59 protein-coding genes, 4 tRNA genes and 1 pseudogene (2 of these 64 cut by a window edge) are annotated in these 54,084 nt (G+C 67.3%); 36 read left to right on the top strand and 28 right to left on the bottom strand.

The annotated features are described in order from the left end of the window. From DX912_RS06625 to asnS, 9 genes are all read right to left on the bottom strand, one after another. Positions 1–107, bottom strand: the 5' portion of a protein-coding gene (locus DX912_RS06625; protein ID WP_115841695.1) for a 3-hydroxyanthranilate 3,4-dioxygenase. The gene continues 424 nt to the left of window position 1, outside the view; 107 of the gene's 531 nt are visible here — the first part of the coding sequence; its start codon is at positions 105–107; the stop codon falls past the left edge of the window. 2 nt (positions 108–109) lie between these two features. Beyond that, positions 110–544 carry a RidA family protein gene (locus DX912_RS06620; RefSeq protein ID WP_115841694.1) on the bottom strand — a complete coding sequence of 145 codons (435 nt, stop codon included), beginning with the start codon at positions 542–544 and terminating at the stop codon, positions 110–112. Next, on the bottom strand, positions 541–1,212 hold the full coding sequence (can, locus tag DX912_RS06615) for a carbonate dehydratase (RefSeq protein WP_115841693.1): 672 nt from the start codon (positions 1,210–1,212) through the stop codon (positions 541–543). The genes DX912_RS06620 and can overlap by 4 nt, the downstream gene beginning before the upstream one ends. A 4-nt stretch (positions 1,213–1,216) precedes the next feature. Then, positions 1,217–2,641, bottom strand: a complete 1,425-nt coding sequence (locus DX912_RS06610; protein WP_115841692.1) for an aldehyde dehydrogenase — start codon at positions 2,639–2,641, stop codon at positions 1,217–1,219. 82 nt (positions 2,642–2,723) lie between these two features. After that, complete coding sequence (locus DX912_RS06605) at positions 2,724–3,509, bottom strand: SDR family oxidoreductase (RefSeq protein WP_115841691.1); 786 nt, start codon at positions 3,507–3,509, stop codon at positions 2,724–2,726. A 1-nt stretch (position 3,510) separates the two neighbouring features. Beyond that, entirely contained in the window at positions 3,511–4,146 is a 636-nt protein-coding gene (locus DX912_RS06600; protein WP_115841690.1) for an FMN-binding negative transcriptional regulator, read from the bottom strand. 9 nt (positions 4,147–4,155) lie between these two features. After that, a complete protein-coding gene (locus DX912_RS06595; protein WP_115841689.1) occupies positions 4,156–4,464 on the bottom strand; it encodes a hypothetical protein in 309 nt (102 codons plus the stop codon). Further along, positions 4,461–4,766: a hypothetical protein gene (locus DX912_RS06590; RefSeq protein WP_115841688.1), complete on the bottom strand. Its 306-nt coding sequence runs from the start codon at positions 4,764–4,766 to the stop codon at positions 4,461–4,463. Before DX912_RS06590 ends, DX912_RS06595 begins: the two co-directional genes overlap by 4 nt. 7 nt (positions 4,767–4,773) lie before the next feature. Then, positions 4,774–6,174: an asparagine--tRNA ligase gene (asnS, locus tag DX912_RS06585; RefSeq protein WP_115841687.1), complete on the bottom strand. Its 1,401-nt coding sequence runs from the start codon at positions 6,172–6,174 to the stop codon at positions 4,774–4,776. A gap of 123 nt (positions 6,175–6,297) precedes the next feature. Between asnS and DX912_RS06580 the strand changes: the two genes are divergently transcribed. Further along, positions 6,298–6,636, top strand: coding sequence for a HesB/IscA family protein (locus DX912_RS06580; RefSeq protein ID WP_115841686.1), 339 nt, complete (start codon positions 6,298–6,300; stop codon positions 6,634–6,636). 135 nt (positions 6,637–6,771) lie between these two features. Then, the gene (locus DX912_RS06575; RefSeq protein ID WP_115841685.1) at positions 6,772–8,328 is read left to right on the top strand and encodes a fumarate hydratase; all 1,557 of its coding nucleotides are present in this window, start codon (positions 6,772–6,774) and stop codon (positions 8,326–8,328) included. Positions 8,329–8,542: 214 nt separating this feature from the next. Here the strand turns inward: DX912_RS06575 and DX912_RS06570 are convergent, their stop codons facing one another. The 4 genes from DX912_RS06570 to DX912_RS06555 form a co-directional block, all read right to left on the bottom strand. Further along, positions 8,543–9,499 carry a patatin-like phospholipase family protein gene (locus tag DX912_RS06570; protein WP_115841684.1) on the bottom strand — a complete coding sequence of 319 codons (957 nt, stop codon included), beginning with the start codon at positions 9,497–9,499 and terminating at the stop codon, positions 8,543–8,545. A gap of 107 nt (positions 9,500–9,606) precedes the next feature. Then, positions 9,607–10,722 (bottom strand): sterol desaturase family protein, encoded by a 1,116-nt coding sequence (locus DX912_RS06565; RefSeq protein WP_115841683.1) that lies wholly within the window; start codon positions 10,720–10,722, stop codon positions 9,607–9,609. A 43-nt stretch (positions 10,723–10,765) separates the two neighbouring features. Continuing rightward, on the bottom strand, positions 10,766–11,944 hold the full coding sequence (locus DX912_RS06560; RefSeq protein ID WP_115841682.1) for a phospholipase A: 1,179 nt from the start codon (positions 11,942–11,944) through the stop codon (positions 10,766–10,768). Between the two features lie 91 nt (positions 11,945–12,035). Beyond that, on the bottom strand, positions 12,036–12,521 hold the full coding sequence (locus DX912_RS06555) for a DUF456 domain-containing protein (protein WP_115841681.1): 486 nt from the start codon (positions 12,519–12,521) through the stop codon (positions 12,036–12,038). A gap of 214 nt (positions 12,522–12,735) precedes the next feature. Between DX912_RS06555 and DX912_RS06550 the strand changes: the two genes are divergently transcribed. Continuing rightward, positions 12,736–12,945 (top strand): cold-shock protein, encoded by a 210-nt coding sequence (locus DX912_RS06550; RefSeq protein WP_115841680.1) that lies wholly within the window; start codon positions 12,736–12,738, stop codon positions 12,943–12,945. 225 nt (positions 12,946–13,170) lie between these two features. Here the strand turns inward: DX912_RS06550 and DX912_RS06545 are convergent, their stop codons facing one another. Continuing rightward, positions 13,171–13,656 carry a glycine zipper 2TM domain-containing protein gene (locus DX912_RS06545; RefSeq protein ID WP_115841679.1) on the bottom strand — a complete coding sequence of 162 codons (486 nt, stop codon included), beginning with the start codon at positions 13,654–13,656 and terminating at the stop codon, positions 13,171–13,173. A gap of 161 nt (positions 13,657–13,817) precedes the next feature. Further along, entirely contained in the window at positions 13,818–14,252 is a 435-nt protein-coding gene (locus DX912_RS06540) for a cytochrome c (RefSeq protein WP_115841678.1), read from the bottom strand. Between the two features lie 80 nt (positions 14,253–14,332). Here DX912_RS06540 and DX912_RS06535 point away from each other — a divergent pair, with 80 nt between their 5' ends. Further along, entirely contained in the window at positions 14,333–15,181 is an 849-nt protein-coding gene (locus tag DX912_RS06535; protein WP_115841677.1) for a tRNA threonylcarbamoyladenosine dehydratase, read from the top strand. Here the strand turns inward: DX912_RS06535 and DX912_RS06530 are convergent. Both DX912_RS06530 and DX912_RS06525 read right to left on the bottom strand, forming a co-directional pair. After that, the gene (locus DX912_RS06530; RefSeq protein ID WP_115841676.1) at positions 15,178–15,945 is read right to left on the bottom strand and encodes a TatD family hydrolase; all 768 of its coding nucleotides are present in this window, start codon (positions 15,943–15,945) and stop codon (positions 15,178–15,180) included. The genes DX912_RS06535 and DX912_RS06530 overlap by 4 nt on opposite strands. A gap of 4 nt (positions 15,946–15,949) precedes the next feature. Then, a complete protein-coding gene (locus tag DX912_RS06525; protein ID WP_115841675.1) occupies positions 15,950–16,162 on the bottom strand; it encodes a DUF6116 family protein in 213 nt (70 codons plus the stop codon). 164 nt (positions 16,163–16,326) lie between these two features. Here DX912_RS06525 and DX912_RS06520 point away from each other — a divergent pair, with 164 nt between their 5' ends. The 6 genes from DX912_RS06520 (at position 16,327) to asnB (ending at position 23,962) form a co-directional block, all read left to right on the top strand. After that, positions 16,327–17,133, top strand: a complete 807-nt coding sequence (locus tag DX912_RS06520) for a glycine zipper 2TM domain-containing protein (protein WP_115841674.1) — start codon at positions 16,327–16,329, stop codon at positions 17,131–17,133. Positions 17,134–17,305: 172 nt separating this feature from the next. Next, a complete protein-coding gene (locus tag DX912_RS06515) occupies positions 17,306–18,469 on the top strand; it encodes an acyl-CoA dehydrogenase family protein (protein ID WP_115841673.1) in 1,164 nt (387 codons plus the stop codon). Between the two features lie 13 nt (positions 18,470–18,482). Then, complete coding sequence (locus DX912_RS06510) at positions 18,483–19,040, top strand: GNAT family N-acetyltransferase (RefSeq protein ID WP_115841672.1); 558 nt, start codon at positions 18,483–18,485, stop codon at positions 19,038–19,040. Further along, a complete protein-coding gene (locus DX912_RS06505) occupies positions 19,037–19,678 on the top strand; it encodes a glutathione S-transferase family protein (RefSeq protein WP_115841671.1) in 642 nt (213 codons plus the stop codon). The genes DX912_RS06510 and DX912_RS06505 overlap by 4 nt, the downstream gene beginning before the upstream one ends. 69 nt (positions 19,679–19,747) lie before the next feature. Then, a complete protein-coding gene (locus DX912_RS06500) occupies positions 19,748–22,015 on the top strand; it encodes a thiamine pyrophosphate-dependent enzyme (protein WP_115841670.1) in 2,268 nt (755 codons plus the stop codon). Between the two features lie 3 nt (positions 22,016–22,018). Further along, complete coding sequence (gene asnB, locus DX912_RS06495) at positions 22,019–23,962, top strand: asparagine synthase (glutamine-hydrolyzing) (protein ID WP_115841669.1); 1,944 nt, start codon at positions 22,019–22,021, stop codon at positions 23,960–23,962. A gap of 13 nt (positions 23,963–23,975) precedes the next feature. Here the strand turns inward: asnB and ygfZ are convergent, their stop codons facing one another. Next, positions 23,976–24,845 carry a CAF17-like 4Fe-4S cluster assembly/insertion protein YgfZ gene (gene ygfZ / locus DX912_RS06490; RefSeq protein ID WP_115841668.1) on the bottom strand — a complete coding sequence of 290 codons (870 nt, stop codon included), beginning with the start codon at positions 24,843–24,845 and terminating at the stop codon, positions 23,976–23,978. 29 nt (positions 24,846–24,874) lie between these two features. On the opposite strand from ygfZ, the gene DX912_RS06485 reads away from it, so the two are divergent. From DX912_RS06485 to DX912_RS06370, 24 genes and pseudogenes are all read left to right on the top strand, one after another. Further along, complete coding sequence (locus tag DX912_RS06485; RefSeq protein ID WP_115841667.1) at positions 24,875–25,030, top strand: DUF1674 domain-containing protein; 156 nt, start codon at positions 24,875–24,877, stop codon at positions 25,028–25,030. 90 nt (positions 25,031–25,120) lie between these two features. After that, entirely contained in the window at positions 25,121–25,528 is a 408-nt protein-coding gene (sdhC, locus tag DX912_RS06480) for a succinate dehydrogenase, cytochrome b556 subunit (RefSeq protein ID WP_115841666.1), read from the top strand. Continuing rightward, entirely contained in the window at positions 25,525–25,923 is a 399-nt protein-coding gene (sdhD, locus tag DX912_RS06475) for a succinate dehydrogenase, hydrophobic membrane anchor protein (protein ID WP_115841665.1), read from the top strand. Before sdhC ends, sdhD begins: the two co-directional genes overlap by 4 nt. 4 nt (positions 25,924–25,927) lie before the next feature. After that, a complete protein-coding gene (sdhA, locus tag DX912_RS06470) occupies positions 25,928–27,718 on the top strand; it encodes a succinate dehydrogenase flavoprotein subunit (RefSeq protein WP_115841664.1) in 1,791 nt (596 codons plus the stop codon). A gap of 15 nt (positions 27,719–27,733) precedes the next feature. Beyond that, a complete protein-coding gene (locus tag DX912_RS06465) occupies positions 27,734–28,516 on the top strand; it encodes a succinate dehydrogenase iron-sulfur subunit (protein ID WP_115841663.1) in 783 nt (260 codons plus the stop codon). Between the two features lie 78 nt (positions 28,517–28,594). Continuing rightward, positions 28,595–29,017, top strand: a complete 423-nt coding sequence (locus DX912_RS06460) for an MAPEG family protein (protein WP_115841662.1) — start codon at positions 28,595–28,597, stop codon at positions 29,015–29,017. A 53-nt stretch (positions 29,018–29,070) separates the two neighbouring features. After that, positions 29,071–29,268, top strand: coding sequence for an FAD assembly factor SdhE (locus tag DX912_RS06455; RefSeq protein WP_233433516.1), 198 nt, complete (start codon positions 29,071–29,073; stop codon positions 29,266–29,268). After that, a complete protein-coding gene (locus DX912_RS18820) occupies positions 29,219–29,668 on the top strand; it encodes a protein YgfX (protein ID WP_115841661.1) in 450 nt (149 codons plus the stop codon). Before DX912_RS06455 ends, DX912_RS18820 begins: the two co-directional genes overlap by 50 nt. Before the next feature lie 6 nt (positions 29,669–29,674). Next, positions 29,675–30,919 carry a lipoprotein-releasing ABC transporter permease subunit gene (locus DX912_RS06445; protein ID WP_115841660.1) on the top strand — a complete coding sequence of 415 codons (1,245 nt, stop codon included), beginning with the start codon at positions 29,675–29,677 and terminating at the stop codon, positions 30,917–30,919. Between the two features lie 4 nt (positions 30,920–30,923). Then, positions 30,924–31,631 carry a lipoprotein-releasing ABC transporter ATP-binding protein LolD gene (gene lolD / locus DX912_RS06440; protein WP_115841659.1) on the top strand — a complete coding sequence of 236 codons (708 nt, stop codon included), beginning with the start codon at positions 30,924–30,926 and terminating at the stop codon, positions 31,629–31,631. A 3-nt stretch (positions 31,632–31,634) separates the two neighbouring features. After that, a pseudogene (locus DX912_RS06435) lies at positions 31,635–34,134 on the top strand (DNA internalization-related competence protein ComEC/Rec2); the annotation flags it as partial. Continuing rightward, entirely contained in the window at positions 34,028–34,663 is a 636-nt protein-coding gene (locus DX912_RS06430; RefSeq protein ID WP_115841658.1) for a MotA/TolQ/ExbB proton channel family protein, read from the top strand. The pseudogene DX912_RS06435 and the gene DX912_RS06430, both read left to right, overlap by 107 nt. Before the next feature lie 13 nt (positions 34,664–34,676). Beyond that, complete coding sequence (locus DX912_RS06425; RefSeq protein ID WP_115841657.1) at positions 34,677–35,120, top strand: ExbD/TolR family protein; 444 nt, start codon at positions 34,677–34,679, stop codon at positions 35,118–35,120. After that, a complete protein-coding gene (gene msbA, locus DX912_RS06420; RefSeq protein ID WP_115841656.1) occupies positions 35,117–36,865 on the top strand; it encodes a lipid A export permease/ATP-binding protein MsbA in 1,749 nt (582 codons plus the stop codon). The genes DX912_RS06425 and msbA overlap by 4 nt, the downstream gene beginning before the upstream one ends. Before the next feature lie 85 nt (positions 36,866–36,950). Continuing rightward, positions 36,951–37,994 carry a tetraacyldisaccharide 4'-kinase gene (lpxK, locus tag DX912_RS06415; RefSeq protein WP_115841655.1) on the top strand — a complete coding sequence of 348 codons (1,044 nt, stop codon included), beginning with the start codon at positions 36,951–36,953 and terminating at the stop codon, positions 37,992–37,994. Further along, the gene (kdsB, locus tag DX912_RS06410; RefSeq protein ID WP_115841654.1) at positions 37,991–38,770 is read left to right on the top strand and encodes a 3-deoxy-manno-octulosonate cytidylyltransferase; all 780 of its coding nucleotides are present in this window, start codon (positions 37,991–37,993) and stop codon (positions 38,768–38,770) included. The genes lpxK and kdsB overlap by 4 nt, the downstream gene beginning before the upstream one ends. Further along, positions 38,763–39,257: a low molecular weight protein-tyrosine-phosphatase gene (locus DX912_RS06405; RefSeq protein ID WP_115841653.1), complete on the top strand. Its 495-nt coding sequence runs from the start codon at positions 38,763–38,765 to the stop codon at positions 39,255–39,257. Before kdsB ends, DX912_RS06405 begins: the two co-directional genes overlap by 8 nt. Before the next feature lie 183 nt (positions 39,258–39,440). Then, positions 39,441–41,345: an excinuclease ABC subunit UvrC gene (gene uvrC / locus DX912_RS06400; RefSeq protein WP_115841652.1), complete on the top strand. Its 1,905-nt coding sequence runs from the start codon at positions 39,441–39,443 to the stop codon at positions 41,343–41,345. Further along, complete coding sequence (gene pgsA, locus DX912_RS06395; RefSeq protein WP_115841651.1) at positions 41,342–41,908, top strand: CDP-diacylglycerol--glycerol-3-phosphate 3-phosphatidyltransferase; 567 nt, start codon at positions 41,342–41,344, stop codon at positions 41,906–41,908. Before uvrC ends, pgsA begins: the two co-directional genes overlap by 4 nt. A gap of 153 nt (positions 41,909–42,061) precedes the next feature. Then, positions 42,062–42,137, top strand: a tRNA-Gly gene (locus DX912_RS06390). A 115-nt stretch (positions 42,138–42,252) separates the two neighbouring features. Next, a tRNA-Cys gene (locus tag DX912_RS06385) sits at positions 42,253–42,326 on the top strand. 104 nt (positions 42,327–42,430) lie between these two features. After that, positions 42,431–42,517: transfer RNA gene (locus DX912_RS06380), tRNA-Leu, on the top strand. Positions 42,518–42,700: 183 nt separating this feature from the next. Continuing rightward, positions 42,701–43,300, top strand: a complete 600-nt coding sequence (locus tag DX912_RS06375; RefSeq protein ID WP_147298574.1) for a hypothetical protein — start codon at positions 42,701–42,703, stop codon at positions 43,298–43,300. A gap of 86 nt (positions 43,301–43,386) precedes the next feature. Beyond that, the gene (locus tag DX912_RS06370; protein WP_115841649.1) at positions 43,387–44,664 is read left to right on the top strand and encodes a nucleotide sugar dehydrogenase; all 1,278 of its coding nucleotides are present in this window, start codon (positions 43,387–43,389) and stop codon (positions 44,662–44,664) included. Positions 44,665–44,671: 7 nt separating this feature from the next. On the opposite strand, the gene arsC is transcribed toward DX912_RS06370, so the two are convergent. After that, on the bottom strand, positions 44,672–45,025 hold the full coding sequence (gene arsC, locus DX912_RS06365; protein WP_115841648.1) for an arsenate reductase (glutaredoxin): 354 nt from the start codon (positions 45,023–45,025) through the stop codon (positions 44,672–44,674). Between the two features lie 66 nt (positions 45,026–45,091). Further along, positions 45,092–45,166 (bottom strand) — tRNA-Val (locus DX912_RS06360). Between the two features lie 147 nt (positions 45,167–45,313). Between DX912_RS06360 and DX912_RS06355 the strand changes: the two genes are divergently transcribed. Then, complete coding sequence (locus DX912_RS06355) at positions 45,314–45,943, top strand: response regulator transcription factor (RefSeq protein ID WP_115841647.1); 630 nt, start codon at positions 45,314–45,316, stop codon at positions 45,941–45,943. Positions 45,944–45,958: 15 nt separating this feature from the next. Here the strand turns inward: DX912_RS06355 and DX912_RS06350 are convergent, their stop codons facing one another. The 3 genes from DX912_RS06350 to DX912_RS06340 all read right to left on the bottom strand — a co-directional run bounded on the left by DX912_RS06350 (position 45,959) and on the right by DX912_RS06340 (position 48,000). After that, complete coding sequence (locus DX912_RS06350) at positions 45,959–46,954, bottom strand: tetratricopeptide repeat protein (RefSeq protein ID WP_233433505.1); 996 nt, start codon at positions 46,952–46,954, stop codon at positions 45,959–45,961. A 141-nt stretch (positions 46,955–47,095) separates the two neighbouring features. Beyond that, positions 47,096–47,722, bottom strand: coding sequence for a TetR/AcrR family transcriptional regulator (locus tag DX912_RS06345; protein WP_115841645.1), 627 nt, complete (start codon positions 47,720–47,722; stop codon positions 47,096–47,098). A 20-nt stretch (positions 47,723–47,742) separates the two neighbouring features. Continuing rightward, complete coding sequence (locus DX912_RS06340; RefSeq protein WP_115841644.1) at positions 47,743–48,000, bottom strand: acyl-CoA-binding protein; 258 nt, start codon at positions 47,998–48,000, stop codon at positions 47,743–47,745. 155 nt (positions 48,001–48,155) lie between these two features. On the opposite strand from DX912_RS06340, the gene DX912_RS06335 reads away from it, so the two are divergent. Continuing rightward, positions 48,156–50,150, top strand: a complete 1,995-nt coding sequence (locus DX912_RS06335) for an SDR family oxidoreductase (RefSeq protein ID WP_115841643.1) — start codon at positions 48,156–48,158, stop codon at positions 50,148–50,150. An 84-nt stretch (positions 50,151–50,234) separates the two neighbouring features. Here DX912_RS06335 and DX912_RS06330 read toward each other — a convergent pair whose 3' ends face one another. From DX912_RS06330 to DX912_RS06310, 5 genes are all read right to left on the bottom strand, one after another. Beyond that, on the bottom strand, positions 50,235–51,212 hold the full coding sequence (locus DX912_RS06330; RefSeq protein WP_115841642.1) for a restriction endonuclease: 978 nt from the start codon (positions 51,210–51,212) through the stop codon (positions 50,235–50,237). Between the two features lie 202 nt (positions 51,213–51,414). Next, positions 51,415–51,993, bottom strand: coding sequence for a phasin family protein (locus DX912_RS06325; RefSeq protein WP_115841641.1), 579 nt, complete (start codon positions 51,991–51,993; stop codon positions 51,415–51,417). An 83-nt stretch (positions 51,994–52,076) separates the two neighbouring features. Beyond that, entirely contained in the window at positions 52,077–52,844 is a 768-nt protein-coding gene (locus DX912_RS06320; protein WP_115841640.1) for a type 1 glutamine amidotransferase, read from the bottom strand. Positions 52,845–52,893: 49 nt separating this feature from the next. Then, a complete protein-coding gene (locus DX912_RS06315) occupies positions 52,894–53,760 on the bottom strand; it encodes an EamA family transporter (protein ID WP_115841639.1) in 867 nt (288 codons plus the stop codon). Positions 53,761–54,083: 323 nt separating this feature from the next. Next, position 54,084, bottom strand: partial view of a DEAD/DEAH box helicase gene (locus tag DX912_RS06310; protein ID WP_115841638.1) — a 1-nt sliver only. Its footprint extends 2,108 nt past the window's final position; a 1-nt sliver of its 2,109-nt coding sequence is all that appears in the window; its start codon lies beyond the right edge, outside the window — the gene reads right to left on this strand; its stop codon straddles the right edge of the window (only 1 of its three bases is visible, at position 54,084).

Here is a 54,084-nt window from a genome sequence, read left to right as displayed (position 1 = left end):
ATCACGATGAAATCGCCGACGTAAATCACCTTGTTGCCCACCGGCGGCTTGAGCAGGTGGCGGTGTTCCTCGATCCAGGCGTGCAGGTTGATGGGGCCGGGAAGCATGCTTACTCCGATTTGCCGCGCGGCGCGGCCACGCACTTGAGTTCGATCGCGATCTGCGTCGGCAGCGCGGTGATGCCCAGCGTGGTGCGGCACGGCGCGGTGTCGATGTCGGGGAAGTACTCGGCCCACACCGCGTTGTAGGCCTTGAAATCGTGCGCCATGTCGGTGAGGTAGACGGTCACGTCGACGAGGTCTTCCCAACGTGCGCCGCTGGCTTCCAGCACGGTGCGCACGTTGGCGAACACCGCGCGGGTCTGCGCGTCGATGTCGTAGCTGATCAGGCGCCCCTCGGCGTCGTGGACGTTGCCGACGATGGCGTTGCTCGCCGGGTCGCGCGGGCCGATGCCAGAGAGGAAGAGAAGGTCGCCCACGCGGCGCGCATGCGGGTATTGGCCCACGGGCTTGGGGGCGGCGCCGGCGCGGATGACGTCGCTCATCGCGGCGAGTCCCCGCCGAATCCGTTCACGCGCTTGATCGCCGCCTTGTACAGGCCGTCGAGCTGGTCATGCGAGCTGACGTCGATGGCCATGTCCGATACCAGGCCGTTGCGCAGGCTGTAGACCCAGCCGTGCACGGTCAGCTCCTGGCCGCGCGCCCAGGCGTCACGGACGATGGTGGTCAGGCAGACGTTCTGCACCTGCTCGATCACGTTGAGTTCGCACAGGCGGTCATGGCGTTCGCTGTCCTGCGCGTGGTGCAGGCAGCCTTCGTGCTTCTCGGCGACATCCGACACGTGACGAAGCCAGTTGTCGGCCAGGCCCACGCGCGTGCCGTGCAGCGCCGCGTGTACGCCGCCGCAGCCGTAGTGGCCGACGACGAGGATGTGCTTGACCTTCAGCACGTCGACGGCGAACTGGATCACCGACAGGCAGTTGAGGTCGGTGTGCACGACGACGTTGGCGATGTTGCGATGGACGAACACCTCGCCCGGCGCCATGTCGATGACCTGGTTGGCGGGAACACGCGAATCCGAGCAGCCGATCCACAGGTATTCGGGCGCCTGCTGCTTGGACAGGCGCTGGAAGAATTCAGGGTCCTCGCGGTTGATCCGTTCGGACCATTCGCGGTTGTTGTTGAGCAGATCGGTAAGCGGGCCGGTAGTCATCGGTTCATTCCAGTTGCAGGCCGACGTTCTTGGCGTCGGTGAAAAAGCGCATGGCCTCGAATCCGCCTTCGCGGCCGAGGCCGGACGCGCCCGTGCCGCCGAACGGCGTGCGCAGGTCGCGTTGAAGCCAGGTGTTGATCCACACCATGCCGGCGCGCAACTGCGCGGCCAGGCGATGCGCGCGTCGCAGGTCGCGCGTCCATACCGAGGCGGCGAGGCCGTAGTCGCCGGCATTGGCGAGCGAAAGCGCGTGCGTGTCGGTGTCGAAGGGTTGCAGCGTCACCACTGGTCCGAAGATCTCATCGCGATTGCTCGCGCAATCCGGACCGAGGCCTTCGATCACCGTGGGCGCGACGAACCAGCCGGGTCGATCGAGCGCGTTGCCGCCGCACAGCACCTTGCCGCCTTCGTCGCGCGCACGCTGCAGCGCGGCCATGACCTTGTCGAAGTGCGCGCGCGAGACGAGCGGGCCGAGCTGGTTGTCCTCGTCGATCGGATCGCCCACGCGCAGCTGCTGCGCGCGTTCGACCAGCGCGTCGCGGAATTCGGTGTAGATGCTGCGCTCGATCAGCATGCGCGAGCCGCACAGGCAGATCTGCCCCGAATTCTGGAATGCCGAGCGCACCAGTGTATCGAGGTGGTCGCGCCAGTCGCTGTCGGCGAAGACGAGCGTGGGGTTCTTGCCGCCGAGTTCCAGCGACACCTTCTTCAGCAGCGGGCTCGCGATGCCCGCGATGCGCCGACCTACCGGCGTGCTGCCGGTGAAGGAAATCGCCTTGACGCGCGCATCGGCCACCAGCGGTTCGCCGACGTCGGGACCGAGCCCGTGGACGATGTTGAGCACGCCTTTCGGAAATCCGATATCCGCCGCGAGTTCGCCCAGCATCGTCGCGGTCACCGGCGTCACTTCCGACGGCTTGGCGACCACCGTGTTGCCGGCCGCGAGCGCGGGCGCGATCTTCCACGTGAACAGGTACAGCGGGAGATTCCACGGCGAGATCGTGCCGACCACGCCGAGCGGCTGGCGCAAGGTGTAGTTCAACCCGGCCTGGCCGTGGTGCGATTCGCTGGCGAACTGCGTCGCGGCGTGCGCGAAGAAACGCAGGTTGCTGATCGCGCGCGGGATCTCGGCTTCGCGTGCGAGCTTGATGGGCTTGCCGCCATCGCGCGACTCGGCGTGCGCGAAATCGTCGAGGTTCGCTTCGAGCGCGTCGGCGAGCTTTTCGAGCCAGCGTGCGCGTTCGCTGTGGGGTAGGGCGGACCAGGCGGGAAAGGCGTCTTCGGCGGCGGCGATCGCCGCGTCCACGTCGCCGGCATCGCCCAGCGCGACTTCCGCGAAGGCCTTGCCGTTGGCTGGATCGAAAACCTCGCCCCACCGGCCGGATGCCGGCTCGCGTGGTTCACCGGCGATGAAGTGGCGAAGGCGCATGGGGCTAGCTTAACAGCGCGGGTGGGACGTGCTGATGAGTATGGTGGCGATGCTGCACGACACCAATGCCGTGGTCAGGGCATTACAACGACCGGGTACGGCCGCCGTCGACGGGAAGGTTCACGCCGGTGATGTAGGACGCCGCCGGGGAGCACAGGAACGCGATCGCCGCGGCCGTTTCCTCCGGGCGCGCGAAGCGGCGCATCGGGATCTCCGACACCATCTTCTCGAACACTTCGTCGCGGGTGCGGCCGGTCTTCGCCGAGGTGTTGTCGATGATCTGCTCGATGCGCGGCGTCTCGGTGGAACCGGGCAGCACGTTGTTCACGGTGATGCCCTTGGGCGCAAGTTCGGTGGCGAGCGTCTTCGCCCAGCTCGCCACCGCCCAGCGCGTGGTGTTGGACACGCCCAGGCCCTGCAGCGGTTCCTTCACCGACGTCGAGATGACGTTGACGATGCGGCCATAGCCATCGCGTTCCATGCCGGGCACGACGGTTTCGGCGAGCACGTGGTTGGCAATGAGGTGCTGCCGGTACGCGGCTTCGAACGCGGCGATCTCGGCGCCGTGCACCGGGCCGGGCGGCGGGCCGCCGGTGTTGTTGACCAGCACATGCACGGGCCTCGCGGACACCAGCGCCTGCACTTTCGCGCGCAGCGTGTCGGTATCGGCGCTGTCGACGGCGATCCAGCCGTGCGTCTGCCCCTTGTCCGTCGGCAGCGTGGCGACGAGCTCGCGGAGCCGCTCTTCGCGACGCGCGAGCAGCGTGACGTCGGCGCCGAGTCCGGCGAGCGCCTGCGCGGCCGCGAGGCCGATGCCCTGGCTGGCGCCGCAGACGAGCGCGTGCTTTCCGGTGAGGTCGAGGTCCACGTCAGTCTCCGTTGCGTTCGGTGGTCATGCGTTCGCGCATCAGCATGGCGGTTTCGCGGCTGGCTTCGCGCGATTGCGCTTCCAGCTGCGACGCCACCGCTTCGCGATTGGCCATCGGATGGTTCTGGCTGAGCTTGAACTTCAGCGCGATCTCATGCGCGACGAAGCGGAAGCCCACGATGCCGCGCAGCTGGCGGCGAAGATCGTCGCGTTCGAGCTCGAAACGCCAGTCGCCACCGACGGTGGCTTCGTGATCGATGCTCAGACCGTCGACGACTTCGGCGAGCGAGCGCTCATCGTCGAAGGTCGACAGCGTGCCGCGCAGGTGCGCGACGGCGTAGTTCCACGTCGGCACGCGCGCGGCGGGTTCCTTGTCGGGATACCAGCCCGGCGAGACGTAAGCGTGCGGGCCGTGGAAGATCGCCAGCGCGGGGCCGGCGTGCGTCGCCTGCGGGTTGGGTCGCGCCCAGTGGCCGATCAGTTCGACGTGGTCGCCGCTGCGCCGGTACAGCACTGGAAGGTGGCTGACGACGGGTTCGCCGTCGCGCACCGTGACCAGCGTGATGAAACGATCGCGTCCTGCCAGCCGGTCCAGCGCTTCGAGGTCGTGCTCGGCGAAGGCGCGGGGCAGGTACATGGCGCCCGATCAGTGCCGCGAGGGAAGCTGCTGGACCATCTGCGGGCGAAGCACGTCGAGGCCTTCGCCGCTGGGCGGCACGAGTTCGTCCAGCGCGAAACCGCGGTTGCGTGCGTCGTCGTCGTCGAGGCCGTCGAGCGAGACGAACTCGGCGTCCATCAGCGCCGCGCGTGCGCTGTCCTCGCTGTCGTAGGGCTGGCTGATGCCGTCGCTGTCGAGCACTTCGGCGGTGCCGGCCTCGAGCACGCGCAGGCGCGCCCAGATCAGCGTGCGGCCGATCGTCGCGAGCCACCACTGGTCGTTGACGTTCTCGTTCATCCGATCACCACCGCGAGGATCCAGAGCAATGCGGCGCACACCAGGCCGCCGATGATGGTCAGCAGCGAGATCCGCGCGGGAGTCGCCAGGCCGTTGAGGTTGCCGTCGTTCGCCGACAGATAGCCGCGACGCAGCAGCCATCCCCACGCCGACGGCCGCGCGAACGCGCCTTCGCCCAGTTCGATCTGCAACTGCGGATGCCGGTCGCGGATGTGCACCAGCGACAGCGGCCAGAAGATCACGAACGCGCAGAAGCCGGCGATGGCGATGGCGACGAAGAGCAGGGAAAAGAAGAGGATCACGGTGCGATCAATACTCCGCGCTGCCCGGCGCGCGCGGGTACGGGATCGCGTCGCGGATGTTGCTCAGGCCGCAGACGTACACCACCAGGCGCTCGAAGCCGAGGCCGAAACCGGCGTGCGGCACGGTGCCGTAGCGGCGGAAATCGCGATACCAGCCGTAATGCGCCGGATCCAGCCCGAACTGCGCCATGCGCGCGTCGAGCATGTCCAGGCGTTCCTCGCGCTGGCTGCCGCCGATGATCTCGCCGATGCCCGGGGCCAGCACGTCCATCGCGGCGACGGTCTTGCCGTCGTCGTTCAGGCGCATGTAGAAGGCCTTGATGTGCTCGGGATAGTTGGTGACCACGACGGGGCGACCGACGTGTTCTTCCGTCAGCCAGCGCTCGTGCTCGGTCTGCAGGTCCAGGCCCCATTCGACGGGGAAGTCGAACTTCTTGTCGGCCTTCTGCAGCAGCTTGATCGCGTCGGTGTATTCGATGCGCTCGAACGGCGCGTTGACGAACGACTCCAGGCGCGTGATCGCGTCCTTCTGCACGCGCTCGGCGATGAAGGCCATATCGTCGGCGCGCTCGGCGAGCACGGCGCGGAACATGTACTTCAGGAATTCCTCGGCCACGCGCGCGTCCTCGGCGAGGTCGGCGAAGGCGATTTCCGGCTCGATCATCCAGAATTCGGCCAGGTGGCGCGTGGTGTTGCTGTTCTCGGCGCGGAAGGTCGGACCGAAGGTGTAGACCTTGCTCAGCGACAGCGCGTACGCCTCGACGTTGAGCTGGCCGGAAACCGTCAGGAAGGTTTCCTTGCCGAAGAAATCGCGGCTGAAATCGATGCCGCCCTTGTCGTCGCGCGGCAGGTTGGCCATGTCGAGCGTGGAGACGCGGAACATCTGACCGGCGCCTTCGGCGTCGGAGGTGGTCACGATCGGCGTGGAGATCCAGTAGAAGCCGTTTTCGTGGAAGTAGCGGTGCGCGGCCTTGGCCAGGCAGTCGCGGATGCGCGTGACGGCGCCGAACAGGTTCGTGCGCGGGCGCAGGTGGGCGACTTCGCGCAGGAATTCCAGCGAATGCGCCTTGGGCTGGATGGGGTAGGTTTCCGGGTCCTCGACCCAGCCGACCACTTCGAGGCTGCTGGCCTGGATTTCGAAGGCCTGGCCCTGGCCCTGCGAGGCGACCAGCGTGCCGGTGGCGATCACCGCGCAGCCGGCGGTGAGGCGCTTCACCTCGGATTCGTAGTTGGGCAGTTCGGCCGGCGCAACGACCTGGATCGGCGCGAAGCACGAGCCGTCGCTGACGTTGACGAAGCTGAGCCCGGCCTTGGAATCGCGCCGGGTACGCACCCAGCCGCGGACCGTGACTTCGCCACCCGCCGGGATCTTGCCCGCGAGCGCCTGTTCGACGCTGACCACCGTCATGCCTTGAATCCTTGCCGCTTCGGGCCAATGTGGGGAAAGGCCGGAGTTTACCGAACGCCCGGCATCGCGTCGCTATAATCCCTAGTCGTAACCCATTGAAGTGGAAACACGCCGGAGTCCTGCATGGCCGTCACCCTCGCTCCCGCCGCCCTCGAACGCGTCCAGCGCTATCTCGTCGAATCCCCCGACGCGATCGGCCTGCGCTTCGGCGTGACCCGCACGGGCTGCTCGGGCTGGCAGTACAAGGCCGACCTAACCCGCGATCAGGGCGCCGACGACACCGTCTTCGAGCAGGAAGGCGTGCGCATCTACGTCGACGCGCTGAGCCTGCCGCTGGTGGATGGCACGCAGATCGACCTGGTGAAGCAGCGCCTGGGCGAGCAGTTCCTGTTCCGCAACCCCAACGTCACGGCCGAGTGCGGTTGCGGCGAGAGTTTCACGACCAAGGCCGACGCGGCCTGATCGCAAGGGCGCGGCCACCGGCGCCAGCCGGACGGACCGTTCCGGCGCAGGGCCCGCACCGGCGATGCAATGGCGGGGTCCGACCGGGCTCGACGGGCTAGAATGGCGGTTCCGCCGCCAGCAAGTCCGCCCGCCGTGAGCAACACCGCAACGCAGCCGTTCGCCGCCAGCCAGCCCGTCTCGATCCGCCAGGAAGACCTGATCCAGTCGATCGCCGACGGCCTGCAGTACATCAGCTACTACCACCCGGTCGACTACATCCAGAACCTCGCCGCCGCCTACGAGCGCGAGGAGTCGCCGGCGGCGAAGGACGCCATCGCGCAGATCCTGATCAACTCGCGCATGTGCGCCGAAGGCCATCGCCCGATCTGCCAGGACACCGGCATCGTCACGGTGTTCCTCGAGATCGGCATGAGCGTGCGCTGGGACGACGCCACGATGTCGGTCGAGGACATGGTCCACGAAGGTGTGCGCCGCGCGTACAACCATCCGGACAACAAGCTGCGCGCGTCCGTGCTGGCCGACCCGGCCGGCAAGCGCACGAACACGAAGGACAACACGCCGGGCGTGGTCAACGTGAAGGTCGTGCCGGGCAACAAGGTCGACGTGATCGTCGCGGCGAAGGGCGGCGGTTCGGAAGCCAAGTCCAAGTTCGCGATGCTCAACCCGTCCGACTCCATCGTCGACTGGGTGCTCAAGACCGTGCCGACCATGGGCGCCGGCTGGTGCCCGCCGGGCATGCTCGGCATCGGCATCGGCGGCACTGCCGAAAAGGCGATGCTGCTGGCAAAGGAATCGCTGATGGAGCCCATCGACATCACCGACCTGCAGGCGCGCGGCCCGTCCAATCGTGCCGAGGAACTGCGCCTGGAGCTGTACGAGAAGGTCAATGCGCTCGGCATTGGCGCGCAGGGCCTGGGCGGTCTGACGACCGTGCTCGACATCAAGGTCAAGGATTACCCGACGCACGCGGCCAACCTGCCGGTGGCGATGATCCCGAACTGCGCCGCCACGCGGCACGCGCACTTCACGCTGGACGGCAGCGGCCCGGTGATGCTCGATCCGCCGTCGCTGGCCGACTGGCCGGAGCTGACCTACGACGCGTCGAAGGGCCGTCGCGTGAACCTGGACACGCTGACGAAGGAAGATGTCGCCAGCTGGAAGCCGGGCGAAGTCCTGCTGCTCAACGGCAAGCTGCTGACCGGCCGCGACGCCGCGCACAAGCGCATGGTCGACATGCTCAACAAGGGCGAGGCGCTGCCGGTCGATCTGCGCGGCCGCTTCATCTATTACGTCGGGCCGGTCGATCCGGTGCGCGACGAGGTCGTCGGCCCCGCCGGCCCGACCACCGCGACGCGCATGGACAAGTTCACCGAGCAGGTGCTCGCCCAGACCGGCCTGCTGGGCATGGTCGGCAAGGCCGAGCGAGGCCCCGCCGCGATCGAGGCCATCCGCAAGCACCAGTCGGCCTACCTGATGGCGGTCGGCGGTGCGGCGTACCTGGTGTCCAAGGCGATCAAGGCGGCGAAGGTCGTCGGTTTCGCCGACCTGGGCATGGAAGCGATCTACGAGTTCGAAGTACAGGACATGCCGGTGACGGTCGCCGTGGATTCGACCGGCGAGTCGGTGCACAAGACCGGCCCGCGCGAATGGCAGGCCCGCATCGGCAAGATTCCGGTGGTGGTGGAGTAATCGCTTGAAGCCCCTCTCCCGGCGGGAGAGGGGTTGGGGTGAGGGTAGGGACGCGATGCGTGCGCCCACTCGCGGTGTGTTACCCGCGTCAGTACATGACGCCACGATCAGGATGGGTTCCAGCTTTCGCTGGAATGACGGGGGATCACGGATCGCGTGAGAGCCTGGGTCCCGGCCTTCGCCGGGATGACGGCAATTCTTGCTGGCCCTACGCCTACAACCGCGCCACCAGCCCCGCCAGCGTCTTCCGCGTGTCTTCGCGCAACAGGTAGTCCTGCGACATCGCTTCCAGCGCCGCGATGTTGGTCTCGCTCACGTCGTCCAGGTCGTCCAGTCCGGTCATCAGTTCCGCCTGCAGGCGGAAATAGCCGTCGCCGATGAGATGGCGTGCAATGTAATCCACCGCGTCGGTGTTGCCGTCGAACAGCACGTCGATGATGGGGATCGCCCACTCGATCGCGCCCCATTCCTGCGCCGATTTCAGGTCGATCGGCCGGCTGCGTTCGCCGGTGCCGACCGACAGCACGACCAGGTTCTGCGCGCTGTCCACGCGGGCATCCTTGCGCATGGCTTCCGCGATCGCGCACGCGGTCGGATTGTTCGCGACCACGCCGCCGTCGATCATCGCCCGCGCACGGCCTTCGACGGTCATGGCGTGCGCCGGGAAATACGTGGGCGCGGCGGACGATGCCCGGCACACCTCCCACATCCGCAAGTTCGCGTGCTCGGGCTTGAAGCTTTTGAAGACGATGGGCTTGCGCGCGATCGTGTCGTAGCTGGTGATCAGCAGCGGGATCTTCGCCTGGCCCAGGCGCGTGTCGCCGAACACGGCCTGCAGCACGTCTTCCAGGCCGCGTGCGTCGTAGCGCGGCGCCGAGACGCCCTGGGTGAATACGCGCCCGGCGCGCGACCACAGGCGTTGCGCCATGCCGGGGAAGATCCGGTGCCGGTGCTCCCGGTAGAGCTCGCCGAGTTGCCTGGGCGACAAGCCGACCGCCAGCCCGCAGCCGACGATCGCTCCGGTCGAACTGCCCGCGAGCAGGTCGAAGGACTTCAGCAAACCCGGCTTGCCCGCGCGAAGCAGGGCGTCTTCGACGCCCGCCAGCCACAGGCAGCTGACCAGGCCGCGAATGCCACCGCCGTCGAGCGAAAGGATGCGTCGCATGTCCATCGAGGCCTCTCCGTGCACACCATCGGGTTGAATCGCATGATCGGACAGACGATTCGCACGAACTGCGAACGGGGGCACGCCACAACGGACGAGGAAACGGTCGCGGCCTACGCGACGTGGTCGTCGTAGGCCTTGCGTGAACGGAACGGCATCAGGTGCTGGCGCACGATGCCGCGCGGCACCGTCTCGAGCTTCATCACGCCGTACTCGGACGGCCACGCGTGATGCGGCGGCAGCTTGAACGTCCCCATCAGCATGTCCACCAGCGGAAGGTGGATCGCGTAGTTAACGTCGATGTAATCGGCGTGCCGGGCGTGATGCCAATGGTGGTAACGCGGCAGCACGAGCACGTATTCGAGCCACCCGAACCGGATGCCGAGGTTCGCGTGCGCCAGCACGGCCTGCAGGCCCACCAGGATCACGTAGGCGTTGACCGCCGACGCCGAGAAACCCAGCACCAACAGCGGCAGCATGACCGCGCTGCGCGTGAGCAGGATTTCGACCAGGTGAATGCGCGAACCGGCCAGCCAGTCCATCTCGCGACTGGAATGGTGCACGGCATGGAAGCGCCAGAGCCACGGCGTGTTGTGGTACGCGCGATGAAGCAGCGCCTGCGCGAGGTCCGCGACGAACACCGCGACAAGGAACTGCAGCCACGTCGGCATCGCCTGGATGAGGTCTTTCAGCGCGGGAAACGCCGCCAGGCCCGCGACGGTCGACGTCGATGCGGTCACCAGGATCAGGATGAACTGCACCAGCACGTGGCTCATGAAGAAGTACGTCAGGTCCGTGCGCCAACCCGGACGCAGCGGCGAGATCCTGCGCTGGCCGAGGTATCGCTCCAGCGGCACGAACACGAGTGCGGAGAAGAACAGCGAGATGACGAACCAATCCAGGCCCAATGAGTAGGGCGTCTTGCCGATCGCATCGAACGTCACGTTGGTGCCGCCCAGCAGGACGGCGAGAGTGGCGCTGGCGACGCCGGCCAGCGCCACGCGCTTGTTGCGATCGCGCAGGATCGCCAAGGTTCCCATCACGAAGGCCGCCACCAGGCCCGCCAGCAGCAGGTGGCGGGCGAACTGCTCGGTGTAGGCGGCCCGGAACTCCTTGCTGGTCAGCAGTTCGGGGAAGTGGAAGCAGAACACCGCGAAGAGGCTGAGCAGACCCAGCAGCGCGGCGGAATAGGCGAAGAAGGAGCGATGCGTACGGGCTGTGGAGATCATGGACGTCCTGTCGTGGATGGGCCGCGTTGAGGATAGCCGCTGGTCAGTACCACTCCAGGAGCGAAACTCCCAGGCCGATGTACGTCGCGCGATGGTTGTAGTCGATCAGGCTTTCGCCATAACCGTCGAAGATCTGCACGTGGCCGCGCAGGCTGTTGTGGATCGGGAATCCCCAGTCGAGCTGCACCGCGCCATGCGAGCGGTCGCCGCCGCGCAATGAATGCCGGCCCATCAGCGAGAACTGATGCCCGCCGCGTACGTACACCAGCGTCGCGTCGCCGCGGCCGACGAAATCCTCGATGTCGCGGTTGTTGTCGTCGCTGGCGCTTTCCTTGACGCGCCACCACGGGCGCACGGTCAACGCCCAGTTGTCGCGATCCAGTCCGATCATGCCGATCACGCGGTTCCAGCTGCGCGACAGCGGATCGGCGCGGCCGTTGGACTGGTGGTTCACGCCGATGCCGAGCAGGCGGCCGTTCCAGCCGGCGAGGTGGTAGTTGTTGCGGAAGGTCAGCATGACCTCCGGTTCGTAATTGGTTTCGCGGAACGGGCGCGAGGTGTCCGGGCTGTAGACCTGCCAGCGCGAGGACTGCGTGTAGGCCATCCACAGATCGCCGTTGTCGCCGAAGATGTTCTCCCACGCCTTGGTCTTGAAGCTGACCTGGAACTTCGCTTCCAGGTCGTCGACTTCCAGCGGCGTGGTGACCGTGTTGTTCGGATTGGGCGAGGACGGCGTGTCGTTGACCTTGCTGCTCCAGAATGCCGGCAGCAGGTACATCGGCTTGTAGGCGCGGAAGTTCCACGTGCCGAGCTTGGAGTCCTTCGCCAGTTCCCAGCGGCTGTCGAGCAGCGAGCCCTTGCCGGCATTCGCAATGGCGCGATCCAGCGTGTCTTCCATCGGATACAGGTCGCTCGCGGGTGCCGGCGTCTCTGCGGCAGCGGGGACGACCTCCTCGGCGAGTTCGAGGTTCTTCTGTATCGCCTTGGCTTCCTTGGCGGCGATGTCGGCGCCGCGCGTGTCACGGGCCACGCGGCCAAGCGCCGCGTCATAGCAGGCCAGGCGCTCGACATCGGAACCGATCGAAACGCAGGCTTCCGGCGTCGCCGGGGCGGGCGCTTCCTGCGCGAACGCCTGAAGCGGCGCGATGGCGGCAAGCGTCAGGACGGCACGGCAGGCAAGGAAAAGTGGAGCGTGCGGGGCTTCGTGCCTGTGGGAGGGCATGGGGGACTCGCTCAAGGGGGGAATAAGGGAAAGACGGGAAGGCGCAATCCAGTGTCGCATCGCAACACGGGGCAGCCGTGAAGTGTGTCGGTCAGAGGAACCAGGCCAGCGCAAACAGCCCCAGCATCGCGAAGGCCAGCCCGAGCTTGAGCACGACGCCCAGGACGATGCCGAGCCACGTGCCGAAGCCGACCTTAGTTGCCTTGCGGACCTCGCGGCCGTGAATCAGCTCGCCGGCCAGCGCGCCGAGGAAAGGTCCGGTGAACAGTCCGATGGGGCCGAAGAACAGGCCCGCGAAGGTGCCGACCATGGCGCCCGCCACGGCGAGCTTGCTCGCGCCGACCCGCTTGGCACCCATGGCCGTGGCGAAGAAATCGATGACGACCGACAGGGCGGTCAGCAGCCCGAGCAACACCAGCGGGAACCAGCCGACCTGCTGGAAATTACCGGCCCAGGCGGCCAGCAGCATGCCGGCGAAAACCAGGGGCAGCCCGGGGAGGGCGGGGAGGACCGTGCCGGCGATGCCGACCAGGATCAGGATCCCCGCCAAAACGTACCAAAGCACCTGAAAATCCATATGGTTATCCCCCTTGCCGACGTCCACTTTGCACGGATTGCATTTTCACCCACCGCGGGTTACGTTGCGGGCGCTGTGTTTGCCGGTCACCGTGAATCGTGGCCCGATGCGGTTGATCTTCGATCCGCTACATCGTTGCACCTCGCTTCCTCCTTGCAACCAGCACGTGGCGCGCCACGTTTTCAACCAGCAACGTTTCAAGGAGTAAGTGCCAATGTCAGGTCGTGAAACTGGTACCGTCAAGTGGTTCAACGATGCGAAGGGCTTCGGCTTCATCAGCCGCGAGAACGGTGAAGATGTGTTCGTGCACTTCCGTGCCATCCAGACGCAGGGCTTCAAGAGCCTGAAGGAAGGCCAGAAGGTCACCTTCACCGTCGTGCAGGGCCAGAAGGGCCTGCAGGCCGACGCCGTCCAGCCGCTCTGATCATCGAGCGCTGCGGTCGCGACCTGTCGCGACAGGCATGAAAAACCCGGCTCCGGCCGGGTTTTTCTTTTTTGCTGCCGATAGCGAACGGGGCTTGGCTGAGGGTCGCAATACCCCAACGCTACGCCTGCGAAACCCGTTCGAAAATGCGGGAATACGATCGAGACATGAAAACGGCCCGCTCGCGCGGGCCGTCTTGTTTTACTTCGATGACAAGCGCGGGATTTACTGCGCGTGTGCCTTGCCGTCGTAAACACGCACGTACGAACCCTCGCGGACGTTGCCGAGGTCGCGCTGCGTGACCACCGTCGTGCGACCGTCGTTCATGCGCACATACACGTTGTACGAAGCGCCGGTGGTGTTCTTCTGGATGGCATTGCCGGCCACCGCACCGCCGACCGCACCCGCCGCCGTGGCGATGTTCTGATTGCCCTTGCTGCCGCCGGTGTGGCGGGAAATCTCGTGGCCGGCGACCGCGCCGACGATACCGCCGAGCACCGCGCCGGTAGCGCTGGGCGCGCTGCTGCCGGTGGTGACCTGTTCGATGCGGGTCACGGTGCCGCAGTCGTAGCACTGCGCCGGAGCGGTGCTGTAACCGCCGCCGCCGTAGCTGGGCGAAGTGCTGTAGCCCGGCGACGAGGTGGCGCAACCGGCGAGCGCGATGGTGGCGGCAGCGGCGACACCGAGCAGACGGACGTTCTGGATGTTCATGCGCAACTCCTTTCTGGAGGTTGGGATGGCCGGCCGTGTGATCGACCCGTCACCATGGCGCAGACGCTAGACGCGGCGCGGTGAACTGCCGATCAATGTCGGCAGTTCACGCCACGCTGCTTTCCGGATCGTTCAGTGAGCACCGCGCGAACGCCGGGCGGTCAGCGGAAGTCCTGATGGCATCCCTTGCACGACTCGCCGATGTCCGCGACCGTCGTGCTCACGCCAGCGCAATTGAGCGGCGGACTGGCCAGCGCGGCATCCAGTCGAGCCCGCATGCGACTGGCGTGCTGGGCGAAGCGCTGATCGTCGGCGAGATCGGGGAATGCCGGCTCCAGGTCGTCGGCCATCGTGCGCAAGGCCTTGAGATTGGGCAGCACGTCAGTGGCGGCGCAGCGGTTCTGTTCGACCTTCTTCTTCAGCTGGTTCAAGTGCCATCCCTGCACGTGCATCACGCTGTCGTGGAAGTGGTCCTTGCGCGCGTCGATCGCGCGCATCGCCATCACGGTGGCGACCACGCCGACCACCAGGCCGAGCAGGAAAAGGAACAGGTAACGCGACGCGTTGCTGCGCGAACCGCTGGGCTGGGTATTCATGCCTGGCCTCCGTTGAAAACCGCGGCACCATAGCACGCGGCCTGCGGGGCTCCCGTGGGCGTGGCGATTACAATGTCGCGATGACGACGTCCCGCGCACCCGAACAGACCATTCCCGAACACGTGCTCGATCCGGCCTGGATGGAGCGCTTCGCCGGGGTGGACCGGCTGTACGGCACCGGCACCGTCGCGCACCTGGCCGGCTGCCGCGTCGCGGTGATCGGCATGGGCGGCGTGGGCTCGTGGGTCGCCGAAGCGCTGGCACGCACGGGCGTGGGGCACCTGACGCTGATCGACGCGGACGACTTGTGCGTGTCCAACACCAATCGCCAACTGCCTGCGCTGGCTGGCCAGTACGGCCGGGTGAAGGTGGAGGCGATGGCCGAACGCAGTCGCGCCATCAATCCGCAGATCACGGTGGAAGCCATCGCCAGTTTCGTCACGCCGACGAACCTGGAGGAAATGCTCGATCGCGGGTTCGACCTGGTGATCGACGCCTGCGACAGCTTCCGCACTAAGGTCGTCATGGCCGCGTGGTGCCGACGCCGCAAGCTGCCGCTGATCGTGGTGGGTTCGGCCGGCGGACGCACCGATGCGACCCTGGTGCGCGTGCGTGACCTCTCGCGTACCGAGCACGATGCGATGCTCGCGCTCGTGCGCAAGAAGCTGCGCAGCGAGTTCAATTTTCCGAAGAATGCCGATCGCTACTTCGGCATCTCGGCGATCTACTCGCTGGAGAACGTGAAGTATCCGCAGCCTGACGGCACGGTCTGCGGCATTCGTCCGCAGGTATCGGGCGATGCGGCGCTGAAGCTCGATTGCGGCGCGGGCCTCGGCGCGGCCACGCACATCACCGGGACGTTCGCCTTCGCGGCCGTCGGGCGGGCGCTGGAACTGCTGCTCAAGCGAAAGGGTGCGGCGAAAGCCTAGGCGAGGCCGAACAGACGCTCGGCGTTCGCGGTGGTCGCCCGCGCCACCTCGTCCGGATCGACGCCGCGCAGGTCGGCGATCGTGTGCAGCACGCGCGTCATGTGCGCCGGTTCGTTGCGCTGGCCCCGGTTGTCGGCATCGGGCTGGTCAGGCGCGTCGGTTTCGAGCACCAGGAATTCCAGCGGCATGCTGGCTGCAAGCTTGCGCAGGCGATTGGCGCGCTCGTAGGTCACCGGCCCGCCGAGGCCTAGCAGGAATCCCTGCTTCCACAGCTGCTGCGCCTGTTCCTGGCTGCCCGAGAAACTGTGCACCACGCCACGCAGGCCGCCGATGCGACGGATGGAAGCGATCACTGCATCCACCGCGCGACGCGCGTGCACGACGACGGGCAGGTCGAATTCGCGCGCGATCTTCAACTGGCCGTCGAAGAAATGCTGCTGACGCTCCGGGTCCAGTCCTTCGACGAAGTAGTCCAGTCCGCATTCGCCGATGGCAACGGGGCGTTCGCGTTCGACCCAATCGCGCAGTTCGTCCAGGTGCGCGTCCCGATGGCGATCGAGCAGCAGCGGATGCAGGCCGTAGGCGGCGTACAGGCCGTCGTCTTTCGCGCACACATCGCGCAGCTTCGGCCAGGTCGCCGCGTCGATCGCCGGTACGATCTGCCGGGTAACGCCGGCCTCGCGCGCGCGCGCGATCACCTCATCGCGATCGCGGTCGAACTCGTCGACGTCGAGATGGCAATGGGTGTCGACAAGCGGATGCACGGCGTCAGCGCTGCGCCGGCGGGGGCAGGGGATCCTTGCGCTTCTTCCAACTGGCCAGCAACAGCATGCCCATGCCGAGCAGCAGTTCGTCGGCCAGCGGAATGAAGTCCGGGATCAGGAGGTCGGCGAAAAACAGCGCCGCCGTGACCAGGAACAGCCGCGGGAAGCTGAGGCGGGACAGGAAGCCGAGGATCGGAGCGGTAATTGGGGAAGGCATGGCAGATCCGATATGACGGTGGTCCCAGAGACGCCAACAAGCGTGCCTAAACCAGTTCACAGTTTCGACAGCTTGATGTTAAAAAATCGGCGGCCGTTCAGGTTCCCAGTGCTCGAATGGCGCCATCCAACAACGCGGGCAAGCCCCGCCGCAGAGGCCCTGAGATGAACAAGAACATCCTCGCCGTTGCCCTGGCTTCGCTGCTCGTCGGCGGTGTCGCAGTGGCCGCATTCAACAGCTTCAGCAACAAGGGCGCGGCTCCGGCGGCCTCGGCCGACGGCCAGCTGCTTCCGGGCCAGGATGGCGATACCGCCGCCAATGGCGCCATCGACGCCAACAAGGTGGAGTACGCCGACGTCACCAACGTCAAGTCGATCACCGAGAAGGAAAAGCTGTACGCGACGGTGATCGGTTCGGACGCCATCCGCGAGACCAGCACCACCTCCACGCCGCGCGAAGTCTGCGAGGACGTGGTCGTGCAGGAACGCGCCCCGGAACGCGACGGCAACGTCGGCGGCACCGTGGCCGGTGCGGTGATCGGCGGCCTGCTCGGCAACCAGGTCGGCGGCGGCAACGGCAAGAAGGCCGCGACCGTCGGCGGCGCGGTGGCCGGTGGCTTCATCGGCAACCAGATCGACAAGCGCCACGTCGGCGGCAAGGTCACCAGCCGCACCGAGCGCCAGTGCCACACCGTGTCCTCGACGTCCGAATCCTCGCGTGTGGTCGGCTACAACGTGACCTACCGCAACCCGGACGGCACCACCGGCACGATGCGCACCGACAGCAAGCCGGGCAGCCGCATCCTGCTGGGCGACGAGGACAAGGTTGTCGGCTACGACGTGACCTATCGCTACAACGGCGCCGAGCAGACCATCCGCATGGACGAGCGCCCGGTCGCCGGTCGCCTGCCGGTCATCGACGGCCAGGTCGTCACGCAGACGGCGTCCGCTTCGGCCCCGACGCGCGGCTGATCCAGCCGGCTCGTAGCGCTAACATCCCAGGCAGTATCCCGCGGGGCCGGAGCGATCCGGCCCCGTTTTTGTTGCGCGACGCGGAAACCCCGTCGCTGCAAGCGTTTACGCGGCCTTACCCCGGCTCCGGGGCGCCCGTACAATGGCGGTCTTCCCTCAAGTCGAGTGCGCCATGGCCCTGCATCCGTATGACCTTTACGACGTCCGCTCGCTCCTCACCGAAGAAGAGCGCGCCGTACAGGACACGGTGGCCCGGTTCACCGACGAACGCGTCATCCCGATCATCGGCGACGCGTTCGACCAGGGGCGCTTTCCGAAGGAACTGGTCGGCGAAATCGCCGAACTCGGCCTGCTGGGTTCCTCGCTGCCCGAGAAGTACGGCTGCGCCGGCCTCAACGCCGTCAGCTACGGCCTGATCTGCCAGGAACTGGAACGCGGCGACAGCGGCATCCGCAGCTTCGTCAGCGTGCAGTCGTCGCTGTGCATGTACCCCATCTACGCCTACGGCAGCGAAGAGCAGCGCCAGCGCTGGCTGCCGGACATGGCCGCGGGCAAGGTCATCGGCTGCTTCGGCCTGACCGAGCCGCACGGCGGTTCCGACCCGGCCAACATGAAGACCAACGCGCGCCGCGACGGCGGCGACTGGATCCTCAACGGCTCCAAGATGTGGATCACCAATGGCAATCTCGCCGACATCGCCATCGTCTGGGCGCAGACGGATGAGGGCATCCAGGGCTTCATCGTCGAGAAGGGCATGCCCGGTTTCGCGGCGCAGGAAATCAAGCACAAGATGAGCCTGCGCGCGTCGGTCACCAGCTCGCTGTTCTTCGACAACGTGCGCGTGCCGGACAGCAACCGCCTGCCGAACGTGAAGGGTCTCAAGGGTCCGCTGGGCTGCCTGACGCAGGCGCGCTACGGCATCACCTGGGGCCCGATCGGCGCGGCCATCGCGTGCCTGGACGAAGCGCTGAACTATACGAAGGAACGCATCCTGTTCGACCGCCCCGTCGCGGCGACGCAGAGCGCGCAGATCAAGATGGCCGAGATGGCCCGTCGCATCACGCTCGCGCAGCTGCTGGTCGTGCAGCTGGGTCGCCTGAAGGACGCGGGCACGATGCAGCCGGCGCAGGTGTCGCTGGCGAAGTGGAACAACTGCCGCATGGCCATCGACATCGCGCGCGAATGCCGCGACCTGCTCGGCGGCGCGGGCATCACCACCGAGCACGCCGCGATCCGCCACGCGCTGAACCTCGAATCGGTCATCACCTACGAAGGCACGGAAACCGTGCACCAACTGGTGATCGGCCGCGAGCTCACCGGCATCAACGCGTTCTGATCCGGAGCCGGCGATGCAGCTGGGTCCGACACTGGAAACGCAACGCCTGATCCTCCGCCCGCCGCAGGCGGAGGATTTCGAGGCATGGGCCGCCTTCAAGGCCGACGAGGAAACCTGCCGCCACATTGGCGGAACCGAACCGCGCCCGGCCGCGTGGCGCAGCTTCGCCGCGATGATCGGCGTGTGGCACCTCAAGGGCTTCGCGATGTTCTCGGTGATCGAGAAGGCAACCGGCGAGTGGGTCGGCCGCGTCGGCCCATGGCAGCCGGAAGGCTGGCCCGGCACGGAAGTGGGCTGGAGCATCGTGCGCGATCGCTGGGGCCGCGGTTATGGGCCCGAAGCGGCCATCGCGACGATCGACTGGGCGTTCGACACGCTCGGCTGGAGCGAGGTGATCCACACCATCGATCCCGAGAATGTGAATTCGAAGGCCGTCGCCGCCAAGCTCGGCTCGACGCTGCAGCGCATGGGCCGCCTGCCGGCGCCGTTCGACACGAAAGATATCGAGATCTGGGGCCAGTCGCGCGAGGAGTGGTTCGCGCGGCGCGAACGCGAAGGACTGAAGCGATGATCACCGTTTACGGCTATTCGAGCTCCGGCAACTGCCACAAGTTGCGCCTGCTGCTCACGCAGCTCGAACGCGAGTTCAAGTGGGTCGAGGTCGACAGCACCGCCGGCGCAACGCGCACGCCGGAATACCTCGCGAAGAATCCCAACGGCAAGGTGCCGATGATCGAAACCGACGACGGTCGCATCCTGACCGAGTCGAACGCGATCCTGTGCTGGCTCGCCGAAGGCACGCCGTTCTGGGCGGGCGACGCGTTCGCGCGCGCGCAGGTGCTGAGCTGGCTGTTTTTCGAGCAGTACAGCCATGAGCCGTACGTCGCCGTGGCGCGTTTCATCCGCGGCTGGACGCAGCTGGATTCGCCGCGTCGCGCCTCGCTGCCGCAGCTGCGCGAGCGCGGCAACCAGGCGCTGGCCGTGATGGAACAGCACCTCAAGTCGCACGAGTGGTTCAACGGCGACGCCTACGGCATCGCCGACATCGCGCTGTTCGCCTACACCGCCGTCGCCGATGAAGGCGGCTTCGACCTGTCGGCATTCCCGGCCGTGCAGGCGTGGATCGAACGCGTGCGCCAGACGCCGCATTTCGTCGCCATGCCGGCGCCGCCGGTAGAAGTCCTCTCGCGGCTCGCGCTGCCGGACTGACGTCGGCATCGCTCAGCACCTCACGCATTCTCCCGCGCATTCCCCCGATGCGGGCTCCTGGAACCGACCATGTCCCTGATCCCCAATCCCATCCCCGCGCGCATGAAAGGCCTCAACCGGGCCGAGATCTGCGACGTCAACTTCGTGGAGTTCGTGAAGGCCTGGGACGGCCGCGTCAACGCGCGTCCTTCCGCTGACGCGCCGATCCTCGAAGGCAGCGAACTCAACGCGCAGGGCTTCCGCGAGCTTTTTGAGTCGCAGCTCATCAGCCGGCACCTGGACCTGATGGCGCGCGTGCTGCGCGTGCAGAACAAGGTCTTCTACACCATCGGTTCCAGCGGTCACGAAGGCAACGCGATGGTCGCGCGCCTCACGCGCCATACCGATCCGGCGTTCCTGCATTACCGCTCCGGCGGCTTCATGGCCGAACGCTTCCGCAAGCTGCCCGGCATGGATCCGGTGATGGATTCGGCGCTGAGTTTCGCCGCGAGCGCGGAAGATCCCGCATCCGGTGGCCGTCACAAGGTGTGGGGCAGCAAGCCGTTATGGGTGCTGCCGCAGACTTCGACCATCGCCTCGCACCTGCCCAAGGCGCTCGGCACGGCGGTCGCGATCGAGGCCGCCAAGCGCCTGAACCACGCGTTGCCGATCCCCGGCGACAGCATCGCGATCTGCTCCTTCGGCGACGCTTCGGCCAATCACGCCACGGCGCAGACCGCCTTCAACGCCGCGGCCTGGACCGCCTACCAGAAGTTGCCCGCGCCGGTGTTGTTCGTGTGCGAGGACAACGGCATCGGCATCTCGGTGAAGACGCCGGGCGGCTGGATCGCCAATCGCTTCCGCAACATGGACGGGCTCGATTACTTCGCCGCCGACGGTCTCGATCTCGCCAGCGGTTATGCCGACGTGCAACGCGCCGTCGAACACTGCCGCACGACGCGCCGCCCGACGTTCCTGCACCTGCGCACCACGCGCATCATGGGACACGCGGGCACCGACTTCGAAATCGAATGGCGTTCGATCGAGGAGCTGTGCGCCGTCGAGGCCACCGATCCGCTGCTGCGCTCGGCCGCCATCGCGCTCGAATCGGGCCTGATGTCGAAGGACGACGTGCTCGCACTCTACGAGGCCACGCGCAAGCGGTGCTTCGCCGCCGCGGAGGAAGCCGATCGTCGGCCGAAGATCGAGACGCTGGAGCACGTCATCGCGCCGCTTGCACCGTACACGCCCGCGAAAGTGGAGGCTGAGGCGAAGCGCGGCGACCATGCGGAGCGTCGCCTGGAAGTGTTCGGCGGCGAAGCGAAGCTGCCGGAAAACCAGCCGCCGCGCCATCTCGCGATCCAGATCAACAACGCGCTGCACGACATCTTCGCGAAGTATCCGGACACGCTGCTGTTCGGTGAGGACGTCGCGCAGAAGGGCGGTGTCTACACGGTGACCAAGGGCCTGCAGAAGGCGTTCGGCGCGCGTCGCGTGTTCAACACGCTGCTCGACGAGACGATGATCCTCGGCATGGCGCAGGGCTTCGCCAACGTCGGCATGCTGCCGATTCCGGAAATCCAGTACCTCGCGTATTTCCACAACGCCTGCGACCAGATCCGCGGCGAGGCGGCGTCGCTGCAGTTCTTCAGCAACAACCAGTACGCCAACCCGATGGTCGTGCGTATCGCCGGCCTCGGCTACCAGCGTGGCTTCGGCGGGCATTTCCACAACGACAACTCGATCACCGCGCTGCGCGATATTCCCGGCCTCGTCGTCGGCTGCCCGTCGCGCGGAGACGATGCGGCCACGATGCTGCGCACGCTGACCGCATTGGCGAAGGTGGACGGGCGCGTGAGCGTGTTCCTCGAACCGATCGCGCTGTACATGACCAAGGATCTGTACGAACCCGGCGACGGCCAGTGGCTCACGTCGTACCCCAAGCCCGACGAGGCGATGACCCTCGGCGAAGGCCGCGTCTACGGCGAAGGCAACGACGACCTGGTGATCTTCACCTACGGCAATGGCGTGCCGATGAGTCTGCGCGCCGCGCGCGCGATCGAGAACAAGCACGGCTGGAAGGCGCGCGTCGTCGACCTGCGCTGGCTCGTCCCGCTCAACGCCGAATACATCCGCGAACAGGCGAAGACCGCCAGGCGCATCCTTATCGTCGACGAAGGCCGTCAGAGTGCGGGCGTGGGCGAGGGCGTGCTGACCGCGATCGCGGAAGGTGGCTATGGCGCGCGTCCGTTCCAGCGCGTGGTCGGCGTGGATACGTATACGCCGCTTGCGGGTGCCGCATTCCTGGTGATTCCGTCCGACGACGACATCGTCGCCGCCGCCGATCGCCTGGCCTGACGCATGTGCGGACTGGCCGGCCTGCTGCGCCCGACGGCGGACCTCGACGCCGCGCGACTCGACGCGCTCGCCGGTGCGATGGGCGATGCGCTCGAGCATCGCGGGCCCGACGACCGCGGCGTCTGGTTCGATGACGCCGCCGGCGTCGCCCTTGCGCATCGACGGCTGAGCATCCTCGACCTGTCGCCGCTCGGCCACCAGCCGATGGCGTCGGAGGATCATCGCTACGTCGTCGTCTACAACGGCGAGATCTACAACTTCGCCGAGCTTCGCGAGGTGCTGGTCGCACTTGGCCACGTCTTCCGCGGCCATTCCGATACCGAGGTGCTGCTCGCCGCGGTGATGGAGTGGGGCGTCGAGGACGCCGTGTCGCGCTGCAACGGCATGTTCGCGATCGCGCTGTGGGATCGCCACGAGCGTTGCCTGTGGCTAGCCCGCGACCGCGTCGGCAAGAAGCCGCTGTATTACGGCTGGGCGGGCGGCACGTTCGTCTTCGGTTCCGAACTGAAAGCGCTGTGGCGGCATCCGGCCTTCGACAATGGCGTCGATCCGGATGCGCTCGCCTTGTTGCTGCGCTTCGACTACATCCCGGCGCCGCACGCGATCCACGCCGATACCTTCAAGCTGCTGCCGGGCTCGCTGTTGCGCATCGATGCGGCGACGGTCGCGGACGGTCCACGCGCGCACGATCCGCATCGCGACCAGCGCCGCTACTGGGAGCCGCGCGAGCGCATGCGTGCCGCGCTGGCGCAACCGTTCAACGGCGATGTCCTGGAAGCGGAGAACCGTCTCGACGATCTGCTGCGCGACGCGGTGTCGCTGCGGATGGTCGCCGACGTGCCGGTGGGCGTGTTCCTGTCCGGTGGCACCGATTCCTCCATCGTGACGGCGCTGATGCAGGCGCAGAGCCGGCATCCGGTGCGCACGTTCACGATCGGGTTCGAACGCTCGCACCACGACGAGGCGCACCTGGCGCGCGAGGTCGCCGAGCACCTGCACACGCAGCACACCGAGCTGTACGTCAGCGGCGCCGATGCGCTCGGCGTCGTGCCGACGCTGCCGGCGATGTTCGATGAACCGTTCGCCGATGCCTCGCAGGTGCCCACCGCGCTGGTCGCGCGGCTGGCGCGCACGGCGGTGACGGTCGCGCTCTCGGGTGACGGCGGCGACGAACTCTTTTTCGGCTACAAGCGCTACGAACGCGCGCTGCGCAACTGGCGCTGGCACAGCCGTGTACCAGGCTTCCTGCGGCAGGCATTGGCTGGCAGTGCGAAAACGCACGGCGAAGCGTCGCGTACGGGCGGTTTCGCCGCGCTTGCGGCGGAAATGGGTGCACGCGGCATCGGCGACGTCTACCGCCAGCGCGTGATGCGCTGGCGCGATCCGGAAGCCGTCGTTCCAGGCGCGAAGTTGCCCGCCATCTTCTACGACCAGCCCGACCCGTTGCATGGCGTGGGCACGCCGGCCGACGCGATGATGCTCGCGGACTTCAGCGTCTACCTGCCCGAAGACCTGCTGTGCAAGGTCGATCGCACCAGCATGGCGGTGAGCCTGGAAGCGAGGGCGCCGCTACTGGACTGGCGCGTGGCCGAGTTCGCGTGGTCGCTGCCGCTGGACTTCAAGCGGCATCCGTCCGGCAACAAGCACCTGCTCAAGCGCGTGCTGCGGCGCTACCTGCCGGACTCGATGGTCGATCGCGGCAAGCGCGGCTTCGGTGCGCCGGTGAGCGACTGGCTGAAGGGCGATCTGCGCGAGTGGGCTGCGGCATTGCTCGATCCAGCGCGCCTGCGGGCCGAAGGGCATCTCGATGCCGATGCGGTGGACGCGCTCTGGCAGCAGTTCCTCGGCGGCGAACGCAAGTGGCACACGCATCTGTGGAACGTGCTGATGTTCCAGGCGTGGCACGAGCATTGGCAGTCGCAGCGCAGCGCCGTTCGCGCGATCTGAGGCAAGGCGCGGCTCAGCGCGCCAGTCCGTCGCGCAGCGGTTCTTCCGCGACGGGCGCGCCGTCGACGTCGAGCGAGGCGGCTTCGCGTTCGAGCGGCATTACCGCGAGCGCGAGATGGCGCGCGCCGTCGGTGCCGGCAGCCACCAGCTTTCCCATCGCGACGGATCCGGCCGTTACCTCGTGGCCCGGTTCCAGCGCAGCGTCGGCGCCGAGCAGCACGAGCCCACGCTTGGCCTGCCCGAGGAAGTGCGTGCGCGCGACGATCTCCTGCCCGGGATAGCAGCCCTTCTTCACGCTGTACGCACGCAGGCGATCAAGCGACAGCTGCTGCGGCGTCCAGTGTTCGACCTGTGACGCCGGCAGGCGCGGCAGGCCGTGTTGCAAGTCGAGCGCATGCCAGCGCGTCACTGCTGCGTCATCCTGCGGCGCTGGCGTTCCCGCCAGACGCAAGGTGCGCGGTGCATCGGCGGAACCGGCATCCAGCTCGAAGCCCGCCTCCTCGTCGCCGGTGAAATCCGCGCCGGACGCGGCCGCGGGTGCGCCGAAGCGGCCGCTGGCATGGAGGTCGTCGCGGACCTGGATACGGACCTTGCTGCGGAACACGAAACGCTGCAGCGCGGTCGCCATCGCCGCCGCGTCCGCATCGGGGAGCACCAGCCAGGTGGCCTCATCGGACCGCTTGAGCAAAGCGAACAGCGCGATCACGCGACCTTTGGGCGTCAGCCAACCGCTCCATTGCCACCGGCCGGGTTCCAGCATGGCGACGTCGTTCATGAACTGCGCCTGCGCGAAGGCGGCCGCATCGCGACCTTCCAGCGTGATCAGGGCATGGCCGGGCAGGGCGAAATAGCGGTCTGCCGCGGGCTGCGGGTTGTCATCCATGGGGGCGGGACTTAACATTTGACGCCGTGATGATAGGCCAAACCCCTCCCGGCACACTGCCGCCGCCTCCGGAACCGGAGCCGTCCACGGACGACACGCAGGCAAAGGAACACGGCGGGCGCGAAGGTCCGGAACCGACCCGTTACGGGGATTGGGAAAAGAACGGACGCTGCATCGACTTCTGACGCGACATTCCCCGCTTTCATCACGCATCACCGCTGCACACGCCTTCCTGCCACGCGGCATCGCCGCCCAGCCGAGAGACCGCCACGCTCATGGCGAACGAACCACGCGTCCGCGAACGTCCCCTGTCACCCCACCTCCAGGTCTATCGCTGGCAGGTGCAGATGGTGACTTCGATCCTCCACCGCGCGACCGGCATCGTCCTCGTCGTGGGCAGCCTCATCGTCACGTGGGGCCTGCTCGCGCTGGCGTCCGGTCCGGAGTCCTGGTCGACCTTCACCGCCTTCAACCGCTCGGCGATCGGGTTCCTGATCCTGTTCGGCTGGAGCTGGTCGCTGGCCTACCACCTGCTCAACGGCATCCGCCACCTGGTGCAGGACGCCGGCTACGCCTACAGGATCGAATCCTTCGTGCGCAACAGCTGGTTCTCGATCTTCGGCAGCCTGGTGCTGACGGTGCTGATCTGGATCGTCGCGATGATGCAGCGGGGTGCCGCATGATCAAGCCGCACAAGCCCCACCTGCGCAATCCGCTGAAGAACGCCCGCGGCCTCGGCTCGGCGAAGGACGGCACGGGCCACTTCATCGTCCAGCGCGTCACCGCGATCGCGCTGATCTTCCTGGCGATCTACGCCGTCGGCCTGATCATCTCGATGATCGGCGACGACTACGCGACCGTGCGCGCCACCGTGGCCCATCCGTGCCACGCCATCCTGCTCACCGCCTTCAGCGTCGCCACCTTCTGGCACGCCAAGCTCGGCGTGCAGGTGATCATCGAGGATTACGTGCACACGCCGTTCTCCGCGACCGCGCTGCACCTTCTGAACATCTTCGTGTGCGCACTCGCCGGCATCGCCAGCGTGCTCGCCATCGTCCGCATCGCGCTGGGAGCCTGACGCCGTGCCCGCTTACAAGATCCACGAACACACCTTCGACATGGTGGTCGTCGGTGCCGGCGGCGCCGGCCTGCGCGCCACCTTCGGCCTGGCCCAGAAGGGCCTGAAGACGGCCTGCATCACCAAGGTCTTCCCGACGCGCTCGCACACCGTGGCCGCGCAGGGCGGCGTCGCTGCCGCGCTGGCGAACATGGGCGAGGACGACTGGCGCTACCACTTCTTCGACACCGTGAAGGGTTCGGACTGGCTGGGCGACCAGGACGCCATCGAGTACATGTGCCGCGAGGCCATCCCGGCCATCATCGAACTGGAGCACTACGGCGTTCCGTTCTCGCGCACCGACGACGGCAAGATCTACCAGCGTCCGTTCGGCGGCATGACCACGCGTTACGGCGAAGGTCCGCCGGCGCAGCGCACCTGCGCCGCGGCCGACCGCACCGGCCACGCGATCCTGCACACGCTTTACCAGCAGTCGCTCGCGCACGACGCGCAGTTCTTCATCGAGTACTTCGCGCTCGACCTGATCATGGACGCCAACGGCGCTTGCCGCGGCGTGCTCGCGCTCGACATGGCCGAAGGCACGCTGCACCTGTTCAAGGCGCAGGGCACGGTGCTGGCCACCGGCGGATACGGTCGCGCGTACTTCTCCGCGACCTCGGCCCATACCTGCACCGGCGACGGCGGCGGCATGGTGCTGCGCGCCGGCCTGTCGATGCAGGACATGGAATTCGTGCAGTTCCACCCGACCGGCATCTACGGCGCGGGCTGCCTGATCACCGAAGGCGTGCGCGGCGAAGGCGGCATCCTGCGCAACAGCAACGGCGAGCGCTTCATGGAGCGCTACGCGCCGAGCGTGAAGGACCTCGCCCCGCGTGACATGGTCAGCCGCGCGATGACGATGGAAATCCGCGAAGGCCGCGGCGTTGGCGACCACAAGGACCACATCCTGCTCGACCTGACGCACCTTGGCCCGGAAGTGATCCACGAGAAGCTGCCGGGCATCGCCGAATCGGCCCGCATCTTCGCCAACGTGGACGTCGAGAAGCAGCCAATCCCCGTGATCCCGACCGTGCACTACAACATGGGCGGCATCCCGACCAACTACCACGGCGAAGTCGTTCAGTTGAAGAACGGCAACCCGGACGAAGTCGTCCCGGGCCTGTACGCCATCGGCGAAGCGGCGTGCGTTTCGGTCCACGGCGCCAACCGCCTGGGTTCGAACTCGCTGCTCGACCTGGTCGTGTTCGGCCGCGCCGTCGCCAACCGTGCGGCGGAAACGGTCAAGCGCGACGGCAAGCAGGCGACGCTCGCCTCCGACGCCTGCGACCAGGCGCTCGCCCGCCTGGACAAGCTGCGCAACGCCAACGGCGGCACGCCGACGGCGGTCATCCGCGACAAGATGCAGCGCACGATGCAGGCCGACGCGGCGGTGTTCCGCACCGGCGACACGCTGCGCGACGGCGTGACGAAGATGCGCGACATCCATGCGTCCTTCGCCGACGTGAAGGTGAGCGACCGCTCGCTGATCTGGAACTCGGACCTGATCGAGACCTACGAGCTGTCGAACCTGCTCGACCAGGCGCTGGTGACGATCGTTTCCGCGGAAAACCGTACCGAGTCGCGCGGCGCGCATGCCCGCGAGGACTTCCCGGACCGCGACGACGCCAACTGGCAGAAGCACACGCTGTGCTCGGTCAACGAGCGTGGCGAAACCAGCATCGACTACCGCCCGGTGCACATGTACACGTTGAGCGACGACGTGTCCGTGGTGCCGCCGAAGAAGCGCGTGTACTGACCGGAGCGAGCAACCGTGGCCGAATTTACCCTCCCGAAGAACTCGCAGATCCAGAAGGGCCGCCACTGGCCGGCGCAGGGCGCCAGGCAGGCGCGCACCTTCAAGGTCTACCGCTGGAATCCCGACGACGGCATGAACCCGCGCGTGGACACCTACGAGGTGGACATGGCGACGTGCGGTCCGATGGTTCTGGACGCGCTGATCAAGATCAAGAACGAGATCGATCCGACGCTGACGTTCCGCCGCTCCTGCCGCGAAGGCATCTGCGGTTCGTGCGCCATGAACATCGACGGCACGAACACGCTGGCCTGCACCAAGGCCATCGAGGACTGCAGCGCGGGCGAAGTGCCGATCTACCCGCTGCCGCACATGCCGGTGGTGAAGGACCTCGTGCCGGACCTGACGCACTTCTACGCGCAGTACGCGTCGATCCGTCCGTGGCTGCGCACGCAGAGCCCGTCGCCGTCCGACCGTGAGCGCCTGCAGTCGCCGGAAGACCGCAAGAAGCTCGACGGCTTGTACGAGTGCATCCTGTGCGCGTGCTGCTCGACGAGCTGCCCGAGCTACTGGTGGAACGGCGACCGCTACCTCGGTCCCGCGATCCTGCTGCAGGCCTACCGCTGGATCGTCGATTCGCGCGACGAAGACACCGGCGAACGTCTGGACGACCTGGAAGACCCGTTCAAGCTGTACCGCTGCCACACCATCATGAATTGCGCCCGCACCTGCCCGAAGGGACTGAACCCGGCGCAGGCGATCGGCGAGATCAAGAAGCTGATGCTGGCGCGCCGCGCCTGATCGCGGCCGCGGTGGAGTCGATACGGAAGAAGGCGCACGCAAGTGCGCCTTTTTTCCAGGGAGCGAGGGGGTGAAAGGATGGATGCAAGACTGATCTTCATGCCCGCGGTGGCGATGGTGGCGCTGACCTTCGTGGTGTGGTGGCGCATGTATGTCGTCCGCATCGGCCAGATGAAGCGCGAGCGCATCCACCCGCAGGCGGTCGCGACGTCGGCGCAGTCTTCGGCGCGCCTGACCGACAGCTGCGCCGCGGACAACTTCCGCAACCTGTTCGAACTGCCAGTGCTGTTCTACGTGGCGCTGGTGGTGGCTGCGATCACGGGGCAGGTGAATGCAACGACGATCGCACTCGCATGGGCGTTCGTCCTGCTGCGCATCGTGCACAGCGCGATCCACTGCACCTACAACGAGGTCATGCACCGGTTCTATGCGTACGTCGCCGGCGGCATGGCGCTGTGGCTGCTGTGGGGCGCGATCGCAGTGGGCTGGTGGCGCACGTGAGCGAGGAACTGGAGCGCGAACTCAGCCGTCTGCGCTGGCGCAGCCGACGCGGCATGAGGGAACTCGACCGCCTTTTCGAGCGATATCTCGACCGTGCGTGGCGGCAAGCTCCGGCAACGGAAAGGGCGGTTTTCCTACGCTTGCTGGAAATCGAGGACGATAAGCTCTGGCACTGGTTCATGGGACACGAAACGCCCGCCGATGCCGAACTCGCGCAGCTCGTCGACTCCATCCGCGCCTTGCCGCCTTGAGTGGCGGCCCTCGCGCTGGCTCACCTTGGCGCTGCTCGCGCTGGGTTTAATGGGGGCGCTGAGCGTCCTCGCTAGCGAGATGCCGCTCATGTTCGCGATACCGCTGGCACTGCTTTCGACGGGGCGGGGTGCACACTTGGTATGGCGCGAAGCCTCGCGTCGGCACCGGACGCTCGTGATCGCCGCCGATGGCCGGGCCATGCTGGACGGCGCGGAGGTCTCCGACTTGCGCGTGCACTGGCGCGGCCCATGGGCATTTGCCCGTTTTCGCGACTCAGGCGGGCGGCCGGGGAGGCTGGCCTGGTGGCCGGACACCTTGCCGGCTCGGGATCGCCGTGAACTGCGGCTGGCCATTCCGGTCATAGAGGCTGCGCATTCACGGCCTCCAATGGCATCCTAGCCCGCTATGTTCAAACCCATCCCAGTAGCCATCGGCCTGCGCTACCTGCGCGCCAAACGCCGAAACGGCTTCATCTCCTTCATTTCCCTGGCCTCCATCGCGGGCATCGCCCTCGGCGTCACCGCGCTGATCACCACGCTTGCGGTGATGAGCGGCTTCCAGCGCGAAATCCGCGACCGCATGTTGCAGATGGCCGCACACGCGACCGTCAGCGCCTACGGCGAACCGCTCACGGACTGGCAGACCGCCGTGAACCAGGCCGTCGCCGACAAGCGCGTGGCGGGCGCGGCGCCGTACATCGAAAAGGAAGCGTTGCTGTCCGGCGCGCGCAATCAGCCGGCGATGGTCCGCGGCGTGGTGCCGGACCAGGAGGGCAAGGTGTCCGTCCTGGCCGACAAGATGGTGCAGGGCAAGCTCGACTCGCTCGCACCCGGCAGCTTCAACATCGTGCTCGGCAAGGAGCTGGCGCTGTGGCTCGGCGTCGGCATCGGCGACAGCGTGGTGATGACCACCACCGACTTCCGCAGCACGCCGCTGGGCGCGGTGCCGCAACTCAAGCGCTTCACCGTCAGCGGCATCTTCGAGGCCGGTTACAACGATTTCGACAAGGGCCTTGCCGTCGCCAACATGCACGACATGCAGCGCCTGCTGCGCATGGGCGACGGCGTTACGGGCGTGCGCCTGCGCCTGCACGACATGGACCAGGCGTGGGACGTCGCGCGCGACCTTGCCGTCTCGCTGGGCGGCCCGTTCCGCGTCAGCGACTGGACGAGCGAGAACGCCAACATGTTCCGCGCGCTGAAGATGGAAAAAACCATCATGGCGATCCTGCTGTCGCTGATCATCGCCATGGGCGCGTTCAACCTGGTCAGCTCGCAGGTAATGCTCGTCACCGACAAGCAGGCCGACATCGCGATCCTCCGCACACTCGGCCTCACGCCGCGCGGTGTCATGCAGGTCTTCGTCGTGCAGGGCACGCTGATCGGCGTGATCGGCACGGTCATCGGCGTCATCGGCGGCATCGTGCTGACGCTCAACCTCGAACACATCCTCAAGGCCATCGAGGCCGTGCTCGGCGTGCAGCTGCTGCCGGAGGATGTCTACTACATCACCGGGTTGCCGACCGACCTGCAATCCAGCGACGTGATGATCATCGCCGCCGTCGCGCTCGTCATGGCGTTCCTCGCCACCATCTACCCCGCCTGGCGCGCCGCGCGCACGGCCCCGGCGGAGGCGCTGCGCTATGAGTGATCCGATGCAGAAGAAGCACCAGGGCGAGGCGATCCGTGCCGAAGGCCTCGCCATGACGTACGCCGAAGGCAAGCTGCGCACACCCGTGTTCGAAGGGCTGGACCTCGCCGTGCAATCGGGCGAGACCGTGGCGATCCTCGGTGCGTCCGGGGCCGGTAAGAGCACGCTGCTGCATTTGCTCGGTGGTCTCGATACGCCGACCTCGGGCGAGGTCTTCGTCGCCGGTCAGAAAATGAGCTCGCTGTCCGATGCGGCACGCGGCGCATTGCGCAACCAGTCGCTCGGCTTCGTGTATCAGTTCCATCACCTGCTGCCGGAATTCACCGCGCTGGAAAACGTGATGCTGCCGGTGCTGCTCTCCGGCGCGCACGTGCCCGATGCGAACAAGCGCGCCAAGGCTTTGCTGGAATCAGTGGGCCTGGGGCATCGCCTGGACCACAAGCCCGGCGAACTGTCGGGCGGTGAGCGCCAGCGCGCGGCCGTCGCGCGTGCCCTGGTCAATCGTCCGGCTTGCGTGCTCGGCGACGAACCGACCGGCAATCTCGACGAGAAGACGGCCGAAACCGTGTTCGAGCTGATGCTCGCGCTCAACCGGGAGCAGCACACGGCATTGGTGCTGGTGACCCACGACCGCCGCCTTGCCCGTCGCCTCGACCGCGTGCTCGAACTGCACGAAGGCAAACTGCGTCAATTGGCTCCGGACGAGGTCTAGTCCGTGGCGACAGCGGCAGGGACGCCGCCTTTCGGAATCGCTGCAGCGCTGAGCCTGTTGGCCGGCGTCTGTGCTTGTCTCTGGTCGCCGTGGCTGCTGCCGTGGTGGGTGTCGTTGATCCTGCTGATCGGCGCTGCGTTATGCGTGTGGCGGGGTGTCGCTTCGTCGCAATCGCGTGCGCTGCTCGCGGGCTGGTCGCTTGCGGGGCTGGCGTTGGCAGGCCTGCATGCGGCGCATGCCCTCGCACTACAGCTGCCTTCCGCGCCGGCACGTCACGACGCGGTGGTCACTGGCCGCATCCTCGATCTGCCCGAACACGAGCCTCGCCGATCGCGCTTCCTGTTCCGAGTCGATGACGGTGTCGCCGACGCGCGCCTGCGCGGCCGCGATCTCAGGCTCGCGTGGTACGAAGACGACCCTGCTAGACGAAGCACCTTGCGCGCGGGCCAGCAGTGGCGTTTCGACGTGCGATTGCGCGCGCCGCGCGGACTGCGCAATCCCGGCGGCGCGGACGCGGAGAAGTTCGCGATGGCGCAACGCATCGCCGCGATGGGTTACGTGCGCTCGCCGGAAACGGCAATACAGCTCGCCCCGGCGCACGGCATCGACGCGTGGCGCGACGCGATGTCCGAACGCATCGCGACCCATGTCGATCGACCATCCTCGCGCTTCATACGCGCGCTGGCGCTCGGTGATGTGCGAGGCCTCGACGATGCCGACTGGACCGTCCTGCGTGCGAATGGCCTGACCCACCTCATCGCGATTTCCGGTTTCCACGTGGGCCTCGTCGCCGGCTTCTTCGCGCTGATCGTGCGGGCCCTCTGGTGGTCATGGCCGACCTTGGCGCGCCGCGTGCCGGCGCCCATCGCCGCCGCCGCGGGCAGCGTCGGCGGCGCCGCCCTGTACACGGCTGTCGCCGGCTTCGCCCTGCCGACGGTACGAACGGCGCTGATGATCGCGATCGTCGCCGGCCTGCGCGGGTTGCGGCGCCGGATGTCGGCCGGCGAATGCCTCGCGCTGGCCGCCTTTGCGATGCTGCTGATCGACCCGTTGGCCGCGCTTTCGGCGGGTTTCTGGCTGAGCTTCGCCGGCGTGGCGTGGCTACTGTGGTGCCTGCCCGACAGCGGCGGGAATGCGGTGCACGATTTCCTCTCCGCGCAGGGCGTGGCATCGATTGGTCTGCTGCCGGTCGCGGCGATCCTCTTCGGGCAGGCGTCGCTGGCCGGCCCGCTGGCGAACCTCGTCGCAGTGCCATGGTGGAGCCTCGCCGTCGTCCCGCTGGCATTGCTGGGGCTTGGGCTGGAATCGGTACACGCGGGAGCAGGCGAGTGGGCGTGGCAGCTCGCCGCGTGGTGCTTCGATCTCAGCTGGCCGCTCTTCGAGTGGCTGGCGGCAAGCCCGCTGTCGTTCTGGTGGTTGCCTGAGGCTGCCTGGTTCGCTTTGCCGCTCGCGCTGATCGGCGCGTTCTGGCTGCTTCTGCCACGCGGCACGCCCGGCAAGGCGCTGGCGGCGCTGCTCTGGTTGCCGCTGCTGTGGCCAGACCGACGCGTACCCGTGGCCGGCGAAGCCGAACTGGTCGTCATCGACGTGGGACAGGGGCAGTCGGTACTGGTGCGAACCGCGCAGCACGCATTGCTGGTCGACATGGGCCCCGCCGTGCAGGACGGCTTCGATGCGGGCGGGCGTGCGGTGATCCCGGTGCTTCATGCACTCGGGGTGCCCCGGCTAGACGGCGCCGTGGTCAGTCATGGCGACAACGACCACGTGGGCGGTTGGCCCGCCGTGGCGGCGCAATATCCCGTGCCCATGCTGTTCGCGCCCGACGGCGTTCGCCTGCCGGGGAGCCGTCCGTGCCTTGCAGGCCGCGGCTGGACGTGGGACGGCGTCCGGTTCCGCTTCCTGCACCCGCCGGTCGATTTCCCGTACCTGGGCAACGAGTCCAGCTGCGTGCTGCGGATCGAGGCAGCGGGGCGGTCGGCGCTGATCGCCGGCGACATCGGCGAGGTCATCGAGCGCCGCCTCGCGCGCGAGCAGCCCGCGAGCGTGCGCGCCGACGTCGTGCTGGTCGCCCACCACGGCAGCGGCGGGTCGTCCGATCCCGCCTTCGTCGCGGCGACGGGCGCCTCGGAGGCGCTGGTCTCATCGGGTCACGGCAACCGGTTCGGCCATCCGCGGCCGTTCGTGGTCGAGCGCTGGCGCCATGCCGGGGGCGCCGTCCACGACACCGCGATGGAAGGAGCGCTGCGCGTCCGGCTGGAACGCGACGGAATCGAAGTGGAAGCGCGACGAGAGGCACATCCGCGCCTGTGGGACGCGGCGCGGCGCGGGGACTCGCGTTCGGCTGGGCTATCCTATCGGGAAGATCGAGACGGCCGAGGGCCGGAGGGGTAGTTCGCGTGCTGGAACTGGTCAAGGCCGGCGGTTGGCCGATGATTCCGCTGTTGTTGCTGTCGGTGCTGGCCCTGACGCTGATCGTCGAGCGCGCCTGGACGCTGCGCCGCAGTGCCGTCCTTCCGCCGAACCTGGGCAAGGAAGTCCGCACCTGGGCGGGCAGCGGCAAGCTGGACCCGGCCCATATCGAATCCCTGCGCCGCACCTCGCCGCTGGGCGAGCTGCTGGCCGCCGCGCTCGACGTGCGCCTGCGTCCGCGCGACCAGATCCGTGAGCGCATCGAGGACGTCGGTCGCCACCTCGTCCACAAGATGGAGCGCTACCTGAACACGTTGGGCACCATCGCCGCCGCCGGCCCGCTCCTGGGCCTGTTCGGCACCGTCGTCGGCATGATCCAGATGTTCCTGGGCATCCTCGATCACGGCATCGGCGACGTGAACCAGCTCGCCGGCGGTATCGGCAAGGCGCTGGTGTGCACGGCCACCGGCATGATCGTCGCGATCCCGGCGCTGGCCGCCCACCGCTGGTTTCGCGGCCGCATCTCCGAATACATCGTCGCGATGGAACACGAGGCCATCGCGCTGATGGACACGCTCGACAGCCGCCCGGCGACCGCCGTGCGCGCGCCGCAGGCTGCCTGAGGCACGCCGCACGATGCGTATCCGCGACCACCGCGCCGACGATGAGCCGCACATCGACCTGGTGCCGCTCATCGACGTGATCCTGGTGCTGATCATCTTCTTCGTGGTCACCGCCACGTTCGATGCGCGCTCGGTGCTCAAGCTCGAGCTGCCGCGCGCCACCGGCGAGGCCGCTACCGATCCGGCCAAGGCGCTGATCGTGCTGGTGAACGCCGATGGCCGTTACTTCGTCGACGACCGCGAAGTGCTGCGCAGCGACGTCGAATCGCTCAAGAGCACCATCGCCGAAGTGGCGGGCAACGACCGCGACCGCCCGGTGATGCTGCGCGCCGACGCGCGCACGCCGTACCAGGCCGTCGTCACCGTGTACGACGCGCTCGGCCAGCTCGGTTTCCGCAAGGTCATGAACGCGACCGCGCCGCAGACGCATGAGGCGGCGGCAGAGGCGAAGAAGTGAGTCGCGAGGTCTCCGCCGGGAAAATCTACCGACGGTTGCTGCATTTCGTCGCGCCGTATCGCGGCGTACTCGTCGTGGCGCTGGTCGGCATGCTGATCGAAGCCGGCGCGGCGGGCGCGTTCGCCAAGCTGATGAACCCGATGGTCGACGAGACCTTCGTCACCCGCAATCCGAACGTCAGCCTCGTGCTGCCGCTGGCGATCATCGGCATCTTCGTCGCGCGCGGCATCGCGGGTTACCTCACCGACACCTTCATGGCTCGGGCCGGCCGCAGCATCGCGCGCGACCTGCGCGTGCAGGTGCTGGGCAAGTACCTGCGCCTGCCGGGCCTGCGTTTCGACACCGAGCCGGTGTCCTCGATGCTCACGCGCCTGGGCTCGGACAGCGACCAGGTCGCGCAGGCCGCCATCGACGCGGCCAAGGTGATGCTGCAGCAGTCGCTGCAGGTGCTGGTGATGCTCGGCGTGATGCTTTACACCAGCTGGCGCGTGACGCTCGCGGTGCTGCTGCTCGGTCCGCTGCTGGCATGGACGATGGACAAGGTCGGCCGTCGTTACCGCCGCATCGGCCATCGCATCCAGGAGAGCGGGGCACAGCTGCTGCAGTCCGCCGACCAGGCGCTCTCGAACCACCAGGAAGTGAAGGTCTACGGCGCGCAGGCGACCGAACTTTCGCGCTATACCGGCCAGGCGAACCACCACCTGCGCCTGAGCCTGAAGGTCGAATCCACGCGCAGCATTTCATCGGCGATGGTCCAGCTGATGGGCGCGATCGGCCTGGCGATGCTGTTGTTCTTCGCCGGGCGCGAAGCCATGCAGGGCCGCTTGACCGCCGGCGAATTCGTCAGCCTCATGGTCGCGATGCTCGCCGTGATTCCCGCGCTGAAGCAGCTGACCAACGTGCAGGGCATGCTGCAGCGTGGCGTCGCCTCGGCCGAGCGCCTGTTCGACGTGATCGACACGCCGGACGAAGTCGACAGCGGCACGCAGCCGCTCGACCGCGCGCAGGGCCTGCTCGAATTCCGCCACGTAACCGCGCGCTATCCCGGCCAGGCCGAGCCCGCGCTGTCCGACATCACCTTCGAGGCGCGCCCCGGGACGGTGACCGCGATCGTCGGCCGTTCCGGCAGCGGCAAGTCGACGCTCATCAAGCTGATCCCGCGCTTCTACGACATCGAATCCGGGCAGATCCTGCTCGACGGCCATCCGCTGCAGGACTATCGCCTTGAGGACCTGCGGCGCCAGGTCGCGCTCGTTGGCCAACAGGTGATGCTGTTCGACGGCACGGTCGCGGCGAACGTCGCGTTCGGCGAAATGCAGGCGTCCGACCCGGAGGCGCTCGAACGCGCCGTGCGCGGCGCCAATGCGATGGAATTCGTCGAACGCCTGCCGGAAGGCCTGCAGACCGACATCGGCGCCAAGGGCGGCAAGTTGTCCGGCGGCCAGCGGCAGCGGCTGGCGATCGCGCGCGCGATGCTGAAGGACGCGCCGATCCTCATCCTCGACGAAGCCACCGCCGCGCTCGACACCGAATCCGAACGCCTCGTGCAGGGCGCGCTGGACACGTTGATGCCCAACCGCACCACGCTGGTCATCGCGCATCGCCTGTCGACGATCGAACACGCCGACCAGGTGCTGGTGCTCGACCAGGGCCGCATCGTCGAGCGTGGTACGCATGCGGAACTGCTCGCCATGGGCGGGCTCTACGCGCACCTGCACCGCATGCAGTTCCGCGAGGCCGAATGAGGCAGGGCCCGGTGGTGAAGACGAACCCGGCGAAGGCACGCTGCACGAAGACGCATTCGACCGACGGCTCGATGAGGAAGGCAAGATGAGCAAGGGCCCGGTGAATCCCCCCGCATACTGGTACGGCGACCTGCCGGTCCCGTTCGGCGCGCGCCTGTTGTCGGGCGTATACGGCGCCGTTTCGGGTTTGCGCCGCCGCGCGTATCGCAAGGGCTGGCTCAAGCGCGGGCATCCCGGCGTGCCGGTACTCGTTGTCGGCAATCTGACCGCCGGCGGCGCGGGCAAGACGCCGCTGACGATCGCGCTGGTCGAACGGCTGCGCGCCGAAGGCTGGAATCCCGGGGTGGCGAGCCGCGGCTACGGTCGCGACGACGCCGGCACCGCGCGCTGGGTCGATTCCAAGAGCGACGCCGCGCTGTCCGGCGACGAACCGGTGCTAATCGCGCAGCGCACCGGCGCGCCCGTGCGCGTCGACAAGGATCGTGCGGCCGCGGCTAAGGCGCTGGTGCAGGCCGGTTGCGATCTGGTCATCTGCGACGACGGCCTGCAGCATTACCGCCTTGCGCGCGATATCGAGATCGAAGTGGTCGACGGCCGGCGTCGCTACGGCAACGGCCGCTTGCTGCCCGCCGGCCCGATGCGCGAATTGCCCGATCGCGCGCAGGCCTGCGATTTTCGCGTCGTGAACGTCGGTACTGGCGGCTGCGATACGGGGTTCGGCGAGTGGTCGATGCGACTGGTCGCCGACATGGCCGATCCCATGCTCGGCGGCCGCCCACGCAAGGTCGGCTCGTTCTCCGGCCAGCGCGTGCACGCGGTTGCGGGCATCGGCGATCCGGAGCGCTTCTTCTCGACGTTGCGCGAGTTCGGCATCGCCGTCGTGCCGCACGCGTTTTCCGACCATCACCAGTACCAGGCCAGCGATTTCGAGTTCGGCAGCCGTGAACTTCCCGTGCTCATGACCGAGAAGGACGCGGTGAAGTGCACCGCGTTCGCCGACGAGCGCTTCTACTCCGTGCCGGTGCGCGCGGAACTGCCGGAAGCGTTCTGGGTGAGCCTGCTGGACCGCATCTCGGCGAAGGCGCGCGAGTATCGCGACGGCCGCGCATCAGGAGCGAAGACCGCATGAATGCCACTGCGCCCGATTTCGTCGTCGCCATTCCCGCGCGTTACGCCGCCAGCCGCCTGCCGGGCAAGCCGCTGCGCCTGCTCGCCGGCGAACCGCTCGTGCTGCACGTCGCGCGACGTGCGCTGACCGCCGGCGCGCGCGAGGTCTGGATCGCCACCGACGACGACCGCATCGCCACCGCCCTGGAAGGCGCCGGCGTGCGCGTCGCGATGACGTCGGCGGACCACGCCTCCGGCACCGATCGCCTGGCCGAATGCGCCCGCATCGCCGGCTGGAGCGATGAAACCATCGTGGTGAACCTGCAGGGCGACGAGCCCTTCGCGCCGGCGGCGGGCATCCGCGCCGTGGCCGAGCTCATGCGCGTCGGCGACACGGAAATGGCGACGCTGGCCGCACCCGTCACCGACGTCGAAACCCTGTTCGATCCGAACGCGGTGAAGCTCGTGCGCGCCGACGACGGCAGCGCGCTGTACTTCAGCCGCGCGCCCATCCCGTGGCCGCGCGATGCGTTCGCCCGCGACCGCAGCCGCATGCCCGAAGGCGGCCACTGGCTGCGCCACATCGGCATCTACGGCTACCGCGCCGGTTTCCTCCAGCGCTTCGCAGCGCTGCCGCCGGGCCGCCTGGAGCAGATCGAATCGCTGGAACAACTGCGCGTGCTCGAGGCCGGCTATCGCATCGCCGTCGGCGTGACGCCGGAGCCGTTCCCCCCGGGCGTCGACACGCCGGAAGACCTTGCCCGCGCCGAAGCCTGGATCGCCAGCGGTCATGGCTGAGCCCGTCCGCCTGCTCGTGGTGTGCCTGGGCAACATCTGCCGTTCGCCCGTGGCCGAAGGCGTGCTGCGCGCGCGTATTGCCGCCTCGACGCTCGCCGGGCGCGTGGAACTCGATTCGGCCGGCACCGGCGACTGGCACGTCGGCGAGCCGCCGGATCGACGGGCGATCGCCAACGCCGCCAGCCACGGCGTCGACATCGCCGGCTTGCGTGCTCGGCAGCTGTCGGCGTCGGACTATCGCCGGTTCGACTGGCTGCTCTGCGCCGATCGCGCCAACCTGCGCGACGTCCGCGCCCGCGCGCCGGCCGATGCGCACGCGCGCATCGCGCTGCTGCTGGACTGGGCCGGTGTGGAGGACGAAGGCGAAATCCCGGACCCGTACACGGGCGGGGCATCGCAGTTCGAGCATGTTTACCAGCTGCTCGATCGCGCTGCCGATGGCGCAATCGCGAGGCTGCGCCGCGAATACCCGTCGCGCCTGGGCTGAACGGCCGCCCGGATCTGTCCGCAGGGCAGGCCGCGCACGGTCTGTCGCCTTGCCCTGACGCATAATCGGCCCCATCCCTGAGCCGATGTTCATGACTGCAATTCCCGCCATCGTCCCGTCCTGCGCCTCGACCTCGTGTCGTGTCGCGCGCGCCTGCGACACGCCTTCCGGGCCCGGGCGTAGATGAGCCTCGCCGCCGCACCGGCCTTCGACGGAAAGGCCTTCGTCAAGCACCTGAGCACCGCGCCCGGCGTCTACCGGATGATCGCGGCGGACGATGCCGTGCTGTACGTCGGCAAGGCCGGCGCGCTGAAGAACCGCGTCTCCAGCTACTTCAACGCCACGCCGAAGTCGGCCCGCATCATGGCGATGCTGGCGCAGACCGCTCGCATGGAAGTCACGGTGACGCGCACCGAGGCCGAGGCGCTGATCCTGGAAAACCAGCTCATCAAGTCGCTGAAGCCGCGCTACAACGTGCTGCTGCGCGACGACAAGAGCTACCCCTACGTGCTGATGACGCAGGAAGCCTGGCCGCGTATCGCCATGCATCGCGGGCCGCGTTCGATCCCGGGGCGTTACTTCGGTCCGTACGCGAGCGTCGGCGCCGTGCGCGACACGCTCAACCTCATGCACAAGCTCTTCAAGCTGCGCAGCTGCGAGGACAGCGTCTTCCGTAACCGTTCGCGGCCGTGCCTGCAGCACCAGATCGGGCGCTGCAGTGCGCCGTGCGTCGGCCTGGTGCCGGCGCGCGATTACGCCGAAAGCGTGCGGCGTTCGGGCCTGTTCCTGGAAGGCCGCAGCGACGAGCTCAGCGAGGAACTGGCCAAGTCGATGGAAGCCGCGAGCGTGCGGCTCGATTTCGAGGAAGCCGCGCGCCTGCGGGACCTGTTGCAGTCGATCCGCAGCCTGCAGGCGCGACAGTACGTCGATGGCCGCGCAGCGGACCTCGACGTGCTGGCGATCGCGATGCACGGCGTCACCGCGTGCGTATTGCTGCTGGCGTTCCGCGACGGCCGCAACCTCGGCACGCGCGCGTTCTTCCCGAAGACCAACGGCAGCGAGAACGCTGAAGAAGTGCTCGCCGCGTTCGTATCGCAGTACTACGGCGAACAGACGCCACCACGCGAAATCGTGCTCGATCGCGACATTCCCGACCGCGACCTGATCGAACATGCGCTGTCGAGCACGTCGGATCGCCGCGTGCAGATCAAGTGCAACGTGCGCGCCGAACGCGCTGGCTACGTCGACCTGGCGCGTCGCAATGCGGAACTCGCGCTCGCCGCCGAACGCACCAGCCACGCCGCACAGCACACGCGTGCGGAAGGCTTGCGCGAACTGCTCGGGCTGGAGGCGCTGCCATCGCGCATCGAGTGTTTCGACATCAGCCACACGATGGGCGAGGCGACCGTCGCCTCGTGCGTGGTGTTCGATGCGCAGGGGCCGGTACGCGGGCAATACCGTCGCTTCAACATCTCCGGCATCGAGCCGGGCGACGATTACGCCGCGATGCATCAGGCGATCGAGCGCCGTTTCCGTCGCGCGATGGAAGAGGGCGGCGTGACGCCCGACATCCTGCTGATCGACGGCGGCGCGGGGCAGGTCGCGCAGGCGAGGGCGGTGCTGGATGACCTCGGTGTCGAAGGCGTCGCGCTGGTCGGCGTGGCCAAGGGACCGGAGCGCCGGCCCGGCGAGGAGGAGCTGCTGCTCCCCGACGGACGGACGGTGCGTCCAGGCGCCGAGTCGCCGGCCCTCCAATTGGTGCAGCAGGTTCGCGACGAAGCGCACCGTTTCGCCATCACCGGCCACCGGGGGCGCCGCCAGAAGGCGCGCAACACGAGCCGCCTGGAAGACATCGCCGGCATCGGCCCGCGCCGTCGCGCTAATCTGTTGCGGCATTTCGGCGGACTGGGCGGGCTGAAGGCAGCGGGCATCGAGGAGATCGCGCGCGTGGACGGCATCAATGACGCGCTGGCCGAGCGCATCTATGCGACCCTTCACGGGCTGGACGTGCCCGACAAGCCCGTCGAACGACCGCCCACCCCATCGGACACGACCGAAACGACCGGCGACGCGCGGAGCGAAGGATGAAGTTGACCGTACCCACCATGCTGACCCTGCTGCGGATCATGCTGATCCCGGTGCTGGTGCTGGTCTTCTACCTGCCCTACAAGTGGACGAATTTCGCGGCCGCTTTCATCTTCGCGTTCGCGTCGATCACCGACTGGCTCGATGGCTGGATCGCGCGGCGTTACAACCAGTTCTCGGCGTTCGGCGCGTTCCTCGATCCGGTGGCCGACAAGCTCATGGTCGCGATCGCGTTGCTGCTCACCGTGCAGAAGCATCCGACCGTGTGGATGGCGCTGTGGGCAGCGGTGATCATCGGTCGCGAGATCGCCGTCTCCGCGCTGCGCGAGTGGATGGCCGAACTCGGCCAGCGTGCGACGGTGAAGGTCGCGACGATCGGCAAGATCAAGACGATCGTGCAGATGGTGGCGCTCGTGTGCCTGCTTTATCAGGAGCCGTTCTACGGACTGAATATTTTCGTGATCGGCGAATGGCTGCTCGCGGCTGCTGCATTGCTGACGCTGTGGTCGGGTCTTGCGTACCTTCGTGCAGCGTGGCCGGTGTTGCGCGAAGACGCGCGTTCATAGAGAATATGCGCATCGCGAACGCAGACGCGTTCGACGATTCGACCGGGAGTTGGCAGCCAGGTCGGTGGTTCGGGAAGTCCGCTGACGGGATTTCCCACGGAGTGAAAAAGGTGTTGACACTTTTCATTCCATGCCTAAAATGTCGGTTCCTCAGCGGGAATAGCTCAGTTGGTAGAGCACGACCTTGCCAAGGTCGGGGTCGCGAGTTCGAGTCTCGTTTCCCGCTCCAGTTTCTGACAAGGCCCCGTTCTCGGGGCCTTGTTGTTTCAGGTCCCCGTGCGTGAACGGGCTTGGAATATGAAAGAATCCCGGATCCGATCCAGGTTCCACGGATTCCAGTCACCGGCCTGGTGGCAGAGTGGTTATGCAGCGGACTGCAAATCCGCGTACGCCGGTTCAATTCCGACCCAGGCCTCCAGAAAGAACGAAAGCCCGACCGAAAGGTCGGGCTTTTTCTTTGGCGCCTCGACCGGCCGCGTTCGGCGCGCGCACCACCGTCGCGTAAGCTACGCACGCGCTCCAGCCCGGATGGCGGAACAGGTAGACGCAGCAGACTTAAAATCTGCCGGCCTCGCGGCCGTCCCGGTTCGATCCCGGGTCCGGGCACCAACCTCCGTATCAGGATTTTCCGACCTTAATCGGACTATTCCCATGGCCTGCGTCGGAGCCGCTACCTACCATTCTTCGCATCGCAGACGGCCCGCCGCCTGCGTGTCGCACCGCCGGAAGTTCCGGATGGTTTCCCTCTGACGATCCGGCGCTCCTGACCAGGCGTGCCGAGCATGCGCTGCAATGCTCACACTCCTTCGCACCCGGCGCCGTCGCGCCGAACTCGAATCTGCTGCCCGCTACCTCGGCCCGATACGCCGGCAGATCCGCACGACACCGCTTACTCCGCCGCCATCCCCGTGGCGCGTTTCCGGCGTGTTCGCGGTGCCGCAACTGGAAGCGATCGGATTCGATCGCGAGAGCGAACTGCTACTGGTCGTGTCGCGCGACAGCCTCGGCGTCATCGACTGCGCCAGCGGCGAGAAAATCGCGCGCAAGGGCGGGACGCAGCGCGACAGCCCCCGCCCGCAACACCTGCTCCAGGCGAGGGGCATCGGCCCGCTCGAGCATGTCGATGTCGCCATCGCCGGGCACAAGGGCGGAGGCCTGCCGCGTGCGACGGAGGACGGCTGGTCGCTCGAACTGGTCACGCTCGAATGGCCCACACAGGACGTTCTGCTGGTGCCGCCGGGGAGCGCGCTGTTCGTGTGCCATGAGGACGACGAGGCACGCTTTACCCGCATCGAAAGCGATCCGGAAATCCACGCATGCGGCTTTTCCTTCTCCGGACGCAGCCTGGTGATCGCGGCCGGCGACGATCTGACGATCTATCACCGCGATTGAGGCGGCGCCCGGCGCTGGAATGCGCGCGGTGGCCACCCCGTACAATGCGCTCAAGCATCGCGGGATGCCGCGCAAGAGGGCTGGGGATGTCGGATTCGGTCGAGATTCGTATTGCGGTCGTCGGTCTGGGTTACGTCGGCCTGCCACTGGCGGTGGCGTTCGGCCAGCATCACGAGACGATCGGCTACGACATCGACGATGCCCGCGTCGCCACGCTTCAAACCGGGCAGGACGATAACGGCGAGGCAGACGCGCATGAAATCGCGGCCGCTTCGCGGCTCCGCTTCGTCGCGAACGCCGCTGAACTGCGCACCTGCAATGTCTTCGTCGTGACGGTCCCCACGCCCGTCGACGAATACAAGCGGCCGGATTTCCGTCCGCTCGTTGAAGCCAGTCGCACGATCGCCGGTGCACTGAAGAAAGGCGACACGGTGATCTACGAGTCGACGGTGTACCCCGGGGCGACGGAAGAGATCTGCGTTCCCGAACTCGAACGCGTGTCCGGGCTCACGTTCAACGAGGATTTCTTCGTCGGCTACAGCCCCGAGCGGATCAATCCAGGCGACCGGCAGCGCAGGCTGGTCGACATCCCGAAGGTGACGTCGGGTTCCACACCGGAAACGGCCGAGTTCGTCGACGCGCTCTATCGCGGCATCATCAAGGCCGGGACGCACAAGGCGTCCAGCATCCGCGTCGCGGAGGCATCGAAGGTCATCGAGAACACGCAGCGCGACGCGAACATCGCGCTGGTGAACGAGTTCGCGCTGATCTTCCAGCGTCTGGGCATCGATACGACCGAAGTGCTGGAAGCGGCGGGAACCAAATGGAATTTCCTGCCGTTCCGGCCGGGTCTGGTCGGCGGGCACTGCATCGGTGTCGATCCGTACTATCTCATCCAGAAAGCGCAGGCGGCCGGGTATTACCCCGACATCCTGCTGGCCTGCCGGCGCATCAACGATGCGATGGGCGAGCACGTTGCGACCGACGTGGTGAAGCTGATGATCCAGCGCGACATCGCCGTCGCCGGATCGCGCATCCTGATACTCGGGCTGACGTTCAAGGAAAACTGCGCGGACCTGCGCAACACACGCGTGGTCGAACTGGCGCAGAAGTTCGGCGAGTACCGGGCGAAGGTCGACATCCACGATCCGTGGGCGCAGGCCGACGAGGCGCGTGAAGCGTACGGGATCGAACTGGTTGCACAGCCACCGCTAGGCGCCTACGACGCGGTCGTACTGGCCGTCGCGCACGATCAGTTCCGGGAACTCGGGGCGAAGGGCGCGCGCGCTTTTGGCAAGCCGCATGCGCTGCTCTACGACATCAAGAGCCTGTATCCGCGCGACGAGGTCGACGCGCGTCTGTAGCGCGCCGTCAGTCGAGAAGTTCCAGCACGCGCTCCGGTGGTCGGCCGATGATGGCGCGCCCGTCGTGCACGAAGATCGGGCGTTCGATCAGGCGCGGATGCGCGCTCATCGCATCGATTAATGCGGACTCGCTCAACGACTCGTCCGCCAGGCCAAGCGCGCGGTATTCGTCTTCGCCGGTGCGAAGCAGTTCACGCGCGCGAAGGCCCAGTGTGTGGAGCAGCACGCGCAGCTCGGCGGGGGAGGGCGGGACGTCCAGATATGCCACGATGTCGGGCTCGATCCCGCGTTCACGCAGCAGTTCGAGCGCACCGCGGGATTTCGAGCAACGCGGGTTGTGATACAGCTTCGTTCCGTTCATCTGACCTCCGGAGCTCGCCGGGACGGAAAAACAAAAGGCCGGCTTTCGCCGGCCTTTGCCTGAAACTGGTGGGCGGTACAAGTTTCGAACTTGTGACCCCTGCCGTGTGAAAGCAGTGCTCTACCGCTGAGCTAACCGCCCGTAAGGGCTGCGCAGTATACAGCAAAGGGCCGGGAGGTTGGCAACACCCCGGGTTTCGACTGGTCCGGCGGCGCGACCGGGAATCTTCCTCCCAACAATCAGAATCTTCCGCTTACGCCCCCTCTTGGCGTCGGCGACACTCGGTGAATGATCCGCACACTGCTTGTAGACGACCACGCGATCGTCCGAGAGGGCTTCAAACGCCTGTTCCATAACACCGGCCGCTACGAAGTGGTCGCCGAAGCCGCCGACGCCTCGCAGGCGCTGGAGATCGTCCGCCTTCGTCCCATCGACGTCGCGGTCATCGACCTCAGCCTCGCGACCGCAGACGGGGGGCTCCTGCTGCTGCGCATGATGGGCAAGAAGCTTCCCAACGTTCGACGCGTCGTCGTCAGCATGCACAGCGACCCCGGCGTGGTGCTGCGTGCGCTCGATGAGGGCGCGCATGGTTACGTGACGAAGACCGCGGCCATTGCCGAGCTCGTCTCCGTGATCGACCGCGTCATGAGAGGCGATGTCGCGTTGAGCAGCGATATCAGCCAGGCGGTGGAGCGACCGAAAGACTTCGGCCTCACGCCGCGCGAACTGGAAACGCTGCGCGGCCTGCTGTCGGAACTGCCGCCGAAGGCGATCGCCGCCGACCTCGGCATCAGCGTAAAGACCCTCTACCGACATCGCACCAGCCTGATGGTGAAACTCGGCGCACGCACCCTGCCGGCGCTGGCACGCGTGGCGCGCGAGCGGGGTTATCTCGGAATGCTGCACCCCGAGCTTTGACGCGCGGCGTCTGCGTCACTCCAGCTGCGATGCCGCATACGCGGCGTCCAGTGTTTCCATCGCGTCGAGCGGCTTCAGTTTGGCCGCCTTTTCGTATTCCGCCGCGGCAGCATCTTCCTTCTTGTCGCCGTGCAGCAGCATCAGCACGTTACCGTGCTCGATATGCGCGATGGGCGAGTCCGGCGTGAGCTTCAACGCCATCGCGATATGCTTTTCTGCCTCGGCGGTTTTCGCGCCGTAGGTCAGGCCGCCGACCATCGCGCCAATCTTGCCGATGATCTCGGCGTGGTACAGCGCCATCGCCGTGTGCGCTTCCGCGTGCTTGGGCGCGAGGTCCAGCGTGGCCTCCAGCGCCGTGCGCACTTTGCCGGCAATACCGGCCTTCAACGCCTTGGCGATGCTCAGTCCCTGGCTGTAACGACCCAGGGCGAAGGCGTAACGGTAGTGGCTGTTCGCGTCGTCGGGCAGCGCCTTCACTGCGGCTTCCGCGAGTTTGGCCGCCTGTTCGAAGCGCTTGAGCCGCTCGGCTTCGTCATCGACCAGATAGGTCGCGTGGATGCCGAGCGCCTTGACCGCGACCGACGCGCCAATCGGGCCGAGTGCGACCCCTGCATCGTGCGCCGCCTTGAAATCGCCCCGGTGGAACGCGCGCCAGGCCTCCTGGAGCTGCGCCGCCAGCGAGTCGGCATCCACGCCTTTGGGCGCGGCCTTGCCCGCGGCGTGCAGCAGCGCGGCGGCGCGTTTGGCGTCGGGGTAGGGTTCGGTATCGCCGGCATGCAGCTCCGGCCAGGCCTTCTTCAGCGCGTCGCCCGCGTAGGCGAAACCCCTGGCGTCGTGCGGAAAGGCGGCCCAACTGGACTTCGCGGCCATCGGCGACTCCTCGTGCGGTCGATGGCGCAGCATCCTGCCTGCGCACCCGCGCTGGCAAGGGCTAGGGTGTTTGCTCGACAGCCGGCGTGGACAGTCGGGGAGGGCGGCCCGGCGGCCGCGAGGCAGATCGCGATGGCCCATCGAACCCGTCAACGTCCCACCCGGAAGACCACCCTGCGCCATGTATGGCTGGCGGGGCTGGGGATCGCAGCCGTATTCGCGCGCCGCCTGCGCAGGCATTGAGTCCGTCCGCACAGGCATCGAGCGAGTAGCGCCGAGGCTTCAGTCCAGATACGCCCGCGTCAGCGTGTTGAGATGCACCCGTTCCGCGTCTCGGAGGAAGGGCGCCAGCAGCATCATCACCTGCACGATGCCGTCGCGGATCGCGGCGTGTTCGTCCTTGTCGCCGCGCGCGGCAGCGTAGTTCAGCCAGAACGTCGCGATGACCAGCACGTTCGTCGCGGTCGCGGCGAGTTCGTCCTTCGACGCACGCATGATTCCCGCCTGCAGCAGACCGCGCATCACCGTGTGCGCCTGCTCGTTGGCGCGACGCAGGATGCGCGCAAAGCGCAATCGCAGGCGACGGTTCCGGCTGAGGATCTCCACCAGGTCGCGATGCAGGAAGCGGTAATCCCAGATGCATTCGAACACCAGGTGCAGCTGCAGCCAGATGTCCTCCAGCCCGGGCAGGCGGCCCTGCGGCGCGGCGAGCGCGGCGTCCATGCGCTCCTCGAAGCGCGCGAACAGCTGCTCGATGATGTCGTCCTTGTTGCGGAAGTGGTAGTACAGGTTGCCGGGGCTGATCTCCAGCTCGTCGGCGATGTGGTTCGTGGTGACATTCGGCTCGCCCAGCGCGTTGAACATCGTCAATGCGCTGTCGAGGATACGCTGGCGCGTCTGTTTCGCCATTGGTCGCGGATTGCGGCGCGTCAGGCGCGCAGCTTCTTCACCAGGTCGATGTATTTCTGCTTCGCGTCGTCGCTGGACGTGCCCTTGAGTTTCGCCCACGCCTCGTACTTGGCGGTGCCGACGAAGTCGAAGAAGCCGGGCTTCGGCCCGCTGACGTCGCCCTCCGAGCCCTGCTTGTAGAGCGCATACAGGCGCAGCAGCGTGTCGTTGTCGGGGCGCTCGGGCAGGGACTGGACATCCTTGGCGGCTTGTTCGAAAGCGGACTGCAGGTCGGTCATGACGGCGCCCCTCCGGCGACCCGGGATCGTGGCCGGGATTACCTCACGCGCCGTCGTCGATGGTCAATACGGCGGGGAATTGTGACGAGGCGGGGCCTCTGGCAACGTAGGCGCCAGGCGCCGCGCGGCGGCCATCCAAGGTCGGGGAAAGGGCAATGAGCTACTTCGTCACCGGTGCCACGGGATTCATCGGCCGCTTCCTGGTCGATCGGCTGCTGCGGCAGCGCAAGGGCACCGTCTACGTGCTGGTACGCAAGGATTCGCGGAAGAAGCTCGACGCCATCGCGAAGAAGATGGGATGGGATGGCAAGCGCGTGGTGCCGGTGGAAGGCGACATGACGCAGGAAAAATGCGGTGTCTCCGCAGCCCAGGCGCGTGCGCTGGCCGGGAAGGTGAAGCACTTCTTCCACCTCGCGGCGATCTACGACCTCACCGCCAAGCCGGAGGCGCAGTACGCGGCCAATGTCGAAGGCACGCGCCATGCGCTGGATCTCGCCGCGGCGCTGAAGGCCGGCGTGTTCCACCACACCAGTTCCATCGCCGCCGCCGGGCTGTATCCGGGCGTGTTCCGCGAGGACATGTTCGACGAAGCCGAAGGCCTGGACGATCCCTACCTCCGCACCAAGCATGATTCCGAAGGCCTGGTGCGCCGCGAAACGCGCGTGAAGTGGCGCATCTATCGCCCGGGCATGGTCGTCGGCCATTCGCAGACGGGCGAGATGGACAAGATCGACGGCCCGTATTTCTTCTTCACCTTCCTCAAGAAGCTGCGGCAGATGCTGCCGCCGTGGATGCCGATGCTCGGCCTGGAAGGCGGACGCATCAACATCGTGCCGGTCGATTACGTGGTCGATGCGATGGACCACATCGCACACAAGCCGCGGCTGGATGGCCACTGCTTCCACCTCACCGATCCCGATCCGCTGCGCGTGGGCGAGGTGCTCAACACCTTCGCACGCGCGGGCCATTCGCCGGAAATGACCATGCGCCTGGACGCGCGCATGTTCGCCTTCATCCCGGGCAGCGTGCGCGGTGCGGTCGCGAACCTGCCGCCGGTGCGGCGTTTCATCGGCATGCTGCTGCGCGATTTCAAGATTCCCAAGCAGGTGATGAAGTTCCTCACCTATCCCACGCGCTTCGACAATCGCGAAGCCGAGCGTGCCCTGAAGGGCAGCGGCATCCAGGTGCCGCCGCTGGAAAGCTACGCGTGGCGGCTATGGGATTACTGGGAGCGCCACCTCGATCCGGACCTGTTCGTGGACCGCAGCCTCAAGGGCAAGGTGCGCAACAAGGTGGTGGTGATCACCGGCGGTTCGTCGGGCATTGGCCTGGCGACCGCGCAGCGCGTGGCCGAAGCGGGCGCGATCACGATCATCGTCGCGCGCGGCGAGGAAGAGCTGTTCAAGGCACGGGACGCCATGAAGGCCGCCGGCGGCAAGGTGTTCGCCTACACCGCAGACCTGGCCGACATGGACGACTGCGATCGCCTGGTACAGACGGTGCTGGAAGAACACGGTCGCTGCGACGTGCTGGTGAACAACGCCGGCCGCTCGATACGTCGTTCGATCGAACTCAGCTACGACCGCTTCCACGATTTCGAACGCACGATGCAGCTGAACTATTTCGGCAGCCTGCGCCTGATCATGGGTTTCCTGCCCGGCATGACGCAGCGTCGGAAGGGTCACATCATCAACATCAGTTCGATCGGCGTGCTGGCCAATTCGCCCCGTTTTTCGGCCTACGTGGCATCGAAGGCCGCGCTGGACGCGTGGAGTCGCTGCGCGCAGGGCGAGCTGTCGGGCAAGGGCATCAGCTTCACCACGATCAACATGCCGCTGGTGAAGACGCCGATGATCGCGCCGACCAAGATGTACGACAGCGTGCCGACATTGACGCCGGATGAAGCGGCGGACCTGGTGATCAAGGGCATCATCGAGCGCCCGAGTCGCATCGCCACGCGCCTGGGCATCTTCGCGTCGGTCATCAATGCGCTGGCGCCGAAGGCTTATGAGGTCATCATGAGCACGGCGTTCGAGCTGTTCCCCGACTCGGCGGCAGCGCGCGGCGACAAGCAGGCGTTGAAGGGCGAAGTCGCGCCGAGCAGCGAACAGATCGCGTTCGCCGCGCTGATGCGGGGCGTGCACTGGTAGCGCATTGTCGCTTGTGTAGCCCGGGTAAGCGAAGCGCACCCGGGCGCGCATGAAGTCGTGTTGCGGCGGGCTGCGTCAGCCGGATCAGTACGCCCGGCACTGCAGGAAGCGCACTTTCCGTTCGCTTCCCGCCGGCGGCTGCAACTGCAGGCGCGAGGCGCGCAGCGCGTCGTAGCGGGCGAGTACGCCGCAGACTTCATTCACCTGCAACTGGTCGACGTCGTCGCGCTGCTGGATGACCAGGGTCGAGCTGGTCGACCACAGCACGCGTTCGACCCAGGGCAACGCGGCGACGGCGTGGATCACTTCTCCGCGCTCGAACTGGTCGCGGTTCGGATCGGCGGGAGCCGCCAGCATCGGGTCGGTGGGGACCGATTGCGATGCCGGTGCGCGCGGCGACGGCTGCGGGGCCGAGGCGGCGGGCGCAGGCGTTTCGATAGCAGGCGCAGCCTCCACCGGGGCGTCGCGCGTCATGCCCGGAACGAAGCCGAGGATGACGCCGACCGCCAGCGCGCCGGCCCATGCGATGGCCGTCTCGCGCACGCTGCGCCGGCGTGCGCTCAGGGTGAGATCGTCGCGCAGCGAGGCCGGCAGCATCGGTCCGACCAAGGCCCATAGCGCGTCGCCATCGAACAGCTCCAGGCCATCGCCAGCCTTGCGGGCCTCGGCGGGAATGCGCGCAGGCGTGGCGAGGATGCCGCCGGACGCGCCGTTGAACCGCACCGCTTCGGCCAGTTCGCGCACGCTCGCCGCGGCCAAGCGCGTGCGCGCCGCGGCGAGCTTGCACGCCAGCAACCAGGTGCGGCCGTCGCGTATGAGGCGAAGTTCCGCCTGTGGGCCGCGTTCAAGCGTCTGTTCGACCGATTCGGCTTCGAAACCCCGCGTACGCAGCGCCTCGACGACCAGGCGCGAGAACTCGCGCCAACGCATCTCCGCCAGCGCCTGGATACCGGCGGTCGTTTCGCCCTGGCGACGTCGAACCAGCCACAACCATGCCGTCGCCGCGGCGCCCAGCAACACGGTGGCGAGAAGGGCGATCGTCAGGGAAAAACCAGCCAGCATGCACAACCCGGGAGTGTCGGAGGCTGGCGACTATACGACAGCGACATGGCTCCCCGCGTGGCATCGGTCACGCGAGCTGTCGGATGCAGGCAAAGGAAAGCCCGCCAGTCCGAAACCGTAAGGGGAGGGGAGCATACGGAGCAGCGGACTGGCGGGCTTGTCGGGACGCCCGGCGCGGGCCGGGCGGTAATGCGTTGTTCGATCAGGACGTTGCGTTGGAACGGCTGCGGGTCGCCTTCCGCGGCGACTTGCGTGCGGCCGGCGCCTTGGTCGCCTTGCTGGTCGCGGTCTTGCGCGTGCCCGTCTTGCGCGGAGCGGCCGAACCGCCCTGGCGGCGCAGTTCGGCGGTGAGCGCGTCGACGCGGCGGCTCAGTTCGTTGAGGTCATCGCGGCCGGGTACGCCCAGCTTCACCAGCGAACGCTGCACGCGGTCCTCGAACACCTTCTCCAGACGATCCCAGGTGTCGACCGCGCGTTCGCGCGCCTGGCCGACGCGGGAGCCGACGACGTCGCGCACGACTTCCGCCTGACCGCCCGCGAAGCGGCGCGCGGTCTGTTCCAGCGTCATGCCTTCCTTGATCAGCGCGTCGAACAGCTTCGTGCCTTCGGCCTGCGCGCGCGAGAACGCGCCCACGCCCGCCAGCCAGATCTGCTGCGCCGATTCGCTCAGCGTGCGCGACAGCTGGTCGGCCTGTTGCTGTGCATCCTGCGCACCGGCCTTCTTGCGCGTGCGCGTGCCGGACGTGGTGGTCTTGCCGGCCGCCTTCTTGAACTTCGCCATGCGGTTCCCTCGATGGGAGTGGCTGGGGTCCGGTCACCTTCGCGCCCGGCTCTAGAGCTTTCACACCAAGCCCGCGCGGGAGTTCAGACCCACTCGCGCGAAGGAAGCGTGATCCGCCGCTGCGGGCGTCCCACCAGATCGAGAAACCGGTTGAACACCTCGTCCGCACGCGACTGCATGCCGGCGATGTGCTCGCGCGTGTGCCGGCGGATCGTCTCGACGTCGGCGCGTGCCGGATCGAGTCCGCCCAGTTCCGCCAGTTCCTCGCGATAGGCGGGATTGCGCAGCCAGCGCTCGATCAGCGCCTCGTCCATCTCCAGGTGGAACTGGAAGCCGTAGGCGTTCTCGCCGTAACGGAAGGCCTGCTGCTCGCAGCCGGCGGTGCTCGCCAGGTGCGTCGCCTCGCTCGGCACCTCGAAGCTGTAACGGTGCCACTGGAACACGGGAGACGTGTCGCCGAGCGGCGACAGAACGGCATCTTCGCGACCGGCCGGCGTGGTGTGCAGCGGATACCAGCCAATTTCCGGCGCCTCATGCCGCCGCACCGGCGCGCCCAGCACGTGCGCCAGCAGCTGCGCGCCCAGGCAGATGCCGAGCACGGGCTTGCCCTGTTCGAGCATGTGTTCGATGGCGCGCAGTTCGGTCTTCAGGTGCGGACGCCGCGCCTGGTCCTCGACATTCATCGGACCACCCAGCACGACCAGCCCGCGATAACGGTCCACGTTCGGTTCGAAATCCGGCTGCCGTTCGAAATTGGCGAAACGGATGCGATGGCCGCGCCGGCGGATAAGGCGATCGAGCGTGCCGAGCGGTTCGGCGGCGACGTGCTGGAAAACGAGCAGGCGGGACATGGCGGAACGAACCGCGGAAGGGCGTTCGACTATGCCAAATCCGGGCGCGTCACGCGCGCGGCGCCATCGCGATCAGCGCGATGGCCACCAGCGCCAGCACGATCGCCAGCCGGTTCCAGCGGCTGGTCTTCTCGCCGAAACCGAACACGCCGACGAGCGTACCCAGCACGACCACGCCGATGTTCATCGCCGCGAACACGACCGAGGGGCTGTCCGGCAGCGCCTGGTGCGCGCGTACGTAGAAGACGATGTTGCCGAAGTTCAGAACGCCGAGCAGCAGGCCGCCGCCGAGGTTGCGCCAGGCCAGCCGCGTGCGGCCGCGAAGGTGGCGCACGAGCTGCGCACCGAGCATCAGCACGAAGGCGATGGCGAAGGCCGCCTGCAACGCGGCCATCGACGGCGTGCCCGCGAGCGCGATGCGCTTGAGCATCACGTCCACCAGCGCGAAGCCGACCCAGACGGTGACCAGCAGCAGCCAGCTGCGGCGTTCGCTGCCGGTGGGCGGGGATTCCGGTCGCATGACGATGCCCGCGACGGCGACGAGGCCGAGTGCGAGGCCGAGCAGGCGCATGCCGTCCGCACGTTCGCCGAACAGCGTAAAGGCCGCCGCAAGCGACAAGAGCAGCGACAGGCGCTGCGCCACGTCGGTGCGCACGATGCCGGCCGAGCGCACCGACGCACCGAGCACGAGGAAGAGCGAGGGCAGCACGACGGCAAGTCCGAGGAGCGCGGCCCATGGCGTGTCGGGATGCGCGAGGCTGTCCAGCGGCGGCCGCAACAGCCACGCGCACAGCGCGCCGGCGGCGAGGTAATTCCACGTCACGAGCTGGCCGACATCGAGCCGCGCCCGCGGCGCGAGCTTGAGCAGCACCGAGACCAGGACGCTGCACAGGGCGCTGAGGAGGATCAGGTGCATCGGGGGCGGAATCGTCGGGACGGCGGCGGGGGCGGTGATGATGCCACTGCCTGATGCCGTCATCCCGGCGGAAGCCGGGACCCAGGCCGGGTGCTCGTCCGATGCGGCTCGTCGTTCCAGCGAACGCTGGAATCCATGTTGATGCTTGCGAAAACCGCGAACGAACGGCGCAGCGGCAGGCAGCGGCAAAAAGAACAGCAGCGCGGTCTTTCACTGCAACGACAACGCGCTCTTGTCCCTTCGTTGCCCCTCACCTTAACCCCTCTCCTAGGGAGAGGGGCTAAAGCGCCGCTATCCCGAAAGCGGCGCGCCGCCAGCACGCTT

Origin of the sequence: Lysobacter soli (assembly GCF_003382285.1) — a bacterium.
Lineage (GTDB): Bacteria > Pseudomonadota > Gammaproteobacteria > Xanthomonadales > Xanthomonadaceae > Lysobacter_J > Lysobacter_J soli.
Note: the sequence above shows the minus strand (reverse complement) of the source record. Positions and strands in the feature narration are given on the sequence as shown.

What these genes read in the sequence shown, in the direction of transcription:
- DX912_RS06455 (WP_233433516.1), top strand. Translation starts at nt 29,071, where the DNA reads ATGAGGGAACTCGACCGCCTTTTCGAGCGATATCTCGACCGTGCGTGG.
- DX912_RS18820 (WP_115841661.1), top strand. Translation starts at nt 29,219, where the DNA reads ATGCCGAACTCGCGCAGCTCGTCGACTCCATCCGCGCCTTGCCGCCTT.
- DX912_RS06570 (WP_115841684.1), bottom strand. Translation starts at nt 9,499, where the DNA reads ATGGACATGCGACGCATCCTTTCGCTCGACGGCGGTGGCATTCGCGGC.
- DX912_RS06315 (WP_115841639.1), bottom strand. Translation starts at nt 53,760, where the DNA reads ATGCACCTGATCCTCCTCAGCGCCCTGTGCAGCGTCCTGGTCTCGGTG.
- DX912_RS06485 (WP_115841667.1), top strand. Translation starts at nt 24,875, where the DNA reads ATGATAGGCCAAACCCCTCCCGGCACACTGCCGCCGCCTCCGGAACCG.
- DX912_RS06370 (WP_115841649.1), top strand. Translation starts at nt 43,387, where the DNA reads ATGTCGGATTCGGTCGAGATTCGTATTGCGGTCGTCGGTCTGGGTTAC.
- DX912_RS06350 (WP_233433505.1), bottom strand. Translation starts at nt 46,954, where the DNA reads ATGGGCCATCGCGATCTGCCTCGCGGCCGCCGGGCCGCCCTCCCCGAC.
- asnB (WP_115841669.1), top strand. Translation starts at nt 22,019, where the DNA reads ATGTGCGGACTGGCCGGCCTGCTGCGCCCGACGGCGGACCTCGACGCC.
- can (WP_115841693.1), bottom strand. Translation starts at nt 1,212, where the DNA reads ATGACTACCGGCCCGCTTACCGATCTGCTCAACAACAACCGCGAATGG.
- DX912_RS06560 (WP_115841682.1), bottom strand. Translation starts at nt 11,944, where the DNA reads ATGCCCTCCCACAGGCACGAAGCCCCGCACGCTCCACTTTTCCTTGCC.
- lpxK (WP_115841655.1), top strand. Translation starts at nt 36,951, where the DNA reads ATGAGCAAGGGCCCGGTGAATCCCCCCGCATACTGGTACGGCGACCTG.
- DX912_RS06355 (WP_115841647.1), top strand. Translation starts at nt 45,314, where the DNA reads ATGATCCGCACACTGCTTGTAGACGACCACGCGATCGTCCGAGAGGGC.
- sdhC (WP_115841666.1), top strand. Translation starts at nt 25,121, where the DNA reads ATGGCGAACGAACCACGCGTCCGCGAACGTCCCCTGTCACCCCACCTC.
- asnS (WP_115841687.1), bottom strand. Translation starts at nt 6,174, where the DNA reads ATGACGGTGGTCAGCGTCGAACAGGCGCTCGCGGGCAAGATCCCGGCG.
- arsC (WP_115841648.1), bottom strand. Translation starts at nt 45,025, where the DNA reads ATGAACGGAACGAAGCTGTATCACAACCCGCGTTGCTCGAAATCCCGC.
- DX912_RS06520 (WP_115841674.1), top strand. Translation starts at nt 16,327, where the DNA reads ATGAACAAGAACATCCTCGCCGTTGCCCTGGCTTCGCTGCTCGTCGGC.
- DX912_RS06500 (WP_115841670.1), top strand. Translation starts at nt 19,748, where the DNA reads ATGTCCCTGATCCCCAATCCCATCCCCGCGCGCATGAAAGGCCTCAAC.
- DX912_RS06345 (WP_115841645.1), bottom strand. Translation starts at nt 47,722, where the DNA reads ATGGCGAAACAGACGCGCCAGCGTATCCTCGACAGCGCATTGACGATG.
- DX912_RS06540 (WP_115841678.1), bottom strand. Translation starts at nt 14,252, where the DNA reads ATGAATACCCAGCCCAGCGGTTCGCGCAGCAACGCGTCGCGTTACCTG.
- DX912_RS06565 (WP_115841683.1), bottom strand. Translation starts at nt 10,722, where the DNA reads ATGATCTCCACAGCCCGTACGCATCGCTCCTTCTTCGCCTATTCCGCC.
- DX912_RS06330 (WP_115841642.1), bottom strand. Translation starts at nt 51,212, where the DNA reads ATGCTGGCTGGTTTTTCCCTGACGATCGCCCTTCTCGCCACCGTGTTG.
- kdsB (WP_115841654.1), top strand. Translation starts at nt 37,991, where the DNA reads ATGAATGCCACTGCGCCCGATTTCGTCGTCGCCATTCCCGCGCGTTAC.
- DX912_RS06510 (WP_115841672.1), top strand. Translation starts at nt 18,483, where the DNA reads ATGCAGCTGGGTCCGACACTGGAAACGCAACGCCTGATCCTCCGCCCG.
- sdhD (WP_115841665.1), top strand. Translation starts at nt 25,525, where the DNA reads ATGATCAAGCCGCACAAGCCCCACCTGCGCAATCCGCTGAAGAACGCC.
- DX912_RS06580 (WP_115841686.1), top strand. Translation starts at nt 6,298, where the DNA reads ATGGCCGTCACCCTCGCTCCCGCCGCCCTCGAACGCGTCCAGCGCTAT.
- lolD (WP_115841659.1), top strand. Translation starts at nt 30,924, where the DNA reads ATGCAGAAGAAGCACCAGGGCGAGGCGATCCGTGCCGAAGGCCTCGCC.
- pgsA (WP_115841651.1), top strand. Translation starts at nt 41,342, where the DNA reads ATGAAGTTGACCGTACCCACCATGCTGACCCTGCTGCGGATCATGCTG.
- DX912_RS06335 (WP_115841643.1), top strand. Translation starts at nt 48,156, where the DNA reads ATGAGCTACTTCGTCACCGGTGCCACGGGATTCATCGGCCGCTTCCTG.
- DX912_RS06325 (WP_115841641.1), bottom strand. Translation starts at nt 51,993, where the DNA reads ATGGCGAAGTTCAAGAAGGCGGCCGGCAAGACCACCACGTCCGGCACG.
- DX912_RS06505 (WP_115841671.1), top strand. Translation starts at nt 19,037, where the DNA reads ATGATCACCGTTTACGGCTATTCGAGCTCCGGCAACTGCCACAAGTTG.
- DX912_RS06545 (WP_115841679.1), bottom strand. Translation starts at nt 13,656, where the DNA reads ATGAACATCCAGAACGTCCGTCTGCTCGGTGTCGCCGCTGCCGCCACC.
- DX912_RS06460 (WP_115841662.1), top strand. Translation starts at nt 28,595, where the DNA reads ATGGATGCAAGACTGATCTTCATGCCCGCGGTGGCGATGGTGGCGCTG.
- DX912_RS06445 (WP_115841660.1), top strand. Translation starts at nt 29,675, where the DNA reads ATGTTCAAACCCATCCCAGTAGCCATCGGCCTGCGCTACCTGCGCGCC.
- ygfZ (WP_115841668.1), bottom strand. Translation starts at nt 24,845, where the DNA reads ATGGATGACAACCCGCAGCCCGCGGCAGACCGCTATTTCGCCCTGCCC.
- DX912_RS06340 (WP_115841644.1), bottom strand. Translation starts at nt 48,000, where the DNA reads ATGACCGACCTGCAGTCCGCTTTCGAACAAGCCGCCAAGGATGTCCAG.
- DX912_RS06535 (WP_115841677.1), top strand. Translation starts at nt 14,333, where the DNA reads ATGACGACGTCCCGCGCACCCGAACAGACCATTCCCGAACACGTGCTC.
- DX912_RS06620 (WP_115841694.1), bottom strand. Translation starts at nt 544, where the DNA reads ATGAGCGACGTCATCCGCGCCGGCGCCGCCCCCAAGCCCGTGGGCCAA.
- DX912_RS06425 (WP_115841657.1), top strand. Translation starts at nt 34,677, where the DNA reads ATGCGTATCCGCGACCACCGCGCCGACGATGAGCCGCACATCGACCTG.
- DX912_RS06405 (WP_115841653.1), top strand. Translation starts at nt 38,763, where the DNA reads ATGGCTGAGCCCGTCCGCCTGCTCGTGGTGTGCCTGGGCAACATCTGC.
- DX912_RS06555 (WP_115841681.1), bottom strand. Translation starts at nt 12,521, where the DNA reads ATGGATTTTCAGGTGCTTTGGTACGTTTTGGCGGGGATCCTGATCCTG.
- DX912_RS06525 (WP_115841675.1), bottom strand. Translation starts at nt 16,162, where the DNA reads ATGCCTTCCCCAATTACCGCTCCGATCCTCGGCTTCCTGTCCCGCCTC.
- DX912_RS06320 (WP_115841640.1), bottom strand. Translation starts at nt 52,844, where the DNA reads ATGTCCCGCCTGCTCGTTTTCCAGCACGTCGCCGCCGAACCGCTCGGC.
- DX912_RS06550 (WP_115841680.1), top strand. Translation starts at nt 12,736, where the DNA reads ATGTCAGGTCGTGAAACTGGTACCGTCAAGTGGTTCAACGATGCGAAG.
- DX912_RS06610 (WP_115841692.1), bottom strand. Translation starts at nt 2,641, where the DNA reads ATGCGCCTTCGCCACTTCATCGCCGGTGAACCACGCGAGCCGGCATCC.
- uvrC (WP_115841652.1), top strand. Translation starts at nt 39,441, where the DNA reads ATGAGCCTCGCCGCCGCACCGGCCTTCGACGGAAAGGCCTTCGTCAAG.
- DX912_RS06600 (WP_115841690.1), bottom strand. Translation starts at nt 4,146, where the DNA reads ATGTACCTGCCCCGCGCCTTCGCCGAGCACGACCTCGAAGCGCTGGAC.
- DX912_RS06595 (WP_115841689.1), bottom strand. Translation starts at nt 4,464, where the DNA reads ATGAACGAGAACGTCAACGACCAGTGGTGGCTCGCGACGATCGGCCGC.
- DX912_RS06375 (WP_147298574.1), top strand. Translation starts at nt 42,701, where the DNA reads ATGCTCACACTCCTTCGCACCCGGCGCCGTCGCGCCGAACTCGAATCT.
- DX912_RS06515 (WP_115841673.1), top strand. Translation starts at nt 17,306, where the DNA reads ATGGCCCTGCATCCGTATGACCTTTACGACGTCCGCTCGCTCCTCACC.